Consider the following 57671-nt stretch of genomic DNA (forward strand, 5'->3'; position numbering starts at 1 on the left):
GTGGCACGACTACCCCGAGTACGTCGAGGAGATCGCACCGATCCTGCAGGTCCCCGCAGGCGCTGTCTCGATCGACTACCTGATCGGCCCGCCGGAGCTCACCGGGCGTGGCCTCGGCCCGCGGATCATCGCCGCCGCCGTGCAGGGGGTGTGGCAGCGGTACCCGGAGGCGACCGCGATCATCGTGCCGGTGTGTGCGGCGAACCGGGCGTCCTGGCGTGCCCTGGAGTCCGCCGGGTTCCGCCGGGTCGCCTCCGGTGATCTCGTTCCGGACAACCCGGTCGACCCGCCGCACCACCACGTGCACCGGATCGACCGTGAGGAACCCCCATGCCACCCGTGACCAGTGCCGGGCTGTTGCTCTACCGCGAAGGGCCGGGCGGCACCGAGGTGCTGCTCGGGCACATGGGCGGTCCGTTCTGGGCCCGCAAGGAGCACGCCTGGTCGATCCCCAAGGGTGAGCACGGTCCCGAGGAGACCGCACAGGACGCGGCCCGCCGGGAGTTCGCCGAGGAGATCGGCGCCCCACCGCCCGACGGTGCGCCGCTCGAGCTGGGCAGCGTCCGGCAGTCCCGCAAGACCGTGACCGCGTTCGCCCTCGACGGCGCCGGTTTCACCGGAGCCGGTGCGGTCGCCGACCGGCCCGACGACGGCAGCTGGGTGGAGATCGAGTGGCCGCCCCGCTCCGGGCGCCGGATCCGGTTCCCGGAGCTGGACCGGGCCGAATGGTGCGATCTCGCGACGGCGCGGGAGCGCATCGTCGTCGCCCAGCGACCGTTCCTGGACCGGTTGGAAGCCCTCCTGGCCGGGTAGTCGGCGGCCATGGCGAAGAGCATCAAGGACGAGGAGATGTACGAGCGCCTCCGCGAGGAGGGCAACTCGAAGGAGAAGTCGGCGCGGATCGCGAACTCGGCGGCCGCCGAGGGCCGCGACACGGTGGGCGCCCGCGGCGGTGAAGCGGGCGACTACGAGGACATGACCAAGGACCAGCTCTACGAGCGGGCGCAGCGGGTCGGCATCGAGGGCCGCTCCGACATGACCAGGGACCAGCTGATCGAGGCCCTTCGGGAACACTGAGCGGCATGAGCCGCCGACACGACCACGACGCCGGGGGCGACCCGGAGACCCTCGCCCGCAAGGCGGAGCTGCGCGAGGAGGTCTGGACGGCGCTCACCGAGCAGAAGGCCGCCCGGTTCCCCGGTGCGCGCAACCGGATCTCGAACTTCGTCGGTGCCGAGGTCGCGGCGCGCAGGCTGCGCGAGCTGGACGTGTGGTGCGCGGCCCGCACGGTCAAGTCCAACCCGGACTCCGCGCAGCTGCCGGTGCGGCGCTACGCGCTCGAGGACGGCAAGACCGTCTACATGGCCGTGCCCAAGCTGGCCGAGGACGACCCGTTCTTCCTGCTCGACCCGGACCACCTCGCCGACCCGCCGCGGCGGGCCGCCTCCATCGCGAACGCGACCCGCTCGGCCCGCCGGGTCGCGGTCGACGACCTGGAACCGGTGGACCTGGTGGTCACCGGGTGCGTCGCGGTCGGCGCCGACGGCGCCCGGCTCGGCAAGGGCGGTGGGTTCGCCGACCTGGAGTTCGCGCTGGCCCGCGAAGCCGGGCTGATTTCCGACGAGACCCTGGTCGTCACCACCGTCCACGAGCTGCAGCTGCGCGAGGCCGGGGTGATCCCGTGGGCGTCGCACGACGTGCCGGTCGACCTGGTCGTCACCCCGGAGCGCGTCGTCGACTGCCGCGAGCATCGACGGACCCGCCCCGAGCGCGGCATCGTGTGGGAGTCCCTGACCGAGGAGAAGATCGCGGCCATCCCGCTGCTGGGGCGGCTGCGGGAGGAGGTCCGGCGATGAGTCCGCGGATCGAGGTCGAACGCGGTGACATCACCGAGGTCGAGGTGGACGCCGTGGTGAACGCCGCGAACTCCTCGCTGCTCGGCGGTGGCGGGGTGGACGGGGCGATCCACCGTCGCGGCGGGCCGGCGATCCTGCGGGAGTGCCGGGAGCTGCGCGCGGGCCGCTACCCGGACGGGCTGCCGACCGGGCAGGCCGTCGCGACCACGGCCGGTGACCTCCCGGCCCGCTGGGTGATCCACACCGTCGGCCCGGTGCATGCGAAGCGCGAGGACCGCTCGCACCTGCTGGCGAGCGCGTACCGGGAGTCGCTGCGGGTCGCCGACGAACTGGGCGCGCGCTCCGTCGCCTTCCCGGCGATCTCCGCCGGCATCTACGGCTGGCCGCTCCCGGATGCCGCCCGGATCGCCGTCGAGACCGTCCGTGACGCCGACACCGCCGTCGAGCACGTCCGGTTCGTGCTGTTCAACGACGAGGCGCTGGAGGCGTTCCGCGGCGTCGCCGGCACGTAGGATCGCCGCACCCCGACGCCCCGGACGGACAGGACCCCGCAGTGATCGAGATCGACGGCCACCACCCCGACGTGCACCCCGACGCCTGGATCGCGCCCGGCGCCGTCCTGGCCGGTCAGGTCCGGATCGGCGCGGGCACCGGTGTCTGGTACACCTGCGTGCTGCGTGCCGACCTGGCGCCGATCACGGTCGGCGCCCGCTCCAACGTGCAGGACGGCACCGTCGTGCACGCCGATCCCGGCTTCCCGGTGACGATCGGCGACGGTGTCACCATCGGGCACCGGGCCGTCGTGCACGGCTGCACGATCGACGACGACGTGCTGGTTGGCATGGGCGCGGTCCTGATGAACGGGGTGCGCGTCGGCTCCGGTTCGCTGGTCGCCGCGAGCGCGGTGCTCACCCAGGGCACCGTCGTCCCGCCCGGGTCGCTGGTCGCGGGCGTCCCGGGGAAGGTGCGCCGTGAGCTCAGCGAGGACGAGCGGAACTCGATCCCGCTGTCCGCCGCGGCCTATCTGCACCTGCTGGAGCAGCACCGCGACGCGACCGCCTGAACGATCGACACCCCGCCGTCAGGCGTTCGCCACCAGGTGCTCGAGCCGGGCCGCGACGTGCGCACGGGCCGCCTCGGTGCGGGTGGGCAGGTGCCCGGACCCGAACAGCGGCTCCCCCGGTGGCACGTCACGCAGCAGCTGCCGGGCCAGCGTCTGCCTGTGCACCTCGGTCGGGCCGTCGGCGATCGCCATCACCTGCGCGTCGACCATCATCGCCGAGAACGGCATCTCGTTGGAGATGCCCAGCGCGCCGTGCAGCTGCATCGCCCGCTGGACGACGTCGTGGTAGACCCGCGGCATCGCGACCTTCACCGCGGCGATGTCCTTGCGGACCACCCGGTAGTCCTGGTGCCGGTCGATCAGCCAGGCCGTCCGCAGCAGGAGCAGCCGGAACTGCTCCAGGTCCAGCCAGCTCTCCGCGATCTTGTCCTGTGTGGACTGCATATCGGCGAGCCTGCCGTGCCGGGTGGTACGCGAGACCGCCCGCTCCAGCATCAGGTCGAACGCCCGGCGCATCTGGGCGATGGTGCGCATCCCGTGGTGGATCCGGCCCCCGCCCAGGCGGGTCTGGGCGATCGCGAACGCCCGCCCGCGCTCACCCAGCAGATGGTCCCCCGGCACCCGGACGCCCTCGTAGCGCAGGTAGGCGTGGCTGGAGTGCTCCGGCGGCTCGGTCCCGATCCCGGCGTCGCGCACGATCGTCAGGCCCGGGGTCTCCCGGGGCACGATGAACATCGACATCCGGTCGTGCGGCGCGGCGTCCGGGTCGGTCACCGCCATCACGATCAGGAACGACGCGTGCCGGGCGTTCGAGGAGAACCACTTCTCGCCGTCGATCACCCAGTCCGCACCGTCCCGGACGGCGCGGGTGACGAACAGGGTCGGGTCCGCGCCGGCCTGCGGCTCGGTCATCGAGTAACAGGAGGAGATCTCGCCGTCCAGCAGCGGCTGCAGGTAGCGCTGCTTCTGCGCAGGTGTCCCGAAGTGGGCGAGGATCTCGGCGTTGCCCGAGTCCGGGGCCTGGCAGCCGAAGACCGTCGGCGCCCAGCGCGAGCGGCCGAGCAGCTCGTTCAGCAGGGCCAGCCGGACCTGCCCGTAGCCCTGGCCACCGAGCTCGGGCCGCAGGTGCGCCGCCCACAGGCCACGCTCGCGGACCTGCTGCTGCAGGGGGCGGACCAACCGGCGCGCCGTCTCGTCGGACTTGTCGTAGGGGTCGCCGAGCACCAGGTCGAGCGGTTCGACCTCGTCGCGCACGAACGCGTCCACCCAGTCCAGCTTCTCCTGGTACTCCGGTTCGGTCTCGAAGTCCCACATCAGAGCGCGCCCCTCCCCAGGTCGTCGTGTTCCGCGTCGTGGACGGTCATGGGCTTCCCTCCTCGTGGGACGGGTCCGGCCCGGCCGCGAGGACCTCCACCTGCAGGGCCAGCTGGGCGGCCAGCAGCGCGTCGAACCGGCGCATGTCCAGCCCGGTGAGGTGCTCGATGCGGCCGAGCCGGTACCGGACGGTGTTCTCGTGCACACCGAGCCTGGTCGCCGCCGCGCGCACCTGTGCGCCCGCGGCGAGATAGCACCGCAACGTCTCGACGAGATCGCCACCGGTGCCGGTGTCGTTGCGCCGCAGCGGTCCGAGGCACTGTTCGGCGAAGCGGACGGCGACCGCCGTCCGGTCGCCGTTCACGACCAGCCGCAGTGTGCTCAGCTCGGTCACCGGGACGACGTCGGCCGACCCGCCGAGCGCGGCGGCCAGCTCGTCCACGTCGCGGGTCTCGGCGAGAGCGGCGGGATAACCGCAGACCTCCCGGATCGCGCCGGAGACGACGGCCCGCCGGACACCGGTGACCGCGGCGACCCGGTCCAGGCAGGAGCGCAGCGCGTCGTGCAGGCCGCGCAGCCCGCCCGGTGCCGTTTCCGGGGGCAGCTCCAGCAACGTCACCACGGCGTCCGGTTCGGCGAGGGCACCACGGGCGGCGCCGGGCAGCGCGGTCAGCGCGTCGAGCACCCCGTCCCGGCACGCCGACGCCGACCGGCCGGTCCGCACCGGGAACCGCACCAGCACGTGGCCCACGGCCGGGTCGAGACCCACCCGCGCAGCGAGCCGGACCAGGTCGGGCTCGGCCCGGGTGCCGTGCAGCAGGTCGGCCAGTGCGTCGTCGCGGTTGCGGGCGGCCGCGCGGGCGGTGACCACCTCACCGGTCAGCTGCACCGAGAGCACGGCGGCGAGCTGCTCGGCGAACGGGGCGTCGGCCGGGCCCAGTGAGCGGCCGAGCTCGGCGACGTCGAGGTAGCCACCGGTCTCGCCCTCCACCATCAGCACCGCGAGCAGGTGGCGGCGGGGCAGGCCGTGCACCGGGGCCGGCGGCAGGACGACCGAGGGCAGACCGGGGCCCAGCCGGGTGAGGCCGCGCCGCAGCTCGGGGACGGCCAGTGCGGCCGCCGGCAGCGCCGGCGCGCGGTCCAGCCGGAACGCCGCGGGCGCCGCCCAGCAACGCAGCTGTTGCGGGTCGGTGCCGCGCAGCGCGACCGGCAACCCGAGCAGCTCGGCCGCGCGGGTGACCAGCTGCCCGGGTGGCGCACCGGCGAGCACCGCCGCGGACAGCCCGGCCAGTCGCCGGGCGAGCGGATCAGATGCGGCCGGTGGGTCCGCGACCAGCACCGGGGCCGGGACCGGGCCGACCGTGAGGTGGGTGAGGGATCCCGCCATCGTGCGTTGCCACCTCCGTCGAAGCCTTGACCCGCTGTGACGCGTCACACTACCCTGACAGCCCTAACGATCGTTAGGCAACCCCTTCGTCGAGATGAGAAAGGCGAACCGCCATGGATGTCGGTGTCCTGCTCGTGTTCCAGAACTGGCACGAGGATCTGAGCGACGCGGAGATGTTCCGTCAGGAGGCGGAGCTCGGTGTGCTGGCGGAGGAGTACGGGTTCGACTCCGTCTGGGCGGCCGAGCACCACTTCGACGACTACTCAATGTGCCCGGACAACCTGCAGTTGATGAGCTACCTGACCGGTCGGACCAGCCGGATCAAGCTGGGCACCGGCGCGGTGATCCTGCCCTGGAACGACCCGGTACGGGTCGTCGAGAAGGTCGCGATGCTCGACATCCTGTCCCGCGGCCGGGTCGTCTTCGGCATGGGCCGCGGTCTGGCGAAGATGGAGTACGAGGGCTTCCGGCAGGACATGAACGAGTCCCGCGGCCGGTTCGACGAGGCCGCACCGCTGATCATCGAGGGCCTGCGGAAGGGCTACGTCGAGCACAAGGGCACCTACTACGACCAGCCCCGGGTCGACATCCGCCCGGCACCGGAGGCCGGGAACGACTGGGAGGGCCGGCTCTACGGCGTCGCGATGTCACCGGACTCGGTGCCCGCGGTGGCGAAGATCGGCGCCCGGATGATGACCTTCATGCAGTACCCGGCGGAGCAGCACGTCCCCGCGATCGAACGCTATCGCGAGGTCTACCGGGAGACCCACGGCACCGAGCCGGGACCGGTCCTGACCCAGGACTTCATCTACTGCCACGAGGACCCCGAGGTCGCCGAGCGGACGGCCCGCGAGTACCTGTCGCGGTACTTCCTCTCCGTCGTCAAGCACTACGACTTCGCCGGCAAGCACTGGCGGGAGACCAAGGGCTACGAGGCCTACCAGGCCGGTGCCGACATGATCCGCGAGGCCGGCATGGAGGCCGCCGCCGCGGGTTACGCCGACACCCAGATCTGGGGCACTCCCCAGCAGATCATCGAGAAGTACCGGCGCCGGATCGAGCTGTTCGGCGACCACCAGCCCAACGTCGCACCGTCGTTCGCGGGCCTGCCGTTCGACAAGGTCCGGGCGAGCCTGAAGCTGTTCGGCGAGAAGGTGGTGCCCGAGCTGCAGAAGATGGGCGTCTCGACGGCCGTCCCCGCCTGAGGTCCCCGGCCGCTCCCGGAGGTGGTCACGGTGACAGGGTCTCGGGTCATGAACGCCGATCCGAGCCAGGGGGGACGCCCGGCGCGCGCTGGTTCCCGCAAGTCCGAACTCATCGCGCTGGCGAGCCGGATGTTCCGGGAGCACGGCTACCACGGGGTGGGCATGCGGGCCCTGGCCGACGCGGCCGGCATGCAGGCGGCGTCGCTGTACCACCACTTCCGCAGCAAGGAGGAGCTGCTGCTACACACGATCTACGTCGTGGACCGCGACATGGTCGTGGAGCAGATGCCGCTGCTGGACGGTCCGGGGAGCCACGCCGAGCGGCTCGCCGCGCTGGTGCGCGCGCACATCACCCACATCGGAGCCAACCGGGACGCCTGGCTCGTCGCCGGCCGGGAGCTGCGCGCGCTCTCCCCGGAACGGCTCGAGGCGGTGCAGAGCTACCGGCGTGACTACCAGCGCCGGATCGCCCGGCACATCGCCGAGGGGGTCGAGGCGGGTGAGTTCGACTGCCCCGACCCCCGGCTCGCCGGCCTGGCGATCCTGGACCTGATCAACGGCCCGAACGAGTGGTTCGACCCGGCCGGGCGGTTGACGATCGAGGAGATCGCCGACCGCTACGCCGACATGGTCGTCCGCCAGCTGACCGCGCCCGCCCGCACTGTGCCGGGCGGGCTGACGACGAGGGACGAGGACACATGAGCACGACCGAGGAGCGCAACAAGCAGATCGTCACGGAGTTCATGGAGGTGTTCTCCGGTGGCGACGTCGAGGCGATCCTGTCCCGGCTGACCGACGACGCCACCTGGTGGGTCGCCGGGACGATCCCGGGCATCTCCGGGACGAAGGACAAGGCCGCGTTCGCCGAGATGGTCTCCGGGATCGCCGCCTCCACCACCAGCGGCGCGATCCGGCTGACCCCGCTGGCCTTCACCGCCGAGGGCGACCGGGTCGCGGTCGAGACCGAGTCCTACACCGAGCTGACCAACGGCCGCGTCTACAACAACCTCTACCACTTCCTGTTCACGGTGCGCGACGGGAAGATCGCATCGGTCAAGGAGTACCTGGACACCGAGCACACCACCGCGGTGTTCGTCACCCCCTGATCGGCCGCACATGAACGACGGTGCCCCGCAGCCGCTCGGCTGCGGGGCACCGTCGCGTCGGTGGCCGTCCGCTCAGGACCGCCTGCGCCGGGGCGCTCCGAACGAGGCGAGCAGCCCGCCGTCGACCGCGACCGTCGAGCCGGTCATGTAGGTCGCCCCAGCCACCGCCCACACCACGTCGGCGATCTCCTCCGGACGGCCGGGCCGGCCCATCGGGATCCCGTCCACCACCGCCGACCGGGAGGCCCCGGACAACCCGGCCGTCATCGTGGTGTCCACGAAGCCCGGGACGACCAGGTTGACCCGCACCCCGTCGGCGGCCAGCTCCATCGCCAGCGTGGCGGTCAGCCCGGCCAGCCCGGCCTTCGCCGAGCCGTACGCCGCGTCACCCGGGTACCCGCGCAGCCCGACCACAGCCCCGATGTTGACGACGCAGGAGCCCTCGGTCAGCAGCGGCCGGGCGGCCCGCGCCACCCGGAACGCACCCCCGAGATTGGTGGCCAGCACCTCCTCCCAGGCGTCGTCGCCGAGCCGGTCCAACCGGCCGCCGCGATGCACCCCCGCGGACTGGACGAGCACGTCCACCGATCCCGACGACTGCTCGACGAGCGCCATCGCCCGCTGCACCGAAGCGGTGTCGGCGATGTCGGCGGGCACCGGGTGCACCCGGTCGCGGACCGCGACGGGCCAGGTGTCGCGCTCCACCGACCGGGCCAGCACGTGCACCGTGTCCCCCTCGGCGAGTGCCCGGTCGACGACGGCCCGGCCGATCCCGCGCGACCCGCCCGTCACCACCCAGGTCCGCCCCACGGTCAGCTCCCGAGGCGGGCCAGGAAGCCCAGCAGCTCGGTGCGGTAGGTCTCGCCGTCCTCCAGGAACGGGGCGTGCCCGACCCCGCCGAACTCGACCAACCGGGCGTCGGGGTACATCGTGCGGGACGCGGCGACCGCGTCGAACGGGACGAAGCCGTCCTCCCGGCCGCAGAGCAGCAGCACCGGGACGGTCAGCGTCGGCAGGATCTCCCGCTGGTCGATCTGGGCCAGGTCGCGCAGGGTGTCCGAGGAGCGCGGACCGCTCTCCAGGAACGCCAGCCAGATCGCCTGCACCGTCGGTTCGCCGACCGGCTTGGCGCACACCGCCTCGGCGACGGTGCGGAAGGTGCCCGGCCGGTCGGCGGCCAACCCGGCGAGCACCCCCTCCACGTCGTCCGGGGTGCCGCCGTAGGGCCAGTCCTCCGTCCTGGTGTAGCGGGGCGTCGCGCCACCGGTCAGCACCAGGCCGCCCAGGTTCGACCCGAGCCTGCGGGCCGCCTCGATGATCACCGCACCGCCGAGCGACCAGCCGTTGAGCACCGGCTCACGCAGGCCCAGGTGTTCGACGAGGGCGACGACGTCACCGGCGATCGCCCCGATCGAGGTGTCGGTGAAGTCCGCGTCGGACCGTCCGCAGGCCCGGTGCTCGATCGTGGTGACCGAGTGCCCCGCGGCGAGCAGCGCGGACACGGTGGTGTCCCAGCAGCGCGCGTTGGCGGCCCAGCCGTGCACCAGCACCACCGGGCGTCCGGCGCCGGCGTGGTGTTCGTAGAAGACCCGCTTGCCGTCCTCCACCTCGAGGTACGCCATGGTCGATCACTCCTTCTCGGTCGTGGGGGCGAACTGCGTGCGCAGCCGCCGCTTGTCCGTCTTGCCGACACTGGTCCGGGGCAGCGCGCCGACAGTGACGACGTCCTCGGGCAGCCACCACCGTGGCACCCGCTCGCGCAGCCGGGCCAGCAGTTCCGGTCCGTCGGCGGTGCTGCCCTCCCGCGGGACGACGACGGCGAGCGGGCGCTCCTGCCAGCGCCGGTGCGGGACCGCGATCACCGCGGCGTCGGTGACGTCCGGATCGGCCAGCAGCGCCTGCTCCAGCGCGACCGAGCTGATCCACTCGCCGCCGCTCTTGATGAGGTCCTTCACCCGGTCCACGATGCGCAGCCGGCCGTCGGGATCGATCGTCGCGACGTCCCCGGTGCGCAGCCATCCGTCGGTGAACCGGTCCGGCGCCTCCCCCAGGTAGTAGGAGGTCGCCACCCAGGGGCCGCGGATCAGCAGCTCCCCGGCGGACTCGCCGTCCCAGGGCAGCTCGGCGCCGTCGTCGTCGACGATCCGCCACTCCAGGCCGGGCAGCAGCAGGCCCTGGGTGCGGGTGCGACGGTGCCGCTCGGCCGGATCGTCGGGCGGATCGGGATCGCGGGTGAAGGTGGCCATCGGGGAGATCTCGGTCATCCCCCAGCCCTGGTACACCGGCACGCCCAGGTCCTCCCAGGCGGCGATCAGCTCCAGCGACGGGGTAGAGCCGCCGAGGACGAGCGCGCGCAACGAGGACATGTCGCTGCCCTCGCGGCGCACGTGCGTCAGCAGGTCGGTGGCCACCGTCGGCACCATGCCGAGGTAGGTGACCCGCTCCCGGGCGATGATCGTGGCGATGTCACCGACCGACGGGTGCGGGCCGGGGAGCACCTGCGCGGCACCCGCCATCGTCGCTGCGAACGGGACGCCCCAGGCGTTCGCATGGAACAGCGGCACCACGTGCAGCACCGTGTCGCGCGCCGAGATCGCGTGCCCGTCGGCCAGGCACGCGGCGAAGGTGTGCAGGTAGAGGCCGCGGTGGGTGTAGCCGACGCCCTTCGGCCGCCCGGTGGTGCCCGAGGTGTAGCAGAGCACCGCGAGGTCGTCCTCACCGCGTTCCGGCGGCCCGTTCCACACCGGACCGGTGGCGACGAGTGCCTCGTAGGCGTCGCCGGAGTCCAGCACCCCCAGCTCCGGGCGGACGCCGTCGAGCAGGTGCATCAGGTCGGTGTCGGCGATGATCAGCCGGTCGTCGGCGTGTCCGGCGATGTAGGCGATCTCGTCGGCCGACAGCCGCAGGTTCAGCGTGTGCAGCACCGCCCCGGCCAGCGGCACCGCGGCGTAGAGCTCCAGGTGACGGTGGTGGTTCCAGCACAGCGAGCCGATCCGGTCCCCGGGGCGCACCCCGAGCCGGCGCAGTGCCCCGGCGAGCCGGGCGACCCGCTCGGCGTAACCGGCGTAGTCGTAGCACTGCACCCGCTCCCCGCCCTCGTAACCGACGATCGGCCGGTGCGGGTGGTGACGCCGGGCCCGCTCGGTGAACCCGGTGACGAGCAGCTCGTTCACGCGCGCAGCCGCTCCCGCACCGCCGGGACGACCTTGTCCGCCAGGTAGGCGATGCGCTCCGAGCCGCTGTCCACCGGCTCACCGGGCAGCATCGCCCAGAAGTGCACGTCGCGGATCTGCGGGGTGTCCGACAGCAGCGTGCTGAAGTGGTCGACCGCCATCGCGGCGTCCATCAGCTGGTAGGCACCGGCCTCGACGATCTGGGCGGGATCGGTGAACCGCGGCACCTCCTCCGGCGGGCCGAACGCGCCCCACGAGATGTACTCGTTGAGCTGGTACAGGGCGTGCCCGCCGACCTGGGACCAGACCTTCTCCGGGTCCTCGGCGACGATCGTCCACTGGCCGGCGTAGATCCGGGCGTCGGCGGCGGGGCGACCGAGCCGTTCCATCGCGTCGAGGTAGCTGCGGTGGTGGATGTTCTGGGTGGAGAGGAACCCGTCGGCGATCCGGGCGGCCCGCTCGATGGCGACGTCGGCCATCGCACCGACCAGCAGCTGCGGCGGGGTCTCCGGCGCCGGGGTGACGGGCAGCTGCGGCAGCCGGTAGCGGCGGCCCTCGAAGCCCTCCGCGGAGCCCGACCAGGCCCGCCGGATCACCTCCACGCCCTCCTCCAGCAGGCTGGGTCGCTGGGTGACCTTCCGACCGAACGCCTCGAACTCGCGCACCCAGTAGCCCTGCCCGACACCGAGGTCGAACCGGCCGCCGGCGAGCAGCGACAGGGTCGCCGAGTCCTCGGCGAGGCGCACCGGGTCGTGCAGCGGTGAGACGATCAGGTTGGTGCCGATCCGCATCCGGGCGGTGCGCTGGGCGATCGCAGAGGCGAGCACGAACGGCGAGGGGCTGTAGCCGTCGTCGCAGAAGTGGTGCTCGGTCAGCCAGACCGAGTCCAGACCGCGCTGCTCGGCCCAGGAGATCTGGTCGAGCACCTCGGCGTAGAAGGAGCTGAACGGGCGGTCCGGGTCGGGGTTGCGGAAGTCGTACCAGAGCCCGAAGGCCGGGCCGGTGGAGGCGGGCGTCGTGCGCTGGCTGGTCATGACCGCACCCTGGTCGGTGACGTGAGCCCTGTCACCTGCCCGGCAGGCCGGGTGTTGTCGACTCCTTCAACCCGGCGCCGGGTCGTCCGCGGACGGTCCGGGACGGATCGCCCGTCCCGGGTTACCGTGCCGGGATGCCGATCGCGAGCCAGCCGGACTGGTTGTCCGCCGACGTCGTCGATCTCGCCGCACTGGCCCGCTGGGGGCAGCGGCACGGGCTGTCCGGCCCGATCGAGCAGGTCGACCGGATCGGCGGCGGAACCCAGAACGTGGTGCTGCGGCTGTCCTGGGGTGGGCGCGACCTGGTGCTGCGCCGCCCACCGGAACACCCGCGGCCGGGCAGCGACGCCACCATCGCCCGCGAGATCCGGGTGCTCTCCGCGCTGGCCGGCACCGACGTGCCGCACCCGGCGTTCGTCGCGGGTTGTACCGACACCGACGTGCTCGGCGTGGTCTTCTACCTGATGGAGGCGGTCGAGGGCGACCACCCGGGCACCGCGGTCGGCGAGCCGTACCGCGGCGACCCGGACGCCCGCCGGGCGGCCGCACTGGACACCGCGACCGCGCTCGCCCGGCTGCACGCGGTGGACCACGAGGCCATCGGCCTCGGTGAGCTGGGCCGGCCCGCCGGGTTCCTGGAACGGCAGGTCCCCCGCTGGCTGGACCATCTCGCCTCCTACGAGCGGGTACCGGGGTACCCGGGGCACCGGCTCCCGCACGTCCCGGAGCTCGCCCGATGGCTGGAGGCCCACCGGCCCGCACAGTCGCGGGCCGGGCTGGTGCACGGCGACTACCACCTCAACAATCTGCTGCTCGATCCCGTGACACCGCGGGTGGCGGCGATCGTCGACTGGGAGATGTGCACGGTCGGCGACCCGCTGCTCGACCTGGGCTGGCTGCTGGTCACCTGGCCGGAGGGCCCCGAGCCGCTCGCCGGGGCCGCGTTCGCCGCCCTCGGCGGGCTGCCCGGGACGGACGAACTGGTGGCGGCCTACGCGCGCCGCTCCGACCGCGACCTGTCCGCGGTCGGCTGGTACACGGTCCTCGCCGGGTTCAAGCTGGCCATCGTGATCGAGGGGACCCATGCCCGCTCGTTCGCCGGGCAGGCCGATCCCGAGGTCGGCGCGCACCTGCACCACGCCGCGGTCGACCGGTTGACCCACGTCGCCCGGCTCGCCGGACTCGGCGACTGAGGTCCACCGGTCCGGCGCCGGATCAGCCGAGGCGCCCGTGCAGTACGTCGACCCCCGGCCCGTCGAGCCGGTCGAGCACGGCTGCGCGGCCACAGGCCGCGACGAGCAGGTCGATGCCCCGCCCGGAGACGACGTCACCCTCGCCGTGGGCGAACCCGGCGTCGTCGGCGACGAACCGCAGCCCGGCCAGCCGCTCCCGGGTGGTGAACCCGGCGGCCGCCCGCCCGACGACGAACTCCAGCCCGATCCGCACGTCGGCCGGGTCCGGGTCGTGGGGCAGGCCGAGCGGGACCGTGATGTCGGCGGTGTGCACCAGGGCGTCGGTCATCGGCCCGCGCGGGCCGGTGCCGGGTGGGGCGAACCGGCTGTCCGCGTGGTCGCGCAGCGTCGCGACGATCGCGGACACCGGCCGGCGGGCCGTCCGCCGGGCGACCCGGTCGATCGCCCGGTCGACGTCGCCGCGGGCCAGCAGCAGGTCCAGCAGCAGGCCCGGCATCGACATCGTCAGCACCGAGGCGACGTGCGCGGCGACCGTCCGCACGTCCCAGCCCGCGCACAGGCTGGGGGCGGCGAGCTGCGCGTCGTCCAACGATTCGACCAGGTCGGCGAGCGCACGCCGGTGGCGGGCCGCCACCGCGCGCACGACGTCCTCGGACCTCTCGGATGCAGGCACGCCGGACCTCCTCCCGGGCGGGCACCGCGGGCCCGCGACGAAGGCAGATGCTAGAGGACCAGCCTGCCGTGGAACGCGCGGATGTGCGCCTCGATCAGGTCGGCGGCGCGTGCCCGGTCCCCGTCGGTCAGCGCCGCGTGGATCTGCCGGTGTTCGGCACGCAGCCGTTCACGCAGCGCGGCCCAGTCCCCCTGCGCGCGCATCGCGTCGAGCAGCACCCCGCGCACGGACTCCCGGATCGCCACGGTCAGCTCGTTGACCAGCCGGTTCCCGGCCGCCCCGGCGATGAGGACGTGGAAGGCGATGTCGGCGTCGCTGAACTCCTCCGGGCCGAGATCGGCGTCCATCGCGTCCAGCTCGGCGGTCAGCGCCAGCAGGTCCGCCGCGGTGCGCCGGCGCGCGGCCAGGCTCGCGGAGAAGCGTTCCAGCATCACCCGCGCCTCGGTGACGTCCACGACCGGGAACGAGTCGACGGCCAGGTGCAGCTGCAGGACCCGGCCCAGCGCCCGAGCCGGGGCGGGGACGACGACGGTGCCCGAGTCGGTGCCCGTCCCGACCTGAGAGCGGATCACGCCCTGGGCCTGGAGCACCCGCAGCGCCTCGCGCACCGCCTGCCGGCTCGCGCCGAGCCGCGCGGCCAGCTCCCGCTCCGGTGGCAGCCGGTCGCCGGGCCGCCACTCCCCCGAGGTCAGGCGCTGCTCGACGTGGTCGAGGACCATCTCGTAGGTGGCCGGTCGCCCGCTGCGGGTCTCACCCACGTCGCCCTCCGAACTTGTCTGTGGTCCGACCATACCGCTACCTTGGTCCGACCACACGTGCCGCCCACCGAGACTCTGGCCCACCCCACGCTCCGCCCACCGAGACCTCGACCCGCCCCACCTCCGCCCACCACATCCCCGGAGGCCCCATGCCCCGCGTCGGCCTGATGGTCACCTGCCTGAACGACGCCCTCTTCCCCGACACCGGCAAGGCCGTCGTCACCCTGCTCCGCCGGCTCGGTGTCGACGTCGACTTCCCGGCCGCGCAGACCTGCTGCGGCCAGCCGATGGTCAACACCGGCTACCTCGACGAGGCGGTCCCGCTGCTGCGCAACCACCTCGACGCCTTCGCCAGGTACGACGCGATCCTCGCGCCGTCGGGCTCCTGCGCCGGTTCGGTCCGCCACCAGCACGGCCTGGTCGCCCGACGCTCCGGCGACCCGGGACTGGTCCGCGACGTCGAGCAGGCCCCGCCGGTGTACGAGCTCACCGAGTTCCTCGTCGACGTACTCGGGGTCGTCGACGTCGGCGCCTACTTCCCGCACCGCGTCACCTACCACCCCACCTGCCACTCGCTGCGGATGCTCGGCGTCGGTGACCGGCCCACCCGGCTGCTGCGGGCGGTCCGCGGGCTCACCCTGCTCGACCTGCCGGGTGCCGCCGAGTGCTGCGGCTTCGGCGGGACGTTCGCGGTGAAGAACGCGGAGACCTCCGTCGCGATGGGCGGCGACAAGGCGCGGCACGTCCGGGAGACCGGTGCCGAGGTGCTGGTCGCCGGGGACAACTCCTGCCTGATGCACATCGGCGGGTTGCTGTCCCGGCAACGGTCCGGGGTCCGCGTGATGCACCTGGCCGAGGTGCTCGCCGAGACCGAGCCCGTCATCGCCGGCCCCGGCCGGGCGGGTGACCAGCGTTCCGTCGGCAGCGCGGGGGTGGCCCGGTGAGCGGCACCTTCCTCGGCACCCCCGCCTTCCCCGACGCCGCCCGCGCCGCCCTGGGCGACTCGCAGCTGCGCCGCAATCTCGCCCACGCCACCGGGACGATCCGTACCAAGCGGGCCGGCGTCGTCGGGGAGGTCGACGAGTGGGAGCAGCTGCGCCTCGCCGGCGCGGCGATCAAGGACCGGGTGCTGCGGCACCTGCCCGACTACCTGGAGCAGCTGGAACGCTCCCTCACCGCGGCCGGGGCGACGGTGCACTGGGCCCGCGACGCGGCCGAGGCCAACTCGATCGTCGTCGACATCGCACGCCGGCACGGTGCCGACGAGGTCGTCAAGGTCAAGTCGATGGCGACCCAGGAGATCGACCTCAACGCCGCGCTGTCCGACGCCGGCATCCACGCCTGGGAGACCGACCTGGCCGAGCTGATCGTCCAGCTGGGCGACGACCTGCCCAGCCACATCCTGGTCCCGGCGATCCACCGCAACCGTGCCGAGATCCGGGAGATCTTCCTGCGCGAGATGGGCCGGGCCGGGCGTGCCGCACCGGCGGACCTGACCGACGAGCCCGCGCAGCTGGCCGCCGCCGCACGGGCGCACCTGCGGGAGAAGTTCCTGCGCGCGAAGGTCGCGGTGTCCGGGGCGAACTTCGCCGTCGCCGAGACCGGGACGCTGACCGTCGTCGAGTCCGAGGGCAACGGCCGGATGTGCCTGACCCTGCCCGAGGTGCTCGTCTCGGTGGTCGGCATCGAGAAGGTCCTGCCCACCTTCGCCGACCTGGACGTCATGTTGCAGCTGCTCCCCCGCTCCTCGACCGGCGAGCGGATGAACCCCTACACCTCCACCTGGACCGGGGTCACCCCCGGTGACGGCCCGCAGGAGGTGCACGTGGTGCTGCTCGACAACGGCCGCACCGACGTGCTCGCCGATCCCACCGGGCGTCAGGCGCTGCGCTGCATCCGCTGCTCGGCCTGCCTGAACGTGTGCCCGGTCTACGAACGCACCGGCGGGCACGCCTACGGTTCGGTCTACCCGGGCCCGATCGGTGCGATCCTCACCCCGCAGCTGCGGGGCGTCGGCGCCGACCCGCAGACCGACTCGTTGCCCTACGCGTCCAGCCTGTGCGGGGCCTGCTTCGAGGTGTGTCCGGTGCGGATCGACATCCCGGAGGTGCTGGTGCACCTGCGCGGTGAGGTGGTCGACGCGCACAAGAAGGCCAGCAGCGTTCCGTCGGTGCAGGACATGGCGATGCGCGCGGCGAGCTGGACGCTGTCGTCGGCGGCCCGCACGGAGCGGGCCGAGCGCGTCGCCGGCCTCGGCGGGAGGCTGGCCGCGCGGGCCGGGCGGCACGCCCCCGGCGGACGCACCGTGCTGGGTGCCGTCCCCGGGCCCGGGGCGGCCTGGTCGGAGTCCCGGGACGTGCCGGTACCCGCCGCGGAGTCGTTCCGGGCCTGGTGGGAGCGCACGGACGGCGGCCGGAGCCGGACCACCGACACCGACGGCGGCCGGAGCCGGACCACCGACACCGACGGCGATCGGAGCCGGACCATCGACACCGACGGCGGCCGGTCGTGAGCGCGCGCGAGGAGATCCTCGCCCGGGCCCGGCGGGCGCTGGTCGACGTGCCGCAGGTCGAGCCGGTGCTCGACGTGCCGGTCCTCCGGCCGGGCCCGACGCCCGCGCCGGATCACGAGCAGGTGGTCGACCGGTTCGACGAGCGGGTGGCCGACTACCGCGCCGTGGTGGAACGGGTGCGGGCGGACGGCGCGCTGCAGGCGGTCGCCGGTGCCCTGGCCGGGCGCGTCCCGCAGGCCGGGTCCGGGCCGCTGCGGATCCTCGTCCCGCCGGGCTTCCCCGCCGACCTCGTGCCCTCCGGTGTCGAGGTGGTGCCGGACGGGCCCGAGGTCACGGTGTCCGAGCTGGACCGGTGCGACGGTGTGCTGTCGACCGCGGCGGTCGGCATCGCCGAGACCGGGACGATCATTCTGGACCACGGCCCCGGGCAGGGCAGGCGGGCCGCCACGCTCGTCCCCGACCTGCACGTCTGTGTGATCCGCAGCGACCAGATCGTGCCGGGCGTGCCGGAGGCGGTCGCCGTCCTCGACCCGGCCCGCCCGCACACCTGGATCAGCGGCCCGAGCGCCACCAGCGACATCGAGCTGGACCGGGTCGAGGGGGTGCACGGGCCGCGGACGCTGCACGTCCTCGTCGTCGCGGACTGACGTCCTTCGCGGGCCTGCGCCGAACCGCTCCGCTCGTCACCGGGCGCTGACACAGTCACGCCCGGGCGGTCCGACCGGCGGGCCGCCCGGTGACGATGGTGAGGACGGCGCATGACACGGGCCCGGATGCTCTTCGGATCGCTCACGGCGGCGGGATGCGCTCTCGTCGGGCTGGTGGCCGTGCTCACGGCCGCAGGCCCGTGGGAACCGGCGGAACCCGTGCTGGTGCGGCACCCCGATCCGGCCGGGTCGACGGCGACGGAATCACTCGCCGCCCTGGACCCGTGCCGGATCCTCGACGGGGCCGTCGCGGCCCTCCCGGCCGGTGCGGATCCGGCCGGTCGCCCGCCGGGGTCCCGCAGCGACCACGGCGTGTGCTCGCTCGGTGGCCACCACGTCGGCAGCGACCTCGACATCACGCTCACGCTGGGCGAGGAGTTCGACGCCCCGCGCCGGTGGGGGGCCGCCCCCGTCGAGGCCGCCGGGTTCCGCGCGTTCCGCGAGGAGTCGGTGCCCGACCGCTCGGGCGGCCCGTCGACGGGCCTGGGGTTCTGCCGGGTCTCCCTGCCGGTGGGCTTCACGCACGCGGTGTCGGTGGAGGTGGGCCAGCGCTGGGGCGCGGTGGCCACCACTCCGATGTGCCCGGTCGCCGAGCGGGTCGCGACCGGCGTGGCGGACCAGGTCACGAGCGCGTCACGGGAGACCGGTGCGGTCGCCGTCCGGCGCGCCTTCGGCCCGGCGATGAACCCGGCGCTGCTCCACCGCAACTGCCGCTACGCGAGCCCGGACCACGAGATCGAGGTGGAGCTGACCCTGGTGCACGGTTTCGACTACTCCGAGTACGCCCGCCGGTCCCCGGACCCGGTGCAGGAGGTCGAGATCAACGGCCATCCGGCGCGGTTCGTCGAGGGCGCTCCCTCCCCGTGGGGCGAGGTGACGCGGGACTGGTACGTGCGGCCCTTCCCGGGGCCGCGCCGGGCCGACGATCCGCGCACCGGGGCCCTGATGCTGCAGACCGTGGTGCGCCCGCCCCGCGGCCTGGACGTGTTACGCGACGACCCGGGCCACGACCTCACGGTCGGCCGGCGCGGCGAACAGGTCATCGCCGATCTCATCGCCGAGCACCTGGGCTGAGCGTCGCCGGACCGTCCAGCACCCGGAGCACCACGGTGGCGACGTCGGCGGCGACCCGGTCCGGCGGCCCGCCGGGCAGCACCAGGTGCGAGACGACGAGCCGGGCAGCGGTCCCGGCGGCGAGCAGCACGTCGGCGTCGGCCAGGTCCGGCCGGACCCGGCGCAGGAAGCCCGCGGCCCGCTCGCTCGCAGCGGCGACGATCGGCCCCGATCCGGTCCCGAACGCCGACGGCACCGCGTCCTCGCCGGTGAGCAGCGCGGCGATCAGCGGGTTCTCCTCCGCTTCGGTGAGGGCTGCGTGCACCGCGGCCACCCAGGCCGCGTGCAGGTCGGCGGCGCCGTCCAGGGCTGCCTCGATCCGGTCGAGGAACCGGTCGGTGGCCCGCAGCACCAGCGCGGCGGCGAGCCCCTCCCGGTCGCCGAACTCGCTGTAGAGGGTCTGCCGGCTCACCCCGACCCGCCGGGCCAGCTCGGGCATCGACAGACGCTCCCGGGCGACGGTGATCCGCTCCGCGACGTCGAGCACCTCGGCGCGCAGGTGGTCGCGGGCCCGCCGGGTCATCGTCCGCCGCTGCACCCGCCGATAGTGGACGCGCTGCTTCACAGCGTCAACGATCTGGGCAGTTCACGCTAAGCTGTCCAAGTTTGGTGGTCGTTGCGAGGAGGCAACCGGCGATGAGCCTGATGCAGCACGCCCGCGAGCGCTGGTCCTCGGTGCTCACCCTGCCCACCCCCGACCGTGTCGACGGCGCACTGCTGGCCGCCTCGACGGGCCGGCGACCCGCGCCGTTCGCGGCGGCGCCGGAGGGCACGCGCGAGATTCCCGGTGACGCCGGACTGCCGCTGCTCGGCCACGCCCTGGCCTACGTGCGGTTCGGGCACCGGTTCACCCGGGCCCGCACCGACGCGCTCGGCCCGGTCTGGTGGATGCGGTCCCCGGCGGGCCGCGCCGTCGTCGTCACCGGGCCGGAGGCGACCCGGGAGGTGCTGACCAACCGGGACAAGGTCTTCTCCCAGGAGGGCTGGCGGGCGACCGTCGACGCGTTCTTCCACCGCGGCCTGATGCTGCTCGACTTCGACGAGCACCGCGCCCACCGGCGGATCATGCAGGAGGCGTTCACCGCGGACCGGATCGCCGGCTACGTCGCCACCACCACGCCGGTGGTGCGCGAGGTGATGGCGGGCTGGCCGTCCACGATGCGGCTGTACCCGGCGCTCAAGCGGCTCACCCTCGACGTCGCCCAGGCCGTGTTCATGGGCAGCCGGTCCGGCCCGGAGGCCGACGCGGTGAACCGCGCCTTCGTCGACTGTGTGCGGGCGGCGAACGCGTTCGTGCGCAAGGACGTCCCCGGCACCCGGTGGCGGCGCGGACTGCGCGGGCGGGTAGTGCTGGAGGACTGGTTCCGGTCCAACCTGGAGGCCAAGCGGGCCGGTGCGGGCATCGACCTGTTCTCCGCGCTCTGCCATGCGCAGACCGACGACGGCCGCCGCTTCTCCGACGACGACGTCGTCAACCACATGATCTTCCTGATGATGGCGGCCCACGACACCTCGACCACGACGGCCGTCGCCACCGCCTATCACCTGGCTCGCCACCCCGAATGGCAGGAGCGCTGCCGCGCGGCCTCCGACGCGCTCGCCGGGCGGATCGGGGACGCCGCCCCCACCGTCGAGGACCTCCGCTCGCTCACCGACCTGGACCTGGTGATCCGGGAGGCGCTGCGGATGGACGCGCCGGTGCCGGTGGTTATGCGGACCGCGGTGCGCGACACCCGCATCGCCGGACATCACGTGCCGCAGGGCACCCGGGTGGTCGTCGCGCAGGCGGTCAACCACTACGACCGCACCTGCTGGACCGACCCCGAGCGGTTCGATCCCGAACGGTTCGGGCCGCAGCGGCGGGAGGACCGCTCGGACCGCGACGCCTGGATCCCGTTCGGTGGCGGGGTGCACAAGTGCATCGGGATGCACTTCGGGACCCTGGAGGTCACGGCGATCCTGCACGAGATGCTGCGCCGCTTCCGCTGGAGCGTCGACCCGGGGCACCGCCTGCGCTGGGACAACACCTCGCTCCCGGTGCCGGTCGGCGGTGTCCCGGTGCGCCTGCGGCACCGCGGCTGAACACCGTCCCGGCCCGGCCGATTCAGGAATCTCCGGCTCGGCCGTCCTCGGCCCGGTCCCCGTCGGAGTTCCACAGCTCGTCCCTGCGGTCCTCGGCCTCGGTGCGTTCCCGGGCGATCTCCAGCGCGCGCGCAGCGGTCTCCCGGTCCGGGTAGGGGCCGAGCCGGTCCGCGGCACGGCAGCCCTCCTTCGGCTCCACCGTGTCGTGCCGGAGGCAGAAGAACCACTGATCGTCGCTCATGGACACAGCGTGACATCGACCACCGCGACACGCTGTACGCCGCGCCGTCCGGTGACCCGGGACGTGCCCCACCGCCCGGACCGGACGCCCGAGATCGAGCACCCGCTGCGCCGATCGGCCGAGCAACGGCCACCGCACCGCCGGACCGGCGTCACGAATTCTCCCCCCCTTACCGCTGTGGTCATTCCTGCGAAATCCCGGTCTGAGCGTGATCCGCCGCGGACCGATCCCCCGGGCCACGCAAGACCACTGTGAGGAAAAACGTCGATCCTGCCGTTCCGGGCAATCGGAGTTTGCGACACTCGTCGATGTCACGTTCGTATTGCACCGTCTGCTCCGATCTCGGACGGGTGAATCAGTGCGGTTCCCCGCCTCTCGCGGCTTCGGCCCTGATCGACAAGGCGGTTCCGATGAGCGAGCAGGACAGGCTGCGCGAGTACCTCCGGCGGGCGAGCGCCGAACTCAAACTCGCGGACGAGCGGTTGCGCGAGGCCGAGGCCGCCCGGACCGAACCGATCGCCGTCGTCGGCATCGGCTGCCGTTTCCCCGGTGGTGCCGACTCCCCGGAACGGCTGTGGGAGCTGCTGGACTCCGGTCGTGAGGGGCTCGCACCGCTGCCACCGGACCGCTTCGGGCCCGAGCTCTACCACCCGGACCCGACGCACCCGGGGACGTTCCACACCCGGCACGCGAACCTGCTGGCGGACGCCTACGACTTCGACGCCGACTTCTTCGGCATCGCGCCGAGCGAGGCCCGCTCGATCGACCCGCAGCAGCGGCTGCTCCTGGAGGTCGGTTGGGAAGCGTTGGAACACGCCGGCATCGTCCCGGCCGAGCTGCGCGGGTCCCGAACCGGTGTCTTCGCCGGAGTCATGTACGGCGACTATGCCGCCCGGCTGGACCCGGCGCCCCCGGAGCTGGAGGGTTACCTGGTCGTCGGCAGTGCCGGCAGCGTCGCCTCGGGCAGGCTCTCCTACGTGTTGGGGCTCACCGGCCCCACCCTGACGGTCGACACGGCGTGTTCCTCGTCCCTGGTCGCGGTGCACCTGGCGATGAGGTCGCTGCGCTCCGGCGAATGCGATCTCGCCCTGGCCGGTGGCGCCACGGTGATGTCGACCCCGGCGGTCTTCGTCGAGTTCTCCCGGCAGCGGGGTTTGGCCCAGGACGGTCGCTGCAAGGCGTTCTCCGAGGAAGCCGACGGTGCCGGATGGGGCGAGGGCGCCGGTGTCCTGGTCCTCGAACGCCTGCGTGACGCCCGGCGCAACGGCCATCCGGTGTTGGCCGTGCTGCGCGGCTCCGCGATCAACTCCGACGGGGCGTCCAACGGCCTCACCGCACCGAACGGTCCGGCGCAGGAGTCCGTCGTCCGGGCGGCACTCGCCGACGCACGGCTCGGACCCGCCGACATCGACGCCGTCGAGGCCCACGGAACCGGCACCCGGCTGGGCGACCCGATCGAGGCACAGGCACTGATCGACACCTACGGGCGGGGCCGCCCGGTGGACCGGCCGCTGCTGCTCGGGTCGGTGAAATCGAACATCGGCCACACGCAGGCCGCAGCCGGTGTCGCCGGGGTCATCAAAATGGTGCTGTCGATGCAGCACGGCAAACTGCCGGCGACGCTGCACGCCGACACCCCGACCACCCACGTCGACTGGACGTCCGGCGGGGTGCGTCTGCTCACCGAGGCCGTCGCATGGCGATCCGAGGGTCCTCGCCGGGCGGCGGTATCGGCATTCGGCATCAGCGGTTCCAACGCCCACGTCGTGCTGGAGGAGGCGCCCGAGGTCGAGGCCGGTGCAGCCGCACCGGTGCCCGTCGACCGGTCCGGAGCACGCCGTCCGGAGATCCTGCCCCTGGTGCTGAGCGCGCGCGGGCCGGCCGCCCTGCGCGCCCAGGCCGGGGCGTTGGCCGAACTGCTCGACCGGCCCGGCACCGTCGAGACCGACGTGGCGTACTCCCTGCTGACCACCCGCAGCCGGTTCGAGCACCGGGCGGTCGTCGTGGCGGGCGACCCGGCCGCACGGCTCCGGGCGCTGCGTGAGTTCGCCGCCGGGGGCCGCCCCACCGAAGTGGTGGCCGGTCGGATCGAGCCGGGCCGCCGGCACGCAATGCTGTTCACCGGGCAGGGCAGCCAGGAGCCCGGGATGGGGCGGGACCTGTACGCGACCTTCCCGGTGTTCGCCGCAGCGTTCGACCGGGCCTGCGCCACCCTGGACGCAGCGCTCGCCGGACTGGTCAGTGACCCGCTCCCGCTGCGCGCGGTGATCCTGGGCGAGGCGCCGCCGGCGCCCGGTGACGATTCCGGGGTGCCCGTACTGGACCGGACTCTCTACACCCAGACCGGGCTGTTCGCCTTCGAGCTCGCCCTGTTCCGGCTGATCGAGTCGTGGGGCGTCCGCCCGGACTCGATGGCGGGCCACTCGGTCGGCGAGCTGGTCGCCGCACACTGCGCCGGCATCCTCGACCTCGACGACGCCGCCCGGCTCGTCGCCGCCCGCGCGGCCGCGATGTGGGCGCTGCCACCCGCGGGGGCTATGGTGGCGGTCGCCGCACCGGAGCACGAGGTGCTGGTGGCGCTCGACGGCCACACCGACGTCGATCTGGCGGCGGTCAACGGCCGCAGCTCCTGCGTGATCTCGGGGGACCGCGCGGCGGTGGACCAGCTGGCGGCCGGGTTCCGCGCACGGGGGCAACGGGTCTCCGTGCTGCGCACCAGCCACGCGTTCCACTCGCCGCTGATGGAGCCCGCGCTGCCGGCGCTGATCACCGCAGCCCGCGCGGCCCGGCACCGGTCCGGGACGATCGAGGTGATCTCCAACCTGACCGGTGAACCGCTGTCCCGGGTGGACGACTGGCCCGCCTACTGGTCCGGGCACGCCCGGGGTGCCGTCCGGTTCGCCGACTGCGTGGCCACGATGGTCCGCGGCGGGGTCGGTGGATTCCTGGAGCTGGGACCGCACGGCTCGCTCACCGCCACCGTGGCCGAGTGCCTCCCGTCGGGGACCGAGCCCGGCTCGGTGTACGCGGCGCCGACCCGGCTGCGCGGACGGCCCGAGGTCCCCGCCCTGTGCCGAGGGCTCGCCACGGCCTTCGTCCGGGGGCTCGACGTCGACTGGACCGCATGGGTCTGCACCGGTGGTGCCGCACCACGGGTCACCGCGCTGCCGACCTACCGGTTCCAGCGCAACCGGTACCGCGCCGACCCGGCACCACGGACGCGGCCCGAGCAGATCCCGGATGCCGAAGGGGTGGACACGTGCCCGACCCCGGCGCCGGCCCGGCCGGACGACGGCGCGGACCCCCGCGCCGCGCTGGCCGCGCTCACCCCTGCGGCTCGGTCGCGCGCCGTGCTCGACCTGGTGCGCGAGGCTGCTGCGGTGGTGCTCGGTCGCGAGTCCCCCGGTGAGGTGGAGCTCGGCCGCGGCTTCCGTGACCAGGGATTCGACTCGCTCGGGGTGGTACTGATGCTGGAGAGCCTCAGCTCCTCCACCGGCCTGGAACTCGATCCCGCCACCGGTTTCGACCACCCCACGCCCGAGGCACTCACCGCCCGACTCGTCGAGCTCCTCGCCACCGCGGACCCGCCCCGGCGGGACCGGGCCGGTGCGGGTGCAAAGGCCCTGCTCGACCGGCTGGAGGAGCTACTTCCGCCGCCGGGCTCGGGGGAGGGTCCGGACCTCGCCGTTCGGCTCCGGGCGCTCGCCGACCGGCTCGACCCGGACGGTGGCACCGGCTTCACCGGCGTCACCGACGACGAGTTGGTCGGCATGCTCGACGACGAGTTCGGCCTCAGGTGAGGACCGGTGGCCCCGGGACGCTCCGGTCGACCGCACCCCTTGCGCAGGGGGCGGCGACACCGGTCCGCAGGCTCGCGGCGTGTAGGTCAGGCCGTACCGGGCGGCGAACGCCGCGGCGTGCGCCCGATTGCGCAGCCCGTACCGGTCCGACACCACCTGCAGGATGTTGCGAACGGTGCGAGGAGAGTAGAAGAGCGCGGCGGCGATCTCCTCGTTCGTGCAGCCCACCGCCACCAGGCGCAGGACCTCGGCCTCACGGTCATCGAGATCCGTCGGGGCCGGCACCGTCGCCGGGACGGTGTCGGTGCGGTACAGGCTTTCCGCCCGCCTGCTCACCGCCTCCACCCGGCCCAGCAGCGAACCGGTGCTCAGCTCGGTCGGGTCGACCAGGTCGAGGGTCCCGCAGAGACCCAGGTCCACCCGGCCCGGCCCGGTCCGGTCGGTCAGCAACAGATATCCCCGACACCCGTGGGCGGACAGCTGACCGACCCGTTCCTGGGCCACCTGCAGGCTCGTCACACCCAGCAGGATCGCGACCGAGTCCCGCGGGAACCCGGTCGCGGATTCCCGCAGGTTGAACCCATGGGCCCCGGCCAGTGACCCGGCCAGGAGCTGCCGCTCGGAATCGTCGGACGAGTCGATGTAGACCTGCAGTTCCCGGTACACGGCCGCTCCACTGTGGCAAGGGACGGGACCGATCAAGTATTCGAGCGCCGCAGAACCGCTGTCCACGGCCTGTGATCGCAGGCACAGCCGCCGACACGACCGTGTCGAACGGCATCGTTTCAGCGAGCTGACAACGCAATCGACACACATCGAAGAGCATTCCGCCGAGCAGTCACCTTTCTTCTCTCCTGGAGCCAGAATGAACAGCGAGGCCGCCTGCACAGCACCGGTCCGAGCGCATTTCGCGGGCGGCACCGCCGTCGCCGTCGTCGGTCTGGCCTGCCGGTTGCCCGGGGCACCCGATCCGGCGGCGTTCTGGGCCGGGCTGGGCGGGACCGCCGACGCCCTGCGTCCGGCGGACAGCGACCCGCGGGGCCCGGCCGGACCGGACGGCCCGCCTCGGCTGGGGCTGTTGGACGACGTGACCGGCTTCGACCCGGAGTTCTTCCACATCTCACCGCGTGAGGCGGCCGAGATCGACCCGCAGCAGCGCCTGGTGCTCGAACTGGCCTGGGAGGCACTGGAGAACGCCCGGATCGTCCCCGGGGCGTTGCGTGGACGCGCCGTCGGTGTCTTCGCGGGCTCGATGGCCCACGACCACGCTGTGCTCCGCCACCGGCCGGACGCTCCACCGGTGTCGCGGCACACGCTCGCCGGTCTCACCCACGGGATCATCGCGAACCGGGTCTCGCACCTCCTCGGGCTGCGCGGCCCCAGCCTGACCGTCGACTCGGCCCAATCGTCGTCACTGGTCGCGGCACACCTGGCGGCCGAGAGCGTGCGGCGCGGGGAGACCGAACTGGCCCTCGTGGCGGGGGTCAACCTCATCCTGACCCCGGCGAGCACCGTCCTCGCCGGACGTTTCGGGGGCCTGTCCCCGACCGGGCGCTGCCGAGTGCTCGACGCCGGCGCGGACGGTTACGCCCGGGGCGAGGGCGGGGTCGCGCTGGTTCTGAAGCGGCTCGACCGCGCGGTCGCAGACGGTGACCCCGTGCACGCGGTCCTGCTCGGTGGTGCGGTGAACAGCGGCTCCGCCCCGGCCGGGATGACCGTGCCCGATCCCGACGCCCAGCAGGACGTGATCACCGCCGCGCTCGCGGCGTCCCGGGTGTCACCCGCCGACATCCAGTACCTGGAGATGCACGGCACCGGCACGCCGGTCGGTGACCCGGTCGAGGCCCGGGCCGCGCACCGGGCGCTGGTCGCCACTGCCACGAACCGGTCCCGGCCGCTCACCGTGGGTTCGGTCAAGACCCGGGTCGGGCACCTGGAGGGTGCCGCCGGTCTCGTCGGGTTGCTCGCCACCGTGCTGGCGATCCGACACCGTTCGCTGCCCGCCACCCTGAACCACACCGCGCCACCACCGTCGGTGCCGCTGGCCGACTGGGGTCTTCGGGTCGCGGTCGAGCCGGGGCCGTGGCCGGCCCCGGACGAGCCCCTCGTCGCCGGCGTCAGCTCGTTCGGCATGGGCGGCACCAACTGCCATCTCGTCGTCGCCGAGCCCCCGGCTCCGGCCCGGCCGTCGGTCGGGACACCCGCCCTGCTCCCCGGAACGCTGATGTGGCCGTTGTCCGCGCCCACGCCGGACCGGGTCCCGGTCCAGGCCGGGGCCTTGGCCCGACACCTCGCCGAAGCCGCGGCCGCGACGGACCGGGGGCTCGACCCGGCGGCGGTCGGCCGCACCCTGGCCGGCGGCCGCACCCACTTCGGGCACCGCTGTGCCGTCGTCGGGACCGCCGACCTGCTCCCGGGACGGCTCGCCGCGCTCGCTGACGGCGGCCCCGCCCCCGGTACCGTCACCGACCGGGCCCGTACCGGCGGTCTCGCCGTGTTGTTCTCGGGCCAGGGCAGCCAACGGGCCGGTGCCGGTGCGGATCTGTACCGCGCAGCGCCCGCGTTCGCCGATCTGGTCGACGACATCGCGGCTCGTTTCGACGCCCTGCTCGACCGGCCGCTGCGCCCGTTGATGTTCGACGGGCCAGGTGGCCCCGACGAGGCCGCCCTGCACCGGACGCGCTACACCCAGCCCGCGTTGTTCACCCTCGAGGTAGCGCTGTACAAGTTCGTCGCCGCCACGCTGCCCGAGCCGACGGCGTTGCTCGGACACTCGATCGGCGAACTGGTGGCCGCCCACATCGCCGGGATCTTCGACCTCGACGACGCGGTGCGGCTGGTGACGGCACGCGCCGCCGCGATGCAGGACGCCCGCGGCGGCGGCGCGATGATCGCCGTCGAGATCGACGCCGAGAAGCTCACCGGTCTCCTCGAACCGTACGGTGACGCGCTGTCGCTCGCCGCGGTCAACGGGCCTCGGGCCGCCGTGGTGGCCGGCGACCCGGACGCGGCGGGAGAGCTGGCAGCCGCGGTCGTCACCGCGGGCGGCCGGGCGAAGCGGTTGCGGGTCAGCCATGCCTTCCACTCCGCGCACATGGCGCCCGCGGCGCGACAGTTCCGCGCAGAGTTGGTCGGCACCACGACCCGACCACCCCGAATTCCGGTGCTGTCCAACGACACCGGATCCCCGCTCACCCCGGAGCAGTGGTCGTCCCCCGACTACTGGGCCGACCACATCGTCCGCACCGTGCGCTTCCACGACGGTGTCCGGCACCTGCGCGGAGCCGGCGTTGCGCACGTCCTGGAGATCGGCCCCACCAGCTCGTTGATCGGGGCGGTGCGGCGGGGGTCGGACGAACCGGTGACGGCGGCGGCGCTGCTTCGCGGGGACGCCCCCGAGCCCGAGCAGCTGATGACCGCGCTGGCCCGGCTGCACGCCGGTGGCGTGGACCTCGACTGGACCCGGCTCCTCGGCGACGGCCCCGCCGCGGAGCTGCCCACCCACACGTTCCTCCGCCGCGCCTTCCCGCTCCCGGGATCCGGCGCTCCCGCGACCGCTGCGTCCGCGCCGCAGCCCGCGCAGGCCCCGCACAGCCGGACCGGCACCGAGTCCGGCCCGTCCACCGCGGACCGACCGGCGGCGACCTATTCAACCGGGCAGGTCCTGCGCAGACTGCTCGGTGAGCTTGCGGTCGTGCTCGGCCACGAGGGACCTACCGCGATCGACCCGGACCGTGCCTTCGTGGAAGCCGGTCTCGACTCGCTCGGCGCGGTCGAGCTGCGCGACCGGCTCAGCGCGGCGCTGGGCGTGACACTGCCGAGCGGCGTCGTGTTCGAGAACCCGACGCCCCGCCTGCTTGCTCGGCGGATCCACGGCGCCGACGACCGGACGGACCTCCCGTGCACCCCTGGCTCTGCTGCGGACGACGATCCGGTGGTGATCGTCGGCGCGGCCGGGCGCTGGCCGGGTGCCGACTGCCCGACCGAACTGTTCCAGCTGGCCGTGGACGGCGTCGACCGGATCGGCCCCTTCCCGACCGACCGCGGCTGGGACCTCGCCGCGCTCCACCGGTCCGACCCCGCCGCGACAGGCGGGAGCTACGTGGCCGGAGGCGGCTTCCTCGACGACGTGGCCCGGTTCGACGCCGCAGCGTTCGGGATCTCCCCGCGCGAGGCGACCGCCATGGACCCCCAGCAACGCATCCTGCTGGAACTCTGCCGTGAGCTCACCGAACGCGCCGGGATCGACCCGGACGTCCTGCGTGGGGCCGGGACCGGGGTGTTCGTCGGCGTCAGTCCCGGTGACTACGGGCCGCGGTTGCATCGCGGGGACCCGGCACTCGACGGTTACCTGCTCACCGGCAGCGCACCGAGCGTCGCCTCCGGCCGGATCGCCTACCACTTCGGGTTCGAGGGCCCCGCCCTCACGGTCGACACGGCGTGCTCGTCGTCGCTGGTCGCGCTGCACCTCGCTGTACGAGCATTGCGGGCCGGTGAGTGCCAGACGGCGGTGGCGGGCGGCGCCGCCGTCATGGCCACACCGGGCATGTTCGTCGAGTTCAGCCGTCAGCGTGGGCTGGCCCCGGACGGCCGGTGCAAGCCGTTCGCCGCGGCCGCGGACGGGACCGCCTGGGGGGAGGGGGCCGGGCTCGTCCTGTTGCAGCGGCGTTCCCGGGCCCGCCGTGACGGGCGTCGGGTCCTGGCCGTCGTCCGCGGCTCGGCGATCAACTCCGACGGCGCCTCGAACGGGCTGACCGCACCGAACGGCTCCAGCCAGCGCCAGGTGATCCGGGCGGCGCTCGCCGACGCCGGACTCACCGGCGCCGACGTCGACGCGGTGGAGGCGCACGGCACCGGTACCCGGCTCGGGGACCCGATCGAGGCCGACGCGCTGATCGACACCTACGGCTGCGACCGACCGGTGGATCAGCCGGTGCTCGTCGGATCGGTGAAGTCGAACATCGGGCACACCCAGGCCGCCGCGGGGATCACCGGTCTGATCACGATGATGCAGGCCCTCGACGCGGGCGTCCTGCCGGGGACCCTGCATCTGGACTCCCCCACCCCGAATGTCGACTGGTCCCGCGGCGCGGTCCGGGTCCGGTCCACGGCCGAGCCGTGGCCCGAGACGGGTCGGTCACGCCGCGCCGCGGTCTCCGCGTTCGGGATCAGCGGCACGAACGCACACGTCGTCATCGAACAGGGCGACCCCCCGGTCACCGACGTCGATCCCGGCCCGGCCCCCGCGCCGCCGCACCCCGTCGGCTGGCCGCTGTCCGGCCCGGACGCTGCGGGCCTCCGTACTGCGGCAGCGGACCTCGCGGGCTGGTTGCAGGACCATCCGCACGCCGCGGCCGCGGACGTCGCCGCGACGCTGGCGGTGCGATCCGCGGACACCCACCGGGCGGTCGTGGTGGTCGAGGACCCGCCGGGCGGGCTGGCGGCGCTGCGGGCGTTCGCCGCCGAGGGGCACCACCCGTCGGTCGCGGCCGGCACGGCGACATCGGGCCGCACGGTGTTCGTGCTGCCGGGACAGGGTTCGCAGTGGCCGGGCATGGCCCGCGAACTGCTCGCCGCCGAACCGGTGTTCGCCGAGCACCTCCACGAGTGTGCCCGCCATCTGGTGGACCTGGACGGACCGCCGTTGTTGCCACTGGTCACCGATCCGGATGCCGACCTCACCGACAGCGCGCTCGTCCAGCCAGCGCTGTTCGCCGTGTGCACCGGGCTCGCCCAGGTGTGGCGGGCACACGGCGTGCACCCCGATTCGGTGGTCGGGCACAGCCAGGGCGAGGTGGCAGCGGCCTGGGTGGCCGGGGCGCTCCCGCTCCCCGAGGCACTGCGTGTGGTCGTCGCACGATCCCGGGCGCTCGCCGGCATCACCGGCTCGGGGGCGATGCTGGCCACGATGTTGCCGGCGTCCGAACTCGCTGCACGGATCGCCGAGTTCGGTGGCGGTCTGGACGTCGCGGTGGTCAACGGGCCGAACACCACCGTCGCCGCCGGGGACACGGAGCGACTGGCCGAGTTCGCCGGCTGGCTCGCCGATGCCGGGGTGCGGGTCCGCCCGGTCGCGGTCGACTACGCGTCGCACAGCGCGCACGTGGACCGCATCGAGGTGCCGCTGCGTGCCGGTCTGGTCGGTGTCCGTCCCGTCGACGGCGAGACCGCCTTCTACTCGACCGTACGAGGGACGCGGATCGACACCACCGAACTCGACGCCGACTACTGGTACGACAACATGCGCCGCACCGTGCGGTTCGACGCCGCGGTGCGGGCCCTGCTGGCCGACGGGCACGACCTGTTCGTCGAGCTGAGCCCGCACCCGTCGTTGGGGATCGGCATCGAGGAGATCGCGGCCACCGACCACCCCGATCTCGGAGCGGTGGTGACCGGGTCGCTGCGGCGCGACGAAGGCGGCCGGGCCAGGCTCATGCACGGCCTTGCCGCGGCGCACGTCGCCGGGCGACCGGTGGACTGGTCCGGTCTGCTCCCGGTCGAACCGGCACCCCGGCCGCTGCCGCTGCCGGCACGCCGCCCCGGTGGGTCGCGCTACTGGGTGGCGCCCGACCGCGCCGACCGGCCGACCAGCGGCGGACACCCGTTCCTCGGAACCCGCACGACGGTGGCCGGCCGGGGGACCGAGATGTTCGTCGGGCGGATCTCGGTCGACGACCACCCGTGGCTCACCGATCACGCGGTGGGCGACACGGTCCTGCTGCCCGGAACCGGGATGCTGGAGCTCGCCGCGTACGCGGCCGGGGAATCCGGCTTCGACGAGATCGCCGAGCTGACCCTGCAGGCACCGCTGCAGCTGCGCTCCGGCCGGGCCACCGAGATCCAGGTCTCGGTCATCACCTCCGCGGACGACCCCGGCCGGGCCGAGGTCGAGGTGCACGCACGCCCCGCCCCGACCGCGGACGAGACGGAACCGATGTGGACCCGGCACGCCGGCGGGTGGCTGACCCGGGACGCCACCGGGTCAGTGCCCGCCGGCCCGCCCACCCCGGCCCCGCCGTGGCCACCGGCCGGGGCCGAACCGATCGACGTCGAGAGCATGTACGACGACCTCGACGGCCGCGGCTACCGCTACGGCCCCACCTTCCGCCGGGTCCTGCGTGCCTGGCGGCACGGCACCGACCTGCTCGCCGAGATCGACGGAGCCCCCGGGGACCCGGCCGGGCCCGACGGCCTGCTGCTGCACCCAGCGGTCTCCGACGCGGCGCTGCACCCGCTGGTCGCCGCCCCGGACGGGGCCGCCGGTGTCCTGCTCCCGTTCTCCTGGAGCGGGTGCCGGCTCCGCCCGGCCGGTGCGACCGTGCGCGCCACCGTCAGGCGGAGCCCGGACGGATCAGCCGTACTGGACCTGACCGGTGGCGACGGGACGCCGGTGCTGTCCGCAGCCGGGCTGGCGCTGCGCCCGGTCTCCCCCGACGTCCTCGGCGACGTCCCACCGCCGGCCTACCGGGTCTCCTGGTCGGAGGTCGCTGCCACGCCAGGGGCGGCACCCGGGCACGTGGTGATCGTCCCGGACCCGGCCGCGCTCGCCGCACTGGACCCCACGGCACGGGCCGGCCTGGTGCTCGTACCGCTCCCGCCCCCGGCCGGCGGTTCCCCGGCCGGTCGGGTGCGGGAGACCGCCGAGCTCGCGTCGAGGCTGGTGCAGGAGTGGTTCGCCGCCGACCCGATGCCGGGTGCGCGGCTGGTCCTGGTCACCAGCGGCGCGGTGGCCGTCACCGAGGGCGAACAGATCACCGACCCGGGGGCAGCGGCCGCGTGGGGGCTGGTCCGGGCGGCGCTGCGGGAACGGCCGGGAATCCTCGCTCTGCTCGACGTCGACCCCGGTGCGACCGGTGCGCCACGGCCCCCTGCGGTGCTGGGTGATCCGGAGATCAGCGAGGTCGCCGTCCGCGGTGACCGGGTCCACGTCCCGAGGCTCGCTGTGCTGGACACCTCGGACCTCACCCCGGCCGGGGGACCGCGGTTGCGGCCGGACGGGACCACGCTCGTGACCGGCGGCACCGGGGTGCTCGGCCTGCTCACGGCGCGCCGGCTGGCCGAACGGCACGGCGCCCGTCACCTGCTGCTGGTCGGGCGGCGTGCGTCCGGCTCCGAGGGCGCCGCCGAGCTGACCCGGGAACTCGCCGGTCGGGGGGTGCAGGTGCGCACCGCCGACTGCGACGTCACCGATCCCGACGCGCTCACCGCCCTGATCGCCGCGATCCCGCCCGAGCACCCGCTCGACGCGGTCGTGCACGCCGCAGGGGTGCTCGACGACGCGATGGTGCCCGACCTGACCGCCGAGCGGCTGCGGGCCGCGATCGCACCCAAGAGTGATGCCGCCTGGACACTGCACGAGGCCACCGCCGGTCTCGAACTGTCGGCGTTCGTGCTGTTCTCCTCCGTCGTCGGTGTGCTCGGCAACGCGGGCCAGGCCGGTTACGCCGCCGCGAACGCCGCGCTCGACGCGCTCGCCGTCCACCGCGCCGCGCACGGCCTCCCGGCGACGTCGGTCGCCTGGGGCCTGTGGGAGACCGACACCGGGATGACCGGCGGGATGAGTGCCGCCGACGTCAGCCGGATGCGCCGCGGCGGCGTCGCACCGATGAGCCCGGAGAACGGTCTCGCGCTGCTGGACCGGGCGCTGGGCGAACCGGTACCGACGCTGGTCGCGGCCCGCCTGACCCGGGCCGACGAGCCGATGCTGCGTGGGTTGTTCGGTACCCCTGCTCGGCAGGCGCCGGCCCCTCCGGGCCCCGATCTCGCCACGATGGCACCCGAGGCGCGGCGGGAGGCGCTGCTCGGGCTGGTCACCGCGACCGCCGCCGAGCTCCTCGGGCACACCGGCGCCGGCGACGTCGACCCACGGCGACCGTTCACCGCCCAGGGTTTCGACTCGCTGGTCGCCGTCGAGTTCCGCAACCGGCTCGGTGCACGGCTCGGGATCGCGCTTCCGGTCATGCTGACCTTCAACTACCCGACGCCCGAGGAGCTGGCCGAGCATCTCGGGACGCGGTTCGCTCCCACCCGGCCGGACCCGACAGCAGAGCTCGACCGGATCGAACAGATCGTGGCGTCCCTGTCCGACGAGGACTGGGCGGGGCCGTTCGGCAGCCGGCTGGCCGGTCTCGCCCGCTCGTGGGCCTCCCGCGGCAGCGCCGGGGACATCGCGGACCCCGACACCTCCTCGATCGGCGATCTGGTCCGGTTGCTCGATCACGCGCTCGCCGAGCCGGCTCCCGACGGAGCAGCCCGGCGGCGGCCCGGTGAGAGTCCGTGATCCCGGACGCCGACCCCACCCCTGCCCCGCCCGTGCCGCTCACGAAAGGCCAAGCGATGACCGACGACCAGCTCCGCCACCTGTTGCGAAGGGTCGGCGCCGAGCTGCGGACCGCCCGCCAGCAGCTCGCCGACGTCGAACGGCGGGCCGGTGAACCCATCGCGGTCACGGCGATGGCCTGCCGGTTCCCCGGCGACGTCGACTCCCCCGAGGATCTGCTCGATCTCGTCCTCGACGGCCGGGAGACCCCCGGACCGATGCCCACCGACCGCGGCTGGGACCTCGACGCGCTCTACCACCCCGACCCGGCCCACGACGGCACCACGTACGTGCGGAGCAGCTCGTTCCTGCGCGACGCCGCGGGGTTCGACGCGCGCCTGTTCGGGATCACCCCGCGCGAGGCCACCGCGTCCGACCCGCAGCACCGCCTGCTGCTGGAGCTGACCTGGGAGCTGTTCGAGCGGGGCGGAATCGCACCGGACTCGGTAGCGGGGTCCGCCACCGGAGTGTTCATCGGCACCAACGGTCGCGACTACCCGACGCTGGTCACCGGGACGGCCCCCGAGCTGGCCGGCTACATCGAGGTGAACAACTCGGCGTCGTTGGCGGCCGGACGGCTGGGCTACAGCTTCGACCTGCGCGGACCCTCGTTCGCGGTGGACACGGCGTGCTCGGCGTCGCTGGTGGCACTGCACCAGGCGGTGCGGTCACTCCGCCTCGGCGAGTGCGACCTGGCGCTCGCCGGGGGCTGCACCGTCATGAGCACACCGACCGTCCTGGTGGAGTTCAGCAGGCTGCGGGGGCTCTCGGTCGACGGCCGGTGTCGCGCGTTCTCGGCCGACGCCGACGGTACCGGCTGGAGCGAGGGCGGCGGGCTGCTGCTGCTGGAACGTCTCTCCGACGCCCGGCGCAACGGGCGCCGGGTACTCGGCCTGATCCGGGGCTCCGCGGTCAACTCCGACGGCGCGTCGAACGGCATCACGGCACCCAACGGGACCGCCCAGCGGGCGGTCATCGCCGCGGCCCTGGCCGACGCCCGGGTCGCCGCCACCGACGTCGACCTGGTCGAGGCGCACGGCACCGGGACCCGCCTCGGCGACCCGATCGAGGCGTCGGCGCTCATCGCCACCTACGGTCCGGGCCGCGCCCCGGGCCGGCCGCTGCACCTCGGGTCGGTGAAATCGAACCTGGGGCACACCCAGGCTGCCGCCGGGGTCGCCGGGCTGATCAAGGTGATCATGTCGATGCGGGCCGGGGTGCTCCCCCGCACGCTGCACGTCGACACCCCCTCTCCACACGTGGACTGGTCGTCCGGAGCTCTGCAGCTGCTCGCCGACCATCGGGAGTGGCCCGCCGACCGGCCCCGGCGCGCCGGGGTGTCCGCGTTCGGCGTCGGCGGCACGAACGCGCACGTCATCGTCGAGGAGGCGCCTCGTCCGGCCGACATCCCCACGTCCGAGACCGGCGGTTCCCACACCGAGACCGTCGGTACCGGTGGTCTCGTCGGCGGGCCACGGGTGTGGCCGCTCTCCGCGGCGACCTCGACCGCACTCGCCACTCTCGCCGGCCGGGTGGCCGCACATGTCCGCGAGCACGACACCGACCCGGACGATCTCGCGGCGTTCCTCGCGCACGGCCGGGCGACGCTGACCGAGCGAGCCGTCGTCGTCGGCAACGACCGCGCGGACCTGCTGGCCGGCCTCGACGCGATCCACCGGGGCGAGCAGCACCGGCTCGTCACCCGGGGCAGCGCACCGGTGGCGCGACGGGCGGTGTTCGTCTTCCCGGGACAGGGAGCCCAATGGCCGGGCATGGCGGCCGAACTGCTCGTCGGCGCGCCCGCCTTCGCCGACGCCGTCGACGCCTGCGACCACGCCCTCGCCGCGCACCTGGACTGGTCGGTCCGGGCCGTGCTCGAACAGCGCCCGGACTCCCCGCCCGCCGACCGCGTCGACGTCGTACAGCCGGTGCTGTGGGCGGTGATGGTGGCGCTGGCCCGGATGTGGATCGCCTCCGGTGTCTCACCGGCCGCGGTGCTCGGCCACAGCCAGGGCGAGATCGCCGCCGCGCACGTGGCCGGCGCGCTGTCGCTGGAGGACGCCGCCGCGGTGGTCGCCCTGCGTTCGCGGGCCCTGCTGCGGATCGCCGGCCGCGGCGCCATGGTCTCGCTCGCCGAGACCGAGGACGCCGCCAGAGCCCGGATCGGGCGCATCGGCTGTGGGCTGTCGGTCGCCGTGCGCAACGGGCCGGACGCGGTGGTCGTCGCCGGCGACCCGGACGCCGCCGACCGTCTGCTGGCCGACGCCGGGGCCTGCGGGGTCCGGGCCCGGTTGCTACCGGTGGACTACGCCTCGCACTCGGCGCACGTGGAACCCCTGCGCCCGGAGATCGTCGACGCGCTGGCCGCGGTACGCCCCGAGGTGGAGACGGTCCCGATCATGTCGTCACTGACCGCGGACTGGGTGGACGGACCGGAGCTCGGCGCCGGGTACTGGTACGACAACCTGCGCGGAGAGGTCCGCTTCGCCGACGCCACGGCCGCGCTGCTGGCCGCGGGGCACGACGCGTTCCTGGAGATGAGTCCGCACCCGGTGTTGCTCACCGCGGTCGGCCGGGTCGCCGAGGAACGCGGCGCCGACCCGGTGCTGGTGGGTTCGCTGCGTCGTGACGAGGGCGGCCCGGAACGGCTGCTCACCTCGTTCGCCCAGGCACAGGTCGGCGGGGTCGGCGTCCGCTGGGGACTCGTCGCCGGCCCGGCCCGGGTGCTCGACGTGCCGACCTACCCGTTCGAGCACAAGCGGTTCTGGCCGGTGCCCCGCAGCTCGACCGACCGCACCGGTCCGACGCCGCTGCTCGACACCCCGGTGCACGACGCGACCACCGGACGGGTGCTCCTCACCGGCCGGGTCGGGACGGGGTCACAGCCTTGGCTGGCCGACCACCGGGTCCAGGGCCGGGCCGTGCTGCCCGGGGTGGCGTTCGTGGAGGCGGTGCTGGCCGCGGGCGCCACGGCCGGGTTCGACGCGGTCGAGGAGCTCGTCGTCGACACCCCGCTCCTGCTCGACGCGGCCGCCGGACTGCAGGTGACGGTGGACCCCGCCGCGGACGGCGCGACCGCCCACGTCAGCGTGCACGCCCGCCGGCTCGACCCGCCGGGCGACTGGACCCGGCACGCGCACGGGAGGCTCACCACCGCGGGCGCGGAGCCGACACCCGCCTCCCCCGTTCCGTGGCCGCCGCCCGGTGCGGACCCGGTCGATCCGGACGCGGTACGGGCCGGGTTCGCCGCACGCGGGATCGACTACGGCCCGGCCTTCCAGGGACTCAACCGGGTGTGGGTGCAGGGCACCGACGTCTACGCCGAGATCGAGGCCCCGGAGTCGGTCGCCGCGCAGGCCGCGGCGTTCGGCGTGCACCCGGCGTTGTTCGACGCCGCGTTCCACACGGTGGGGGCGGTCTCCGACGACGACGTCGACCCGAAGGCGACCCACCTGCCGTTCGCCTGGGAGGACGTCCGGTTGCACGCCACCGGCGCGCGGTCGCTGCGCGTGCGGCTGTCCCGGGGCGCCGACGGCCGGTACCGGCTGAGCGCCACCGACCCGGCCGGCGGGCCGGTGTTCAGCGTCGGCGCCGTCGTGACCCGACCGCTCGGCGAGCTCCCCGGGGGGCACGACGACCTGCGCCGGGTCGGCTGGCCGACGTTGCCGCTCGACTCGGGACCGGTCACCGGGAGCTGGGCGGCCCTGGGCCGCGGGGCCGCCGCGCTGCTCGGTGACCGGGGACCACACCAGCCCGACCTCGCCGCGATGCTCACCGCGGCGGCCGACGGTTCGCCACCGTCCGATCACGTCCTCGTCACCGTCGGGGACACCGTCGAGAACGGCCGCCCCCGGAACGACCGCACCGGGGAGGATCACACAGGGGACGACGACACCGCCGGGCCGGACACGGCCGAACGGGCCGCGCTGGCGGTGCTCGACCTGCTGCGCGCCTGGTCGAGCAGCGCGGTGCTGACGCACTCCCGCCTCGTCGTGCTCACCCGGGGGGCGCTGCGCGTCCGCGACACCGACCCGGTTCGTCCGGCGGCCGCGGCCGTCGTCGGCCTGGTCCGGGTCGCGCAGACCGAGCACCCGGACCGGTTCGTCCTGGTCGACATCGACGACGACCCGGCCTCGGTCGCCGCGCTCCCGGCCGCGATCGCGACCGGTGAACCGCAGCTGGCGCTGCGGTCCGGCCGGGCGGCAGTGCCCCGGCTGAGCACCGCGCCGGTCGCCGCCGACGCCGGCTGGGACCTCCCCTCCGACGGGACGGTGCTGATCACCGGTGGCCTGGGGACCCTCGGTTCGCTGCTGGCCAGAGCGCTCGTGGCCGACCACGGGGTGCGCGAGCTGCTGCTGGTCGGCCGACGCGGCCCGGACACGCCCGGCGCCGACGCGCTGGTCACCGAGCTCACCGGACTCGGGGCGCGGGTACGCGTCGCCGCCGTCGACGTCACCGACCGGGCCGCCGTCGCCGCCCTGATCGACTCCGTGCCGCACGACCGTCCGCTCTCCGCCGTGGTGCACGCCGCCGGGGTCACCGACGACGGTCTCATCGCCTCCCTGACCGACGCCGACCTGCGCCGGGCGCTGACGATCAAGGCGCGCTCGGCGTGGTGGCTGCACGAGCTCACCGCGAACCACCCGATCCGCGAGTTCGTGCTGTTCTCCTCGGTCGCCGGCATCCTCGGCGCCGCGGGCCAGGGTGCCTACGCCGCCGCGAACACCTATCTGGACGCGCTGGCCGAGTACCGGGCCGGGGCCGGGCTGCCCGGCCGCAGCATCGCCTGGGGGCTCTGGGCGGAGACGAGCTCGATGACCGGGCACCTCGGCACCGCCGACCGTGCGCGGCTCGCCCGCCTCGGCACGTCCCCGCTGTCCACCACGGACGGGCTGGTCCTGTTCGCGGCGGCCGGGGCGGCCCGGTCCGCGGTCCTGGTGGCCACGCCGTTGGACCCCGCCCGGTCGGACGCGTCGATGCTGCGCCCGGCTCCCGAACGGACCCGGCGCAGCGCCGCCACGGCCGCCACCGGGGCGCCCCCGATCACCGACCGGCTGGCCGGGCTGGGCGTCGCCGAGCGGCACGCCACACTGCTCGACCTGGTGCTCACCGAGATGGCACTGGTGATGGGGCTGGACCCCGGGGAGCGCCCGGAGCAGGAGCGCGCCTTCCAGGAGCTCGGCTTCGACTCGCTCACCGCCGTCGAGCTGCGCAACCGGGTGGCCGCCGCCACCGGGCTGCGGCTGCCCGCGACCGTCGTGTTCGACCACCCCGACGCGGTGGCGCTCGCCCGGACGCTCGACGACCGGCTCACCGACGTCACCGGCGGGCCGTGCACCGCGGCGACCGGCCCCGGCACCGGCACCGGCACCGGCACCGGAAGAGCCGACGACCGCAGCCACGCCCACGCCGACCACGCCCTCACCGCCACCACCGCCACCACTGCCACCACTGCCACCAGAGCCACCGCAGCCACGGCAGCCACCGCCGCGGACGACCCGATCGTGATCGTCTCGGCCGCCTGCCGCCTGCCCGGCGGTATCGACACCCCCGAACGGCTGTGGCAGCTCGTCGAGGAGGGCGGCGAGGTCGTCTCCGACTGGCCGCCCGATCGCGGCTGGGACACCGCCTCGCTCTACCACCCCGATCCCGATCACCCCGGGACCACGTACACCACCCGCGGCGGGTTCATCCACGACGCCGCCGACTTCGACGCCGAGGCCTTCGGGATGTCACCGAAGGAGGCGCTGGCGACCGATCCCCAGCAACGGTTGATGCTGGAACTCACCCGGGAGCTGCTGGAGCGCGCCGGAATCGCGCCGGGCACGCTGCGCGGCAGCCGGACGGCCGTGTTCACCGGTGCGATCTACTCCGACTACGGGTCCCGGCTGCGCCGGATCCCGCCGGAGCTGGAGGGCTACATCGGCAACGGCAGTGCACCCAGCCTGGTCTCCGGCCGGGTCTCCTACGCCTTCGGCTTCGAGGGCCCGTCGCTGACCGTGGACACGGCGTGCTCGTCGTCGCTGGTCGCCATGCACCTCGCGGCCCGCTCGCTGGGCTCCGGTGAGTGCGACCTGGCCGTCGTCGGCGGCGTCACCCTGATGGCCACCCCCCTCGGCTTCGTCGAGTTCTCCCGTCAGCACGGGCTGGCCCCGGACGGCCGGTGCAAGCCGTTCGCCTCCGCCGCGGACGGCACCGGCTGGGCCGAGGGTGCCGGTGTCCTCCTGCTGGAACGGCTCTCCGACGCCCGGCGTCACCGCCACGAGGTGCTGGCGGTGCTCCGCGGCAGCGCCGTCAACTCCGACGGCGCGTCCAACGGGCTGACCGCACCGAACGGCACCGCCCAGCGGCGGGTCGTCCGTGCCGCGCTCGCCGACGCCGGGCTGCGGCCCGTCGACGTCGACGCGGTCGAGGCACACGGCACCGGAACCCGGCTCGGCGACCCGATCGAGGCCGGCGCCCTGCTCGACGTCTACGGCGATCGTCCGGACGGGGTGGAGCCGCTGCGGCTCGGCTCGGTGAAGTCCAACCTGGGTCACACGCAGGCGGCGGCCGGCGTGACCGGGGTGATCAAGATGATCGCCGCGATGCGCGCGGGCACGCTCCCCCGCACCCTGAACGTCGACGAACCGAGCCCGCACGTCGACTGGTCCGCCGGCACGGTGCGGCTGCTCACCGAGCCGCTCCCCTGGTCCGTGCCCGCGCACCGGCCCCGGCGCGCCGCGGTGTCGGCGTTCGGGATCAGCGGCACCAACGCCCACGTCATCATCGAGCAGGCCCCCGACGAGCCGGCCATCGCCACCGCGCCTGCGGCACCGCCGGGCCCGCTGCCCTGGGTGCTGTCCGCCCGCTCGGCTGCCGGGGTCCGGGACGCCGCGACACGGCTGGCCGAATGGGCCGCCGGGCGGGCCTCCGGTGAGCTCGCCGCGGCGGCGTGGACCCTGGCGACCGGCCGGGACACCTTCGCCCACCGCGCGGTCGTGCACGCCTGCAACCCCGGCGAGCTGACCGCGGCGCTGGCCGACGTCGCCCAGGGTGCCGTCCCGGTCCACCCGGCCCGCCGCGGCCGCACGGCGCTGGTGTTCACCGGGCAGGGCGGGCAGTGGGGCGGGATGGGCCGGGAGCTGCGCGAACGCTTCCCTGCCTATGCGGAGGCGTTCGACGAGGCCTGCACCCTGCTGGACCATCACCTCGACGGAGTGCTGGGAGCCCCGCTCGCCGACATCGTGCTGGACCCGGCGCACGCCGGGAGGCTCGACGACACGGCAGCCACCCAGGCCGGGACCTTCGCGGTGCAGGCCGGACTGGTCGCCCTGCTGGCCGGGTTCGGCGTCCGGCCTGACGTGGTGGTGGGCCACTCGGCAGGCGCGCTGGGCGCCGCGCACACGGCCGGGCTGCTCGCGCTCCCGGAGGCCGCACGGCTGGTCGCCGTGCGTGGCCGACTGATGCGCTCGTTGCCCCCGGGCGGGGCGATGGCGGCGGTGAACACGACCGAGCCCGAGATGCTGGAGGCGCTCGCCGCACACGGCGACCGGGTCGACCTGGCCGGGGTCAACGGTCCGTCGTCGGTGGTGGTCTCCGGCCCCGCCGACGACGTGGACGTGATCGTCGAGCACTTCACCGCGCGCGGTGTGCGGGCCCGCAGGCTCCGGATCGACCTCGCCTCGCACAGCCGGATGGCGGAGCCGATCCTCGACGACTTCCGCACCGCGGTCGCCGCGGCCACCTTCGGGGAGCCGACCGTGCCCATGATCTCCGACCGGACCGGTACCCGGCTCGACGACGAGCTGCGCGAGCCCGGCTACTGGGCCGATCATCTGCGCGCACCGGTGCGTTTCGGGGCGGCGGTGCGCACCCTGCTCGACGAGGGCGTGACCCGCATCGTCGAGGTCGGTCCGGACGCCGTACTGACCGCGGCGGTCGCCGACGTGCTCGCCGCGCGCCCGGGAGACCCGGTCGTGGTCACCCCGCTCATGCGGCGCACCGGGGCACCCGTCGCGACGATGTTGTCCGCGCTCGGCGAGCTGCACGGTGACGGCCTCACCGTCGACTGGCGGGCGGCGTTCCCGAGCCCCCCTCCACGCCCGGTCGTCGCGCCCACCTATCCGTTCCAGCGAACCCGCTACTGGATCGACGCCGAGATCAGCGGGTCCGACCCGGCCCCGGTGCCGCCGCCCCGGGCCGAGCTCCCCCCGGTGACGGCGGAGCCGCGCGCCCCGCACCTCGCCCTGGTCCGGGCAGCCACCGCCGCGGTGCTCGGGTACCCGTCGGCCCAGGCGGTCGGCCCGGTCGTACCGTTCGCCGAACTCGGGGTCGACTCGCTCTCGGCCGGACAGCTCCGCAACCGGCTGGCCGCCGACACCGGCCTGGACCTGCCGGTCGGGGTGACCATCGAGCACCCGAGTCCGCAGGCACTGGCCGCGTTCCTCGACGGTGCCCTCGCCGCGTCGAGCAACCCGGCCGGCCGCTGGGCCGACCGTCTGCGGGCCGCCTGCGACGACGGTGATCTCGCTCCGGTCCTCGACGCGCTCGCCGACTCGGCCGCCGGGCGCCCCCGGTTCGGTCCGGGTGCCGGTGTCTCGGCCCTGCCGGAACCCGTCCGGCTCGCGGAGGGGCCCGCGGAGGTCCCCGTCCTGTGTTTCCCCTCGCTGAACTTCGCGTCGGGCCCGCACGAGTACGTGCGGATGGCGCACCCGTTCCGCGGCCTGCGGTCGGTGTACGCCCTGCACTCCCCCGGTTTCACCGCGGGCGAGGCGCTCCCGGACTCGGTGGCGGCACTGGCCGACGCGCACGCCCGGCGGGTACTGGACCTGGTCGGGGACCGCCCCATCGTGCTGCTCGGCCGCTCGATCGGCGGTGCGGTGGCCCACGCCGTGGCCGAACGCCTCGTCGAGCTGGGGCGCCCGGCCGACGGGCTCGTACTGGTCGACAGCTACCCCACCGGGCCCGGGCAGCCGGGCCACGGCTGGTGGCTGCCGGCGATGACCAGGGCGTCGCTGCGCCGCGCCGACGAGCTGGGCCTGTCGCTCGGCGACGACGCCCTGTCCGCGATGGCCGTCTACTACCGGCGGCTCTTCGCGAGCTGGCGTCCCTCGGCCGTGCCCGGGCCGACCCTGCAGATCCGCGCGTCCGAGCCGCCCGAGGGGGCGGACCCGGGGGTGGACTGGACGGCCAGGTGGCCGTTGCCCGGTGACGTCGTCACCACGGCCGGGAGCCACTTCTCGATGCTGGAGGAACACGCCAGGGCGACGGCCACTGTGCTGGAACGGTGGCTGGACCGTCGGACCGAGCCGAGCGAACGGCACGCCCCGGACGGCGCCCCCGGGACGGTGTCCTGATCGGCGGGTCGTCGCCCGGTACCCACCGGCCGGGCGACGACCCGCACACGGCACGGCCGGCCCTCTGACAGGATCGGCCGCATGGCACTGGTGCTCGGGGTGGACTCCTCCACACAGTCGTGCAAGGTCGTCGTCCGGGACGCCGACTCCGGTGAGCTGGTCCGCTCCGGGCGGGCCGCCCATCCGGACGGCACCGAGGTGGCGCCGGCGGCCTGGTGGGATGCGCTGCGGTCGGCACTCGACGACGCCGGCGGGCTGGACGGCGTCGATGCCCTCGCGGTCGCCGGACAGCAGCACGGCATGGTCTGCCTCGACGAGGGCGGTGAGGTCGTCCGGGACGCCCTGCTGTGGAACGACACCCGCTCCGCGCGGGCCGCCGCGGCGCTGGTCGAGGAACTCGGGGCAGCGGCCTGGGCGGAGGCGGTCGGCGTCGTCCCGGTCGCGTCGATCACCCTGACGAAGCTGCGCTGGCTCGCCGAGAACGAACCGGACAACGCGGCGCGTACGGCTGCGGTCTGCCTCCCGCACGACTGGCTGACCTGGCGCCTGCGCGGGGCACCGGGGGTGTCCGAGCTGGTCACCGACCGGTCGGACGCCTCGGGCACCGGCTACTTCGACGGCACCGGTTACCGGCCCGACCTGTTGACGCACGGTTTCGGCCGGGCACCGGTGCTGCCCCGCGTGCTCGGCCCGGCCGGGTCGGTCGAGGGTCCGGGCGGGATCGTCGTCGGCGCCGGGGCCGGTGACAACGCGGCCGCCGGGCTGGGCGTCGGCGCGGGCGACGACGTCGTCGTCTCGCTCGGGACGTCGGGGACGGTGTTCGCCCGGGCGCCCCGCCGCGCCGAGGACCCGTCCGGGATCGTCGCCGGGTTCTCCGACGCGACCGGCGCCTACCTGCCGCTGACCGCCACGCTGAACGCCTCCCGGGTGCTCGACGCGACCCGCCGTCTGCTCGGGGTCGACCACGCGGAGTTCGGTGAGCTGGCGCTGGCCGCCGAACCGGGGGCGGGCGGGCTGGTCGTCGTCCCCTACCTGGAGGGTGAGCGGACACCGAACCTCCCGGACGCCACCGGCGCTGTGCACGGGTGGACACTGGCCTCCGGCACCCGGGAGAACCTGGCCCGGGCCGCGGTCGAGGGCATGCTCCACGCCCAGCGGGTCGGGCTGGAGGCGCTGCGCGAGCAGGGTGTCTCGGTGACCGGGGTGACCCTGGTCGGCGGCGCCGCCCGGTCGGAGGCGGTGTGCCGGATCGCGGCCCAGGTCTTCGAGGTGCCGGTACGGGTGCCCGAGCCCGGCGAGTACGTCGCCGACGGGGCGGCCCGGCAGGCCGCGTGGGCGCTGCGCGGCGGGCCGACGCCGCCGCGGTGGGCCCCGGCCGCCGAACCGGCCCGCTACGACCCGGTCCCGGCCCCCGGTGGCTGGGAGCGCTACCGGGAGGCCGCCGAGCGGTTCCTGGACCGCGGATGACCTCCGAGCAGCCGGGCAGCAGGCCGTTGCTGGTGCTCGGGAAGATCACCGCCATCCTGGACGCCTTCACCCTGGACCGGCCGGTGCAGAGTCTGGGCGAGATCCACCAGGCGACCGGGCTCCCCGCCTCGACGGTCCAGCGGCTGGTGTCCAACATGGTCGCCGCCGGGATGCTCGACCGGGTCGGCGACCGGGTGCGGATCGGGGTGCGGATGGCCTACTGGGCCGGGGCGGCCGCTCGCGGGGCGGACCTGCTGGAGCTCGCCGGCCCGGTGCTGCGCGAGCTGCGCGACGCGAGCGGGGAGACCACGGCGCTGTTCCGCGCCGAGGCCGGTCTCCGGGTCTGCGTGGCGGTCGCCGAGACGCGGCACGCGCTGCGCCGTGAGATGCACGTCGGCAAGATCGCCCCGCTGCACACCGGGTCGGCCGGGCGCGTGTTGCTGGCCTGGGACCCGCAGCTGGCCGACTCGGTCCTCGCCGGGCCGCTGGAGACACTGACCGACCACACGGTGACCGACCCGGCCGTGCTGCGCACCCTGCTGGCGCAGACCCGCCGGGACGGCTTCGCGATCACCGCCGCCGAGCGCGACGACGGCGCCTCCGGCCTGTCCGCCCCGGTGTTCGACCACTCCGGGGCGGTGACGGCGGCGTTGACCATCAGCGGTCCGCGGATCAGGCTGACCCCGCAGCGGTGCGCGGAGCAGGTGGAGCCGCTGGTCGGCGCGGCGGAACAGCTGACCAGGACCCTCGGCGGGCGCCCGCCGGGCTGACCGCCCGGCACACGCCCGCCGGCACGCCGGATCAGCGCGGGCCCGCGGTCCAGGGGAACGCCTCGGCCCGCGACCGCACCCCCTGGGCGGCCCGCGACCGGTTCGGCTCCCCCAGCTCGGCCAGCAGGTCCTCGCCCGCACCGACCAGTCCGGCCAGCACCGCCGGGCTCAGCCACTGCGGACGGAGCGCGAACAGCAGGTCCTCGGTGGCGGTGTTGCCGCTGGCGCCCGGCGCGAACGGGCAGCCCCCCAGCCCGCCGAGAGCACCGTCGAGCAGGGCCGCCCCGGAGCTGACCGCCGCCATCGCGTTGGCCACCCCCTGCCCCCACGTGTCGTGGCCGTGGAAGCCGACCCGGCGTCCACCCGCCACCTCGCCGACCCGTTCGACGAGCGCCCCCACCTCGGAGGGCACCGCCTGCCCGAGGGTGTCGCAGACGATGACGTCGCAGGAGCCCTCGGTGCGCGGGTCGCCGACGATCCGCAGCACCCGGTCGGGATCGACCGGGCCCTCGAACGGGCAGGTGAAGGCGGTCGCCAGGCAGAGCTGGATCCGCCCGCCCGCGTCGAGCGCGAACCGTACGGCGTCCGGCATCGCCGCGAGTGACACCTCGGTGTCCCGGCCGATGTTGGCGTTGTTGTGCGCGTCGGAGACCGAGAAGCAGTACTGGACGTTGCGGGCACCGGCGGCGACGGCCTTCTGCACGTGTCGCGGTGTCGCCACCCACACCCAGCAGCGTTCCAGTTCCTCGGGGGTCAGCCCGGCGACCACGTCGAGCGTGTCGGCCAGCGGCGGCACCAGGTCACCGCGGGCCAGCGACCCGATCTCCAGCTCCGGGACGCCCGCGGCGAGCAGCGTCCGGACCAGCCCGATCTTGCGCTCGGTGGGCAGCGGTTTCCCGGTCAGCTGCAGGCCGTCGCGCAGGGTCACGTCACGCAGGACGGGGCCGGTCACGAGGCCTCCCCGGCGGCGGCCCGGATCGTCTCGGCGGAGTACCCGAGCAGACCCCCGAGCACGGCGTCGGTGTCGGCACCCAGGTCGGGCCCGACGTGGCGGACCGGCACCGAACGCCCGTCCAGCACCGGGACGACGCCGGGGAAACCGACCCGGGCCGGGGCGTCACCCCCGGTGTCGACGTCGAAGTACTGGATCATGTCGCGAGCCCGGAACTGCTCGTCGGCGACGATGTCGGCGGCCGAGTAGATCGGCCCGGCGGGGACGCCTGCGGCCTCCAGCTCGGCCAGCACCCGGTCCCGCGGCAGCGACCGGGTCCAGGTCTCGATCGCCGTGTCCAGCTCGTCGCGGCGGACCCAACGGCCGGCGTTGGTGCTCAGGTCGGGTTCCTCGGCGAGATCGGGGCGGCCGATCACCCGCATGAACCGGCCGAAGATGGAGTCGCTGTTCCCGGCGATGACGACGCTCCCCCCGTCACCGCACTCGTAGGCGTTGGACGGCGCGATCCCCTCCATCCGGCCGCCGACCCGGCGCCGCTCGACGCCGTAGGCGAGATGGTCGGGCACCAGCGACTCCATCATCGAGAAGACGGCCTCGTTGAGCGCGACGTCCATCGACCGCCGGTTCAGTGGTGGCCGCTCGGACCGGGACTCGCGCTGGTAGAGACCCATGACGGCGGCGAACGCCCCGTAGAGCCCGGCGATCGAGTCGCCGATCGACACCCCGGTGCGCGAGGGCGGCCGGTCCTCCTCGCCGACCAGCGCGCGCAACCCGCCCATCGCCTCGGCGACCGCGGCGAACCCGGGCCGGGACGAGAGCGGGCCGGTCTGGCCGAACGCGGAGATCCGGACCAGCACCACGTCCGGGTTCACCGCGTCGAGCTCGGCCGGGCCCAGCCCCCACTTCTCCAGCGTGCCGGGGCGGAAGTTCTCCAGCACGACGTCCGAGCGGGCCGCCAGGTCCAGCACGGCCTGCCTCCCGGCGGCGGACCGCAGGTCGAGGGTGATGGACCGCTTGTTGCGGTTGAGGGTCCGGTAGAGCATCGAGGTGTCGCCGGCGTAGAGCCGCCAGTTGCGCAGCTCGTCGCCGGTCCGGGGACGCTCGACCTTGATCACCTCGGCCCCGAAGTCGGCGAGCAGCCTGCCCGCGGTCGGCGCCGCGATGTAGTTGCCCAGCTCCAGGACCCGGACGCCGGCCAGCGGTAGATCGTCCGCAGACGAATCGGACACGAAAGTCGCCTCCTCGCAACGTGGTACCCACATCATGAATCGTCACCCACCATGTAGGCAATCAGAGTGGGAGCGGTCACCCCGGGGTGGTACGCCGGCGCACCAGCCGCACGGCGTAGCGTGCACCGACGTGGGTTCCCGCTCCGGACGGCGCCGTGCCGCACGGGAACGATCGCCGCTGCCGCCCCGGGACGGTCTCGCCGCCGCCCGGCTGCGCACCCCACCGACCGGTGACTGGGCGACCGTGCGCGACCATCTCGTCGCCCGGCTGCCGCACGTCGACCCGGCCCTGATCGACGCCAGGCTCGCCGCCGGGGAGATCGTGACCGCCACCGGTCCGCTGCGCCCGGACTCGCCGTTCGTCCCGTCGACGACGTTGTGGCTGCACCGCGAGGCCCCGGCCGAGGTCGACGTCCCGTTCCCGCTGGAGGTGCTGCACGCCGACGACGACGTCGTCGTGGTCGACAAGCCGCACTTCCTCGCGACGATCCCGCGCGGCAGTCACGTCCGGCAGACCGTGCTGGTCCGGCTGCGACACGAGCTGGGGCTGCCCGATCTGAGCCCGGCGCACCGGCTCGACCGGGCCACCGCCGGGGTGTTGCTGCTGATCGTGCGCCCGGAGCTGCGCGGCGCCTACCAGACCCTGTTCGCCGCCGGACGGGTCGCGAAAACCTACGAGGCGGTGGCGCCGCACGATCCCGGGCTGGCGCTGCCGCGCACCGTGGTGTCCCGCATCGTGAAGCGGCGCGGGCTGTTCGCGGCCGTCACCGAGCCGGGCGAGCCGAACGCCGAGACCCGGGTCGAGCGCGACGCACACCGCGGGGACCTCGCCCGGTACCGGCTGTTCCCCCGGACCGGTCGGACCCACCAGCTGCGGGTGCACCTCTGCGAGCTCGGCGTGCCGATCCTCGGTGACGACGTGTACCCGGAACTGCGCCGGCGCGCCGACGGCGACTTCTCCCGCCCGCTGCAGCTGCTCTCCCGCTCCCTGGAGTTCGACGACCCGGTCACCGGCCGACGACGGCGGTTCGTCAGCCGCCGTTCCCTGCAGGCGTGGGACGACCCGGTCGGCTGGGCCACCGGCTGACCGGCCGGTCCGTCACCACGACGCCGGGCGCCCCGGCCGGGATCAGCCGGCGTTGCGACCACCGTCGCCGTTGAGGTGGTGGCCGCCGCCTCCGCCGTGACCGTTGAGGGCCGTACCGTTCACCTGGCCGTTCACCGGCGGTGGGGGCGGCGGGTCCTCGGCCGCGCGGTGCCTGCCCTCCCGCAGCCCACGCTGGTAGGAGGCCAACCGGCTGCGGACCCGGTCGGGCTGCCGCTCCCGGGACCCGCCCGGCTGGTTGCCGTTCGGGGTGTCCCGCCACGACGGCGGCACCATCGCCTGGCCGGGCAGGCGCTGCGGGAGGCCCTGGGCGGTCGTCGGCAGCTCGACCACCCGGTCGGCACGGATGCGCGCGGCGTCGAACTCGGTGTCACCGGGGGTGCGCCAGTTGCCCGACGCGGCACCGGTCTCCCCGCTCGCGCCCACGGGCGCGCTGGGCTCCCGGAACCAGGCCGAGGCGACCGCCGCGAAGATCGGCGTGTCGTCGGCGTCGTCCACGGCCACCGGAACCTCCGAGTCGAACGGGCCGAACAGCTCCACCGGCGGGGTCGAGTCCTCCGCGGCGGTGACGGGTAATGCCTGGGTGACGGGTGGGTCCCCGGGGTCGTCCGGTCCGGGTGCGCGGGCACCGTTGCGCGGCCGCTCCCCGAGGATGCCCGCCGCGCCGTCCGACGGCGGGGGGCCCTGCGGCGGCGGACCGGGTGGCGGGCCGGCCGGAGGAGGCGAGACCGTGCCGAACGCGACGGACGCACGGGCCGCGTCTCCCTGGGGATCGCCCTGCTGGGCGGGCGCACCCGGCCAGGGCGGCGCGTTCTGCGCGGCTCCCGCACCCGGCTGCCGGACCGGCCACTGCGTGCCGGACCCGTTGCGCTGGTCCGGTGCGCCGAACGCGGTGGCCGCGGCGGCCCGGCCCGCGCGTTGCGGCAGGTCACCGGCGGGAGCACCGCGCTGCGGGAGCTCGCCGCCGGGCGGGGTCGCCCGGGCCGGATCGGCGCCGCCCGTGCCCGCGGCCGCCGCGGCCGCAGCCGGGGGCCAGCTCGGCACCTGTTCCTCGGCCGGGGCCGGCCGCTGCTCCTGCTGCGGCGGTGGCCACGGCGCGTCGCCGTCCGCGGCCGGCGAGTGGTGCAGCGCCCCGGTGGGCCCGGCATCCTGCTGCTGCCCGCGGGCGGGCTCGGGCCCGCCGGCCTGTTCGCTCTGCGGGCCACCGCGTACCACCGACGACGGCAGCTGCAGTACGGCGATCGGCGACACGCCGGTGCCGCCGGCGGGCCCGCGGACGCCGAGCCGGGCCCCGATCGTCCTGGCCAGCCGGGCGGCCACGTGCAGGCCGATCTCCTGGGGTGCGACCGGCCCGTCGGGGGTGGCGGTGGTGAGCGCCCGGTCGAGCTCGTCGATCGGGGTGAGATGCCGCGGTGGGTGCGCGCACTGCAGTTCGATGACCAGGCCGCCGTCCGGCCCCCAGCGGCTGTGCAGCTCGAGCCGCTCGCCCGGCGGGGTCGATCCCGCGGCGTGCGCGAGGAGCTCGGCCAGGATCTGCCCGAGGACGGTCTCGACGGCGGCGTCCAGCGCGACGCTGGGCGTGGGCGGGACGACGGTGCGCGATGCGGCCTCGCTCGACGCGACGACCGTGTTCAGCGCCTGCCCCAGCGGGGTGGGCGGGGCCGCGAGCCGGGGGCCGCGCGGAGCCCCGGCCAGTACCAGGATGTGGTCGCCGTCGCGGGCGCCGCGGCGGGCGGCCGCGGCCAGTTCCGCCAGATCCGCGAGTGCCCCGGGGCGCAGCTCGCCGCTGCGCAGTCGTTCGGTGAGGAGCTGCTGGCGTTCGGAGCGGGCCCGCAACCGGTGTGCGAGTGCGGCGAGCACGGCGTCGCCCCCGGCGCCCTCACCCGGTCCGCCCGGTGGATCCTGCCCCGGACCGGACCGGCTGTACGGCGGGTCGTCTCGCGCCACGCGATCGTCCTCCGAACGGCTGGTACGACTCCCGGGTGTCCGGGCGTCGCGGACCCGGCCCGCTGCGGGATCGGGCCAGGAACGGTCGATCACGAAGACTACTCAACGGGTGCGCGTTGGCCCGCCCCGATGCGGTGGGCGGTGGACCGCGGTGGGGCGGGCGGCTCGGCCCCGGCCACCCACCGGCCCGTCCGCCGGTCCCCCTCGACCGGCGGACCCTCCGCCGCGACGGGTCACCGGGCCGCCGAGCACCCCGGCCGCGCACCGTCACCGCTCCCGGGCGGCGGTCACCCGTCCGGCGTCACTCGAACCGTGACGGGTCCCCGGCGCCGGTGCGCACGATCTCGGGCTCGTCGCCGGAGAGGTCGACCACGGTCGTGGGCTCGGTGCCGCAGTCACCGGAGTCGATGACGGCGTCGACCTGGTTCTCCAGTTCCTCCTTGATCTCCCAGCCCTGCGTCATCGGCTCGTCGTGGCCGGGCAGCAGCAGCGTGGACGACAGCAGCGGCTCGCCGAGCCGGGCGAGCAGCGCCTGGGTGGTCGCGTGGTCGGGGATCCGCACACCGACGGTCTTCTTCTTCGGGTGCAGCAGCCGGCGCGGCACCTCCCTGGTCGCCGGGAGGATGAACGTGTAGCTGCCCGGGGTCGACGCCTTCACCGCGCGGAACACCCGGTTGGAGATCTGCACGAACTGGCCGAGCTGGGCGAAGTCCGCACAGACCAGCGTGAAGTGGTGCTTGTCGTCGAGCTTGCGGATCTGCCGGATGCGGTCGAGTCCCTCCCGGTTGCCCAGCGAGCAGCCGAGGGCGAAGCACGAGTCGGTCGGGTACGCGATGAGCCCGCCCTCGCGGACCACGTCGACGATCTGACCGATGCTGCGGGGTTGGGGGTTCTCCGGGTGGACGTCGTAGTACCTCGCCATCCCGGCAGCCTGCCACGACCGCCTCCGCTTGTCGCGCACGTCACGCGTGAGGCAGGGTTGCCGGTGTCCGCCCGGCACCCGCTGCTCGACGAGGAGAGCGATGTCCGACACCGACACGACCACGGACAAGATCAAGGTCACGATCCTGCCGACCGGCACCATGCACGCCGACCTGACCTGGTTGCTCATCGACCCGTCGCGGATGGCGACGCGGCAGCAACCGGACAAGCAGCGCGACTGGGTCGAGGTGCCGACGCACGTCGTCTACGTCGAGCACCCGAACGGCCAGAAGCTCATGTGGGACGCCGGGGTCCCCCGGGACTGGGAGACCCGCTGGGCACCGTCCGGGCTGGGCCAGTTCTTCCCGGTCGACGCGGCCACCGAGGACGACTGGCTGGACTCGCGGCTGCGGCAGCTGAAGATCGAGCCCAACGACATCGACTACCTGGTGCTGTCGCACCTGCACCTGGACCACGCGGCGAACGCGAAGTTCTGGGAGAAGGCCGACACGACGATCATCGTCGACGCGGCGGAGAAGGAGGGTGCGTTCTCCTTCGACGGTCACAACAGGGGCGCCCACATCAAGTCCGACTACGACACCCTGGAACTGGACACCATCACCGAGGACACCGAGCTGCTGCCCGGTGTCACGCTGCTCCGCACGCCGGGGCACACCTGGGGGACGATGAGCCTGCAGGTCGACCTGGCCGACGCCGGGACGATGATCTTCGCGTCCGACTCGCTGTACCTCAAGGAGTCCTTCGGGCCGCCGCCGATCGCGGCCGGCATCGTCCACGACACGGTGGCCTGGTTCGACTCGGTCGACAAGATCCGGGCCATCCAGGAGCGGACGGATGCGACCGTCGTCTTCGGGCACGACGCGAACCAGATCAGGGAACTGCGCACCGGCCCGGGAAACTACTACACCTGAGGACGTGGCATGCCCGTCTACGACTTCGCCTGCCGCTGCGGGCGCCGCTTCGAGCTGCTGGTCCCCTCCTGGTCGTCCCCCGCGCCGGACTGCCCGCAGTGCGGGGCCACGACGACCCGCCGCCCACCGTCGCCCGCGATGCACGGTCGGGCCGCGCCGCCGCCGTCGATGGCGTCGGCACCCCGGTCGTGGGAAGGGCTGAACAACGGCGACCGGGACACGATCACGCACTGGCGGCGGACCGTCGAGGCCCGCCAGGAGTTCGAGGCCCGCCATCCCGAGCACCGCGAACAGCGGGATGCGATCGCCGCCCACGAGGGCAGGTTCGAGCGGGCGCCGCTGACCTACCGGGAGCTGGCGGCCCGTGCGTCCGGCCACGGTGACGCCGGGCGCGCGGCGGCCGAGGCGAGCCGGGCCCGCCGCACCGGCGACGTGCCCGGCACGTCACCGGCGTGACCGGACACCTCGGCCCGGGTGGTCAACCGGGCCGCCGCGCCGGGCACGTGTCGATCCCGGTGGCGAGCAGGGCGAGCCCGTCCCGATAGTGCCGCTCGAAGGTGCCCGCCCCGGTCCAGGTCACCGTCAGGTGCCGGTGCGCCCGCACCAGCAGTGCCGCGGCCAGCAACGTGGCCGCGTCGGGTGCCGGCAGGCCGCGCCGGCGCGACAGCACGGCGGCGAGCGCCGGCTCCCACCGCTCCAGCGCCTCCGACCAGGCTGTGCGCAGTTCAGGGGTCGACTCGAGCAGCCGGATCCGGGCGACCTCGATCGGGTTGCGGGCCGCACCCGGCATCCGGGACCGCGCCGCGTGCAGGAAGGCCGCCGTCGGCGGCAGGTCCGGCGGTGCGGCGTCCAGCTCGGCCACGAACCGGTCGAACTCCGCCGCGCTGTCGCCCAGGACCAGGGCCTGTTTGGCGGGGAAGTGACGGTAGACGGTTCGCTCGGCGACACCGGCCGCGCGCGCAATATCACGGACAGTAACGGATTCGTAGCCGTCGCGGTCGAACAGCTCGATCGCCGTGATCTCGACGTGCTCCCGGACCCGTGCGGTCCGCCCGCCCGGGCCATTCGTTCCTACGCTGGTCAGCCTACCCGTCGACCCGGCCACCAGAACAGCGTAGCCGACGGCCGACCCCGCCACTGACAGTCACTGTCGCTGAACTAAGGTCACCCTCACTACTACGGAGGGTTTCCATGACTCGGATCAGATCGATCGTCGTGCTGCTGGCCACCGCGCTGGTGACGACCGCATGCGGCACCGCGGGGAACGCGCCACCGACCGAGGAGTGCCGAACGGTCGCCCACGAGCTGGGCTCGGCCTGTGTGCCGGAGGATCCGCAGCGGATCGTCACGCTCGACTCGGTCACCGTGCTGCCCACCCTGCTCGATCTCGACGTCCCCGTGGCTGGGGCACTGCGCGTGTACCCGGCGGGCGATCCGTTCCCGGACTACCTCGACGACGCCGATACCCGCGGGATCGAACTGGTCGGCACCATGCAGGAGATCGACCTGGAGCAGGTGGCCGCCCTGCAGCCGGACCTGATCATCGGAACCGCCCTGACGGTCGGACCGGTGCAGGCCGAGCTGGAGCGGATCGCGCCGACCGTCGCCGTGCGGTTCGCCGTCTACGAGCCCGACTGGGATGCCGACATCCGGCTGATCGGCACCACGGTGGGCCGTGAACAGGGGGTCGAGGAACAGCTGACCAGACTCGCCGCAGAGGCGGAGCGGACCCGGGAGCAGCTGGCCGCGGTGGAGTCGCCGACCCTGACCAGGGTCGACGTCTACCAGGGAGCACCGCTCTACTACTCGTTCGGCTGCACCTGGATCGGCGACGTGCTCGGCTCCGCCGGGGTCCGCCAGCCGGACGGGCAGCGCAGCGAGTGCACGCCCGGTGACGTGCAGTCCGCCCTGAACCCGATCTCCCTGGAGGAGGTGTCCGTCCTCGACGCCGGGGCGATCGTCGCCTACCAGCAGCAGGACTCCGACGCCACGCTCGGCACGAGCCCGCTCGCCGAGCTGGAGCGCTCACCGCTGTGGCAGGACCTGGACGCCGTGCGCGGTCGGGCGGTGTTCGTGCTCGGTGACGCCTGGGGTCTCGGTGGGTCGGTGCCGGCCGCCGAGCGGGTGCTCGCCGACCTGCGTACCGAGGTGTTCACCGGCTGAACCGGCTCGCCCCGCGGGAACCCCGGCCGCCTGAACTCAGCTGTGCGGGAACTCAGCCGTGCGGGAACTCCGAACCGTCGTAGGCGCGGGGTTCGACCAGGACCAGCCAGTTGCCGGAGTTGTCGCGCATGACCGCCTCGATGCCGTAGGGGCGTTCGGCGGGTGGCTGGACGAACTCGACGCCCTGCGCGGCGAGCTTCGCGTGATCACCGTGGCAGTCGTCGGTGGTCAGTCCGAACCCACCCATCCGGCCCGCCGCCAGCGACCGGGACACGGCCTCCGCCATGTCCGGGTCCAGCGGCGGGCCCGGCTTCATCAACGTCACCTCCAGCTCGGGATGCGCCGGGTGGTGCACGGTGACCCAGCGGAACCCGTCGCCCATCGTGACGTCGGTTCCCTCGGTGAAACCGAGCACGTCGCAGTAGAAGCGCTTGGCCGCGTCCTGGTCGGTGACGTAGAGCGTGACCAGGGAGATGTTGGTGAGCATGGTGCCGACGCTAGCGGGGCGCGTCATCGGCGGGCTTCTCCGGAATTGCGGTGTCCGACAGCCCGTGCATGAACACGACGCAGCCCGGGATCCGCGGCGGACCGCCGGCCCAGCGCGCCTGGTAGTCCGACGGGCTCACCCCGACCAACCGCCGGAACCGGCTGCTGAACGACCCGAGCGAGGAGTAGCCGACGAGCATGCACACCTCGGTGACGGTCAGGTTCGTCGCCCGCAGCAGGTCCTGGGCGCGTTCGATCCGGCGCCGGGCGAGCGTCGCGACCGGGGTCCGCCCGTAGACCGCGGCGAACCCGCGCAGGAAATGGTGACGGGAGACCCCGGCGACGGCGGCCAGCGCAGCGAGGTCCAGCGGTTCGGCGTAGCGACGGTCGATCTCGTCGTGCGCCCGTCGCAGGTGCGGAATCAGGTCCAGGGGCACCACGGTGCACACCGTAACCGTTGCCGGAACCTCCCGACGCCGCCATGATCGCGCCCATGCGCGTCGTCGAGTACCGGCCGGAACGGCACGAGTTCGCGTGGACCTTCGGGGGTGCGGCGCCGGCCCGCCGCGTCGAGCCGGGCACCTGCCTGCGGCTCTGGACCGAGGACGCGTTCTCCGGCCGGATCACCTCGACCTCCGACCGGGCCACCGACGTGCTCGACATGACCGAGGTGAACCCGCAGACCGGACCGTTCTTCGTGGAAGGTGCCGAGCCCGGTGACACCCTGGCGATCCACATCGTCGAGCTGACCCCGGCCAGGGACTGGGGCGCCTCGACCACCATCCCGCTGTTCGGCGCGCTGTCGGTCACCGAGCGGACCGCCCTGTTGCACGAGCCGCTGCCCGAGCGGACCTGGATCTACCAGCTGGACCGGGCGGCGGGCACCGTGCTGTTCGAGGCGACCAGCGCCGACCTGCGGCTGGAGCTGCCGTGCAACCCGATGCTGGGCACCGTCGGGGTCGCGCCCGCGGGCCGGGAGGTGCGCAGCTCGCTGGTGCCCGACGTGTTCGGCGGCAACATAGACACCCCGGAGATGCGTGCCGGTGCCACCTGCTATCTGCAGGTCAACGTCGAGGGTGCACTGTTCTCGGTCGGCGACGGGCACTACCGCCAGGGCGAGGGCGAGAGCTGCGGGACCGCCGTCGAGGGCGCGATGGACGTCGTGCTGATCGTCGATCTGATCAAGAACGCGCCGCCCCCGGCCTGGCCGCGGATCGAGACCGACGGCCACTACGTGGTCGTCGGGTCGTCCCGCCCGCTGGAGGACGCGTGGCGGGCCAGCCAGATCGGCATGATCGCGTGGTTGGGCGAGCTGTACGGGCTGGACCGGCTGGACGCCTACCAGCTGCTCACCCAGGCGACCGAGTCCCCGCTGGCCAACGTCGTCGACACCAACTACAGCGCCGTCACCAAGATCTCGAAGGCACTGCTCCCCGAGGCCGCGGCCTACAACGGGGTGCACCGCCACCTGCGCGAGCAGGCCCGCACCCTCTAGAAGGAGCTCCCCGATGGACATGCTGCTGACCGACCGCGTCGTCCTGGTCACCGGAGGATCGCGGGGCATCGGGCGGGCCGTGGTCGACGCGCTCGCCGCGGAGGGCGCCCGGGTCGCCTTCTGCGCCCGCGACGCCGACGGCTGCGCCGCTGCCGAGCAGGAGCTGCGGGCCCGCTCGGCGGACGTCGCCGGGACCGCGGTGGACGTCGCCGACGGTGACGCGCTCACCACCTGGGTGGAGGCGACCGCGCAGCGGTTCGGCCGGATCGACGCCGTCGTCGCCAACGTGAGCGCGCTGGCCATCGGCCCGGGCGAGGCGAACTGGCGGTC

Annotated in this window: 43 protein-coding genes and 1 pseudogene (2 of these 44 cut by a window edge); 26 read left to right on the forward strand and 18 right to left on the reverse strand. The window is 74.3% G+C overall.

The window, feature by feature from the left end; genetic code table 11:
• The 6 genes in view from AB0J24_RS15605 to AB0J24_RS15630 are tightly spaced (at most 41 nt apart) and all read left to right on the forward strand, a layout consistent with a single transcriptional unit that may run on beyond the window.
• A protein-coding gene (locus AB0J24_RS15605) for a GNAT family N-acetyltransferase (protein WP_358681343.1) crosses the window boundary here: on the forward strand, nucleotides 1–343 show its 3' portion. It extends 269 nt beyond the left edge of the window; 343 of the gene's 612 nt are visible here — the last part of the coding sequence; its start codon lies off the left edge, out of view; the stop codon is at nucleotides 341–343.
• Nucleotides 331–813, forward strand: a complete 483-nt coding sequence (locus AB0J24_RS15610; RefSeq protein WP_358681346.1) for an NUDIX domain-containing protein — start codon at nucleotides 331–333, stop codon at nucleotides 811–813. The genes AB0J24_RS15605 and AB0J24_RS15610 overlap by 13 nt, the downstream gene beginning before the upstream one ends.
• 9 nt (nucleotides 814–822) lie before the next feature.
• On the forward strand, nucleotides 823–1077 hold the full coding sequence (locus AB0J24_RS15615; protein WP_358681349.1) for a Rho termination factor N-terminal domain-containing protein: 255 nt from the start codon (nucleotides 823–825) through the stop codon (nucleotides 1075–1077).
• 5 nt (nucleotides 1078–1082) lie between these two features.
• Nucleotides 1083–1856, forward strand: a complete 774-nt coding sequence (locus tag AB0J24_RS15620) for a 5-formyltetrahydrofolate cyclo-ligase (protein WP_358681352.1) — start codon at nucleotides 1083–1085, stop codon at nucleotides 1854–1856.
• Nucleotides 1853–2368: an O-acetyl-ADP-ribose deacetylase gene (locus AB0J24_RS15625; protein WP_358681355.1), complete on the forward strand. Its 516-nt coding sequence runs from the start codon at nucleotides 1853–1855 to the stop codon at nucleotides 2366–2368. The genes AB0J24_RS15620 and AB0J24_RS15625 overlap by 4 nt, the downstream gene beginning before the upstream one ends.
• Before the next feature lie 41 nt (nucleotides 2369–2409).
• The gene (locus AB0J24_RS15630) at nucleotides 2410–2919 is read left to right on the forward strand and encodes a gamma carbonic anhydrase family protein (RefSeq protein WP_358681358.1); all 510 of its coding nucleotides are present in this window, start codon (nucleotides 2410–2412) and stop codon (nucleotides 2917–2919) included.
• An 18-nt stretch (nucleotides 2920–2937) separates the two neighbouring features.
• Here the strand turns inward: AB0J24_RS15630 and AB0J24_RS15635 are convergent, their stop codons facing one another.
• Complete coding sequence (locus AB0J24_RS15635; RefSeq protein ID WP_358681361.1) at nucleotides 2938–4233, reverse strand: acyl-CoA dehydrogenase family protein; 1296 nt, start codon at nucleotides 4231–4233, stop codon at nucleotides 2938–2940.
• A 46-nt stretch (nucleotides 4234–4279) separates the two neighbouring features.
• On the reverse strand, nucleotides 4280–5620 hold the full coding sequence (locus AB0J24_RS15640) for a helix-turn-helix domain-containing protein (RefSeq protein WP_358681364.1): 1341 nt from the start codon (nucleotides 5618–5620) through the stop codon (nucleotides 4280–4282).
• 113 nt (nucleotides 5621–5733) lie between these two features.
• Between AB0J24_RS15640 and AB0J24_RS15645 the strand changes: the two genes are divergently transcribed.
• From AB0J24_RS15645 to AB0J24_RS15655, 3 genes are read left to right on the forward strand one after another with little or no spacing between them, the layout of a single operon-like run.
• Nucleotides 5734–6825, forward strand: a complete 1092-nt coding sequence (locus tag AB0J24_RS15645) for an LLM class flavin-dependent oxidoreductase (RefSeq protein WP_358681367.1) — start codon at nucleotides 5734–5736, stop codon at nucleotides 6823–6825.
• A gap of 48 nt (nucleotides 6826–6873) precedes the next feature.
• Complete coding sequence (locus AB0J24_RS15650; RefSeq protein ID WP_358681370.1) at nucleotides 6874–7527, forward strand: TetR/AcrR family transcriptional regulator; 654 nt, start codon at nucleotides 6874–6876, stop codon at nucleotides 7525–7527.
• Nucleotides 7524–7931 carry a nuclear transport factor 2 family protein gene (locus AB0J24_RS15655; RefSeq protein WP_358681373.1) on the forward strand — a complete coding sequence of 136 codons (408 nt, stop codon included), beginning with the start codon at nucleotides 7524–7526 and terminating at the stop codon, nucleotides 7929–7931. The genes AB0J24_RS15650 and AB0J24_RS15655 overlap by 4 nt, the downstream gene beginning before the upstream one ends.
• A gap of 72 nt (nucleotides 7932–8003) precedes the next feature.
• Here the strand turns inward: AB0J24_RS15655 and AB0J24_RS15660 are convergent, their stop codons facing one another.
• Genes AB0J24_RS15660 through AB0J24_RS15675 form a run of 4 tightly spaced genes read right to left on the reverse strand, consistent with a single transcriptional unit; the run spans nucleotide 8004 to nucleotide 12138 of the window.
• On the reverse strand, nucleotides 8004–8741 hold the full coding sequence (locus AB0J24_RS15660; protein WP_358681376.1) for an SDR family oxidoreductase: 738 nt from the start codon (nucleotides 8739–8741) through the stop codon (nucleotides 8004–8006).
• A 2-nt stretch (nucleotides 8742–8743) separates the two neighbouring features.
• Complete coding sequence (locus AB0J24_RS15665; protein ID WP_358681379.1) at nucleotides 8744–9553, reverse strand: alpha/beta hydrolase; 810 nt, start codon at nucleotides 9551–9553, stop codon at nucleotides 8744–8746.
• Between the two features lie 6 nt (nucleotides 9554–9559).
• Nucleotides 9560–11104, reverse strand: coding sequence for a long-chain-fatty-acid--CoA ligase (locus AB0J24_RS15670; protein WP_358681382.1), 1545 nt, complete (start codon nucleotides 11102–11104; stop codon nucleotides 9560–9562).
• Nucleotides 11101–12138: an LLM class flavin-dependent oxidoreductase gene (locus AB0J24_RS15675; protein ID WP_358681385.1), complete on the reverse strand. Its 1038-nt coding sequence runs from the start codon at nucleotides 12136–12138 to the stop codon at nucleotides 11101–11103. The genes AB0J24_RS15670 and AB0J24_RS15675 overlap by 4 nt, the downstream gene beginning before the upstream one ends.
• 134 nt (nucleotides 12139–12272) lie before the next feature.
• Between AB0J24_RS15675 and AB0J24_RS15680 the strand changes: the two genes are divergently transcribed.
• The gene (locus tag AB0J24_RS15680; RefSeq protein WP_358681388.1) at nucleotides 12273–13331 is read left to right on the forward strand and encodes a phosphotransferase family protein; all 1059 of its coding nucleotides are present in this window, start codon (nucleotides 12273–12275) and stop codon (nucleotides 13329–13331) included.
• Nucleotides 13332–13353: 22 nt separating this feature from the next.
• Here AB0J24_RS15680 and AB0J24_RS15685 read toward each other — a convergent pair whose 3' ends face one another.
• Nucleotides 13354–14004 carry a maleylpyruvate isomerase family mycothiol-dependent enzyme gene (locus tag AB0J24_RS15685; protein WP_358681391.1) on the reverse strand — a complete coding sequence of 217 codons (651 nt, stop codon included), beginning with the start codon at nucleotides 14002–14004 and terminating at the stop codon, nucleotides 13354–13356.
• A 50-nt stretch (nucleotides 14005–14054) separates the two neighbouring features.
• Nucleotides 14055–14762: a GntR family transcriptional regulator gene (locus AB0J24_RS15690; RefSeq protein ID WP_358681394.1), complete on the reverse strand. Its 708-nt coding sequence runs from the start codon at nucleotides 14760–14762 to the stop codon at nucleotides 14055–14057.
• Between the two features lie 149 nt (nucleotides 14763–14911).
• On the opposite strand from AB0J24_RS15690, the gene AB0J24_RS15695 reads away from it, so the two are divergent.
• From AB0J24_RS15695 to AB0J24_RS15710, 4 genes are all read left to right on the forward strand, one after another.
• Nucleotides 14912–15706: a (Fe-S)-binding protein gene (locus AB0J24_RS15695; protein WP_358681397.1), complete on the forward strand. Its 795-nt coding sequence runs from the start codon at nucleotides 14912–14914 to the stop codon at nucleotides 15704–15706.
• A complete protein-coding gene (locus tag AB0J24_RS15700) occupies nucleotides 15703–17274 on the forward strand; it encodes a lactate utilization protein B (RefSeq protein WP_358681400.1) in 1572 nt (523 codons plus the stop codon). The genes AB0J24_RS15695 and AB0J24_RS15700 overlap by 4 nt, the downstream gene beginning before the upstream one ends.
• Nucleotides 17271–17921, forward strand: a complete 651-nt coding sequence (locus AB0J24_RS15705; protein WP_358681403.1) for a lactate utilization protein C — start codon at nucleotides 17271–17273, stop codon at nucleotides 17919–17921. The genes AB0J24_RS15700 and AB0J24_RS15705 overlap by 4 nt, the downstream gene beginning before the upstream one ends.
• Nucleotides 17922–18032: 111 nt before the next feature.
• On the forward strand, nucleotides 18033–19055 hold the full coding sequence (locus AB0J24_RS15710; RefSeq protein ID WP_358681406.1) for a hypothetical protein: 1023 nt from the start codon (nucleotides 18033–18035) through the stop codon (nucleotides 19053–19055).
• Here the strand turns inward: AB0J24_RS15710 and AB0J24_RS15715 are convergent.
• Nucleotides 19033–19659: a TetR family transcriptional regulator gene (locus tag AB0J24_RS15715; RefSeq protein ID WP_358681409.1), complete on the reverse strand. Its 627-nt coding sequence runs from the start codon at nucleotides 19657–19659 to the stop codon at nucleotides 19033–19035. The two genes, AB0J24_RS15710 and AB0J24_RS15715, sit on opposite strands and share 23 nt — an antisense overlap.
• Before the next feature lie 71 nt (nucleotides 19660–19730).
• Here AB0J24_RS15715 and AB0J24_RS15720 point away from each other — a divergent pair, with 71 nt between their 5' ends.
• A complete protein-coding gene (locus AB0J24_RS15720) occupies nucleotides 19731–21176 on the forward strand; it encodes a cytochrome P450 (RefSeq protein ID WP_358681412.1) in 1446 nt (481 codons plus the stop codon).
• A gap of 22 nt (nucleotides 21177–21198) precedes the next feature.
• Here AB0J24_RS15720 and AB0J24_RS15725 read toward each other — a convergent pair whose 3' ends face one another.
• Nucleotides 21199–21417, reverse strand: coding sequence for a hypothetical protein (locus AB0J24_RS15725; protein WP_358681415.1), 219 nt, complete (start codon nucleotides 21415–21417; stop codon nucleotides 21199–21201).
• Between the two features lie 410 nt (nucleotides 21418–21827).
• Here AB0J24_RS15725 and AB0J24_RS15730 point away from each other — a divergent pair, with 410 nt between their 5' ends.
• Nucleotides 21828–25217: a type I polyketide synthase gene (locus tag AB0J24_RS15730; RefSeq protein ID WP_358681418.1), complete on the forward strand. Its 3390-nt coding sequence runs from the start codon at nucleotides 21828–21830 to the stop codon at nucleotides 25215–25217.
• Nucleotides 25218–25331: 114 nt separating this feature from the next.
• Here AB0J24_RS15730 and AB0J24_RS15735 read toward each other — a convergent pair.
• Nucleotides 25332–26033, reverse strand: a pseudogene (locus tag AB0J24_RS15735) (helix-turn-helix transcriptional regulator); the annotation flags it as partial.
• Nucleotides 26034–26082: 49 nt separating this feature from the next.
• Between AB0J24_RS15735 and AB0J24_RS15740 the strand changes: the two are divergent.
• From AB0J24_RS15740 to AB0J24_RS15755, 4 genes are all read left to right on the forward strand, one after another.
• Nucleotides 26083–34497, forward strand: a complete 8415-nt coding sequence (locus tag AB0J24_RS15740) for a type I polyketide synthase (RefSeq protein WP_358681421.1) — start codon at nucleotides 26083–26085, stop codon at nucleotides 34495–34497.
• A gap of 56 nt (nucleotides 34498–34553) precedes the next feature.
• On the forward strand, nucleotides 34554–43874 hold the full coding sequence (locus AB0J24_RS15745; protein ID WP_358681424.1) for an SDR family NAD(P)-dependent oxidoreductase: 9321 nt from the start codon (nucleotides 34554–34556) through the stop codon (nucleotides 43872–43874).
• Between the two features lie 81 nt (nucleotides 43875–43955).
• Nucleotides 43956–45341 (forward strand): FGGY family carbohydrate kinase, encoded by a 1386-nt coding sequence (locus AB0J24_RS15750; protein ID WP_358681427.1) that lies wholly within the window; start codon nucleotides 43956–43958, stop codon nucleotides 45339–45341.
• A complete protein-coding gene (locus AB0J24_RS15755; protein WP_358681430.1) occupies nucleotides 45338–46111 on the forward strand; it encodes an IclR family transcriptional regulator in 774 nt (257 codons plus the stop codon). The genes AB0J24_RS15750 and AB0J24_RS15755 overlap by 4 nt, the downstream gene beginning before the upstream one ends.
• A 31-nt stretch (nucleotides 46112–46142) precedes the next feature.
• Here AB0J24_RS15755 and AB0J24_RS15760 read toward each other — a convergent pair whose 3' ends face one another.
• The gene (locus tag AB0J24_RS15760) at nucleotides 46143–47063 is read right to left on the reverse strand and encodes a hydroxymethylglutaryl-CoA lyase (protein WP_358681433.1); all 921 of its coding nucleotides are present in this window, start codon (nucleotides 47061–47063) and stop codon (nucleotides 46143–46145) included.
• Nucleotides 47060–48292 (reverse strand): CoA transferase, encoded by a 1233-nt coding sequence (locus tag AB0J24_RS15765; RefSeq protein WP_358681435.1) that lies wholly within the window; start codon nucleotides 48290–48292, stop codon nucleotides 47060–47062. Before AB0J24_RS15765 ends, AB0J24_RS15760 begins: the two co-directional genes overlap by 4 nt.
• Before the next feature lie 130 nt (nucleotides 48293–48422).
• Here AB0J24_RS15765 and AB0J24_RS15770 point away from each other — a divergent pair, with 130 nt between their 5' ends.
• Nucleotides 48423–49379, forward strand: coding sequence for a pseudouridine synthase (locus AB0J24_RS15770; protein ID WP_358681437.1), 957 nt, complete (start codon nucleotides 48423–48425; stop codon nucleotides 49377–49379).
• Nucleotides 49380–49421: 42 nt separating this feature from the next.
• Here AB0J24_RS15770 and AB0J24_RS15775 read toward each other — a convergent pair whose 3' ends face one another.
• Entirely contained in the window at nucleotides 49422–51344 is a 1923-nt protein-coding gene (locus AB0J24_RS15775; protein WP_358681440.1) for a hypothetical protein, read from the reverse strand.
• A 301-nt stretch (nucleotides 51345–51645) separates the two neighbouring features.
• On the reverse strand, nucleotides 51646–52266 hold the full coding sequence (locus AB0J24_RS15780) for an L-threonylcarbamoyladenylate synthase (protein WP_358681443.1): 621 nt from the start codon (nucleotides 52264–52266) through the stop codon (nucleotides 51646–51648).
• 100 nt (nucleotides 52267–52366) lie between these two features.
• On the opposite strand from AB0J24_RS15780, the gene AB0J24_RS15785 reads away from it, so the two are divergent.
• Together AB0J24_RS15785 and AB0J24_RS15790 are read left to right on the forward strand one after the other, a co-directional pair.
• A complete protein-coding gene (locus tag AB0J24_RS15785; RefSeq protein WP_358681446.1) occupies nucleotides 52367–53197 on the forward strand; it encodes an N-acyl homoserine lactonase family protein in 831 nt (276 codons plus the stop codon).
• A 9-nt stretch (nucleotides 53198–53206) separates the two neighbouring features.
• Complete coding sequence (locus AB0J24_RS15790; protein ID WP_358681448.1) at nucleotides 53207–53653, forward strand: zinc ribbon domain-containing protein; 447 nt, start codon at nucleotides 53207–53209, stop codon at nucleotides 53651–53653.
• A 22-nt stretch (nucleotides 53654–53675) separates the two neighbouring features.
• Here AB0J24_RS15790 and AB0J24_RS15795 read toward each other — a convergent pair whose 3' ends face one another.
• Nucleotides 53676–54302, reverse strand: coding sequence for a TetR/AcrR family transcriptional regulator (locus tag AB0J24_RS15795; RefSeq protein ID WP_358681451.1), 627 nt, complete (start codon nucleotides 54300–54302; stop codon nucleotides 53676–53678).
• Between the two features lie 86 nt (nucleotides 54303–54388).
• On the opposite strand from AB0J24_RS15795, the gene AB0J24_RS15800 reads away from it, so the two are divergent.
• Complete coding sequence (locus AB0J24_RS15800; protein ID WP_358681454.1) at nucleotides 54389–55360, forward strand: ABC transporter substrate-binding protein; 972 nt, start codon at nucleotides 54389–54391, stop codon at nucleotides 55358–55360.
• A 52-nt stretch (nucleotides 55361–55412) separates the two neighbouring features.
• Here the strand turns inward: AB0J24_RS15800 and AB0J24_RS15805 are convergent, their stop codons facing one another.
• Together AB0J24_RS15805 and AB0J24_RS15810 are read right to left on the reverse strand one after the other, a co-directional pair.
• Entirely contained in the window at nucleotides 55413–55874 is a 462-nt protein-coding gene (locus tag AB0J24_RS15805) for a VOC family protein (protein WP_358681457.1), read from the reverse strand.
• Nucleotides 55858–56286, reverse strand: coding sequence for a helix-turn-helix transcriptional regulator (locus tag AB0J24_RS15810; protein ID WP_358681460.1), 429 nt, complete (start codon nucleotides 56284–56286; stop codon nucleotides 55858–55860). The genes AB0J24_RS15805 and AB0J24_RS15810 overlap by 17 nt, the downstream gene beginning before the upstream one ends.
• A gap of 53 nt (nucleotides 56287–56339) precedes the next feature.
• On the opposite strand from AB0J24_RS15810, the gene AB0J24_RS15815 reads away from it, so the two are divergent.
• Together AB0J24_RS15815 and AB0J24_RS15820 are read left to right on the forward strand one after the other, a co-directional pair.
• Nucleotides 56340–57341 carry an acetamidase/formamidase family protein gene (locus AB0J24_RS15815; RefSeq protein ID WP_358681463.1) on the forward strand — a complete coding sequence of 334 codons (1002 nt, stop codon included), beginning with the start codon at nucleotides 56340–56342 and terminating at the stop codon, nucleotides 57339–57341.
• A 13-nt stretch (nucleotides 57342–57354) separates the two neighbouring features.
• A protein-coding gene (locus AB0J24_RS15820) for an SDR family oxidoreductase (protein ID WP_358681466.1) crosses the window boundary here: on the forward strand, nucleotides 57355–57671 show its 5' end (the start). 445 nt of this gene lie beyond the right edge of the window; only the first 317 of its 762 coding nucleotides appear in the window; its start codon is at nucleotides 57355–57357; its stop codon lies off the right edge, out of view.

Source organism: Pseudonocardia sp. NPDC049635 (genome assembly GCF_040659795.1).
In the GTDB taxonomy this organism is placed as follows: domain Bacteria; phylum Actinomycetota; class Actinomycetes; order Mycobacteriales; family Pseudonocardiaceae; genus Pseudonocardia.

Coding starts and splice junctions, on each gene's coding strand:
- AB0J24_RS15720 (WP_358681412.1), top strand. CDS start 19,731: ATGAGCCTGATGCAGCACGCCCGCGAGCGCTGGTCCTCGGTGCTCACC.
- AB0J24_RS15675 (WP_358681385.1), bottom strand. CDS start 12,138: ATGACCAGCCAGCGCACGACGCCCGCCTCCACCGGCCCGGCCTTCGGG.
- AB0J24_RS15635 (WP_358681361.1), bottom strand. CDS start 4,233: ATGTGGGACTTCGAGACCGAACCGGAGTACCAGGAGAAGCTGGACTGG.
- AB0J24_RS15620 (WP_358681352.1), top strand. CDS start 1,083: ATGAGCCGCCGACACGACCACGACGCCGGGGGCGACCCGGAGACCCTC.
- AB0J24_RS15615 (WP_358681349.1), top strand. CDS start 823: ATGGCGAAGAGCATCAAGGACGAGGAGATGTACGAGCGCCTCCGCGAG.
- AB0J24_RS15725 (WP_358681415.1), bottom strand. CDS start 21,417: ATGAGCGACGATCAGTGGTTCTTCTGCCTCCGGCACGACACGGTGGAG.
- AB0J24_RS15815 (WP_358681463.1), top strand. CDS start 56,340: ATGCGCGTCGTCGAGTACCGGCCGGAACGGCACGAGTTCGCGTGGACC.
- AB0J24_RS15665 (WP_358681379.1), bottom strand. CDS start 9,553: ATGGCGTACCTCGAGGTGGAGGACGGCAAGCGGGTCTTCTACGAACAC.
- AB0J24_RS15710 (WP_358681406.1), top strand. CDS start 18,033: ATGACACGGGCCCGGATGCTCTTCGGATCGCTCACGGCGGCGGGATGC.
- AB0J24_RS15750 (WP_358681427.1), top strand. CDS start 43,956: ATGGCACTGGTGCTCGGGGTGGACTCCTCCACACAGTCGTGCAAGGTC.
- AB0J24_RS15650 (WP_358681370.1), top strand. CDS start 6,874: ATGAACGCCGATCCGAGCCAGGGGGGACGCCCGGCGCGCGCTGGTTCC.
- AB0J24_RS15785 (WP_358681446.1), top strand. CDS start 52,367: ATGTCCGACACCGACACGACCACGGACAAGATCAAGGTCACGATCCTG.
- AB0J24_RS15655 (WP_358681373.1), top strand. CDS start 7,524: ATGAGCACGACCGAGGAGCGCAACAAGCAGATCGTCACGGAGTTCATG.
- AB0J24_RS15740 (WP_358681421.1), top strand. CDS start 26,083: ATGAACAGCGAGGCCGCCTGCACAGCACCGGTCCGAGCGCATTTCGCG.
- AB0J24_RS15645 (WP_358681367.1), top strand. CDS start 5,734: ATGGATGTCGGTGTCCTGCTCGTGTTCCAGAACTGGCACGAGGATCTG.
- AB0J24_RS15640 (WP_358681364.1), bottom strand. CDS start 5,620: ATGGCGGGATCCCTCACCCACCTCACGGTCGGCCCGGTCCCGGCCCCG.
- AB0J24_RS15610 (WP_358681346.1), top strand. CDS start 331: ATGCCACCCGTGACCAGTGCCGGGCTGTTGCTCTACCGCGAAGGGCCG.
- AB0J24_RS15755 (WP_358681430.1), top strand. CDS start 45,338: ATGACCTCCGAGCAGCCGGGCAGCAGGCCGTTGCTGGTGCTCGGGAAG.
- AB0J24_RS15800 (WP_358681454.1), top strand. CDS start 54,389: ATGACTCGGATCAGATCGATCGTCGTGCTGCTGGCCACCGCGCTGGTG.
- AB0J24_RS15780 (WP_358681443.1), bottom strand. CDS start 52,266: ATGGCGAGGTACTACGACGTCCACCCGGAGAACCCCCAACCCCGCAGC.
- AB0J24_RS15790 (WP_358681448.1), top strand. CDS start 53,207: ATGCCCGTCTACGACTTCGCCTGCCGCTGCGGGCGCCGCTTCGAGCTG.
- AB0J24_RS15680 (WP_358681388.1), top strand. CDS start 12,273: ATGCCGATCGCGAGCCAGCCGGACTGGTTGTCCGCCGACGTCGTCGAT.
- AB0J24_RS15695 (WP_358681397.1), top strand. CDS start 14,912: ATGCCCCGCGTCGGCCTGATGGTCACCTGCCTGAACGACGCCCTCTTC.
- AB0J24_RS15805 (WP_358681457.1), bottom strand. CDS start 55,874: ATGACGCGCCCCGCTAGCGTCGGCACCATGCTCACCAACATCTCCCTG.
- AB0J24_RS15745 (WP_358681424.1), top strand. CDS start 34,554: ATGACCGACGACCAGCTCCGCCACCTGTTGCGAAGGGTCGGCGCCGAG.
- AB0J24_RS15730 (WP_358681418.1), top strand. CDS start 21,828: ATGAGCGAGCAGGACAGGCTGCGCGAGTACCTCCGGCGGGCGAGCGCC.
- AB0J24_RS15625 (WP_358681355.1), top strand. CDS start 1,853: ATGAGTCCGCGGATCGAGGTCGAACGCGGTGACATCACCGAGGTCGAG.